Source organism: Methylobacterium sp. DB0501 (assembly GCF_011043735.1).
Classification (GTDB): domain Bacteria; phylum Pseudomonadota; class Alphaproteobacteria; order Rhizobiales; family Beijerinckiaceae; genus Methylobacterium; species Methylobacterium alsaeris.
Map to the genome: position 1 here is coordinate 450,096 of NZ_JAAKGV010000001.1, position 55,554 is coordinate 505,649.

Here is a 55,554-nt window from a genome sequence, read left to right on the forward strand (position 1 = left end):
TGGAGCGCCCGCGAAACCTACCGGATCCCCATGAAGGAGCTCGGCCAGCCCCGCGCGGTGCCGATGCCGCAGGCCGAGTACGACCGGCTGCGCAACGAGGCGATGGCGTGAGGCGGGACCGGCCCGGGCGCGTCCCGGGCCGGCGACGGGAACGAGGTGGTGCGGGCCGGGAGCGATCGCGTCCGGCCCGTCTTCTTGTTACGACCGGCGATGACAGGGTTGTCCTGCGAATCGACGCCGGCGGGCATCAAAATCGATCCGACATGTCTAAATAGATTTCTCAAGATCGTTTGCCGATTTTGCGACAAAAATCTGTGACAAGACAATACTCTAAGTGGACGAAGTGTTGGCCTGGCAGCGCAAGTCTGCCTTAGATGCACGCGTCGTGCGATATGGGGCCTGGCGCCCGCCTTGTCGCCTGACGGGGGAGGCCGAGCGGCCGACCATGCGCCCGGATCCCCGGTTGCCCTCACGATGCTGGATTTCGCCGGCCAGATAGGGCATCGGGCGTGACATCCCCTTCGAGACACGGCGCCTCATGACCGAGACTTCCCCGATCCCGCAGGCCGCGCGCCCGAAGCTCGTCCTCGCCTCGGCCTCGCCCCGGCGCCTCGCGCTGCTGCAGCAGGCGGGGCTGGAGCCGGACGCCCTGCTGCCGGCCGACCTCGACGAGGCGCCGCTGAAATCCGAGAAGCCGCGCGATCTGGTGCGCCGGCTGGCCCGGGCCAAGCTCGACGTGGCGGTGGCGGCGGCCCGCGGCAGCGAGGAGCTGCGCCAGGGCTACGTCGTGGCGGCCGACACCGTGGTGGCGGTGGGCCGGCGCATCCTGCCGAAGGCCGAAGTGACCGACGAGGCGGCGGCCTGCCTGCGGCTGCTCTCCGGCCGCGCCCACCGGGTCTATACGGCGGTCTGCGTCGTCGGCCCGAAGGACCGGACGCGGGAGCGCCTGGTCGAGACCCGGGTGCGGTTCAAGCGCCTCTCGACCCGCGAGATCGACGGCTATCTCGCCAGCGGCGAGTGGCGCGGCAAGGCCGGCGGCTACGCGATCCAGGGGCTCGCCGGCTCGTTCGTGGTCAAGCTCGTCGGCTCCTACAGCGCGGTCGTCGGCCTGCCGCTCTACGAGACGGTCGGACTGCTCGAGGGCGAGGGTTATCCGGTCCGCGGTGCCTGGCGCGACGCGACCTGAGCACAGAAGAGTCGTTTCAGTCGCTGAGACGATGTCTCCCATCCTCGAGCCCGGGATGATGTCGTGGGTGGGATAAGATAGATTTTGCGCTTCTTCGGTTTCACATCGGAGAAGTTTCGAGAGGAGGCGCGATTGACGACGCCCGACGACGACACCCCGGCTCCGGGCTGCCCGATCTGCGGCAAGCCGGCGGCCCCGGCCTCCGCGCCGTTCTGCTCCAAGCGCTGCGCCGACGTGGACCTGCAGCGCTGGCTCAGCGGGCGCTACGCCATTCCCGGCCGGGACGAGGATACGCTCGGCCAGGATGACGGCTCGCGGGAGGAATGAGCGATACTGCCGGTGAGTTGGGAACGGCGGGGGAGCTTCCCGGTTGACGGCGGCCTGTGACCCACCGCCAGCCGGAGGCCGTTCCCCCATGTCGTCCGATTCCAAGCCTTCCGATTTCCCCGATCCGCTCACCAAGTATCCCCGCCCGCCCTTCGAGGCCCAGCCGCAGGGCTTCCCCGGCCTGACCGGCCGGATGACGCCCGAGCCCGATCACGGCGAGGCGAGCTACAAGGGCTCGGGCAAGCTGACCGGCCGGGCGGCCCTGATCACCGGGGGCGATTCCGGCATCGGCCGGGCGGTCGCCATCGCCTATGCCCGCGAGGGCGCCGACGTCGCGATCTCCTACCTGCCCTCCGAGCAGGGGGACGCCGAAGCCGTCGCCCACTGGGTCGAGAAGGCCGGGCGCCGCGCCCTGCTGCTGCCGGGCGACCTCAAGGACCGCGCTTACGGCCGCGAGATCGTCGCCCGCACCGTCGAGGCCTTCGGCCGGCTCGACGTGGTGGTCAATAACGGCGCCTTCCAGCAGCCGAACCAGGCCCTCGACGCGATCGACGACCAGGTCTTCGAGGACCACTTCCGCACCAACGTGTTCGGTTCGTTCTACGTGACGAAGGCGGCGATGGCGCATCTGAAGCCCGGCGCTTCGGTGATCTTCACGTCGTCGGTGAATTCCAAGCACCCGATGCCCTCCCTGCTCGCATACAGCGCCACGAAGGGCGCCTTGAGCAACCTGGTGCTGAGCCTCGCGCAGTTGCTCGCCGAGAAGGGGATCCGGGTGAACGGCGTGCTGCCGGGCCCGATCTGGACGCCGTTCATCCCGTCCGGGATGGAGGAGGACTCGGTGAAATCGTTCGGCAGCCAGGTCCCGTTCGGCCGCCCGGGCCAGCCGGCGGAACTCGCCTCGGCCTACGTGATGCTGGCCTCCGACGAGAGCAGCTACACGTCGGGGGCGCTGGTGACGGTGGCGGGAGCGATGCCGGTGCTGTGACGCACGGGATCGTTTGCGCAGTCGAAGCAAGCACACGACTGCCGCCGCGCAAGGTCGTCCCGGGCTCCGCTTTCGCGGACCCGGGACCACGCGGAGGGTGTCAGGTCCGTCGAGGACCCGGTGGAGCGTTCACCGCGCGCAGGCCGGCGTGCCGTAGCCCGCATAGACCACCCGCACCGCCCGGCAGGCCGGTGCCGGCGCCTCGGCGGCGACCGTCTTCTCGGCGACGGCGGCCGGCTCGCTCTTCGGGGCGTCCGCGCCGGCCCGCACCACCAGCGGGGTCGCGACCAGGGACAGGAGCGCGGCGGCGGCCACCAGGGTCAGGCGCTGGGTCACGGACGGTCTCCCTCAATGCTTGAGTGACGAAGTCTTGCGCCGCATCCCGCGGCGCCATCGTCTGATCTGTACTGTCAACGAGCTTGACCGTTCTCCGGTTCCGGCGCCCGCGCCGGATCGTGCGGCGGCGCACGCGTGCTTGACTCGGGGGCTGCCGGTTCTAAGGCTCCCGCCACGAGAAGCGCCCGAGCCGAACCCGCGAGACCATGACCCCCACCGACGCCGACCTCCAGCCGACCCGCTCGTTCCAGGGGCTGATCCTGACGCTCCAGCGGTTCTGGGCCGCGCAAGGCTGCGTGATCCTGCAGCCCTACGACATGGAGGTCGGGGCGGGCACGTTCCATCCGGCCACCACCCTGCGGGCGCTCGGCCCCAAGCCCTGGAAGGCGGCCTATGTCCAGCCCTCGCGCCGGCCGAAGGACGGGCGCTACGGCGAGAACCCGAACCGGCTGCAGCACTATTACCAGTTCCAGGTGATCCTGAAGCCGAACCCGCCGAACCTCCAGGACCTCTACCTCGACTCGCTGCGGGCGATCGGCGTCGATCTCGGCCTGCACGACATCCGCTTCGTCGAGGACGACTGGGAGAGCCCGACGCTGGGCGCCTGGGGCCTTGGCTGGGAATGCTGGTGCGACGGGATGGAGGTGAGCCAGTTCACCTACTTCCAGCAGGTCGCCGGCTTCGAATGCGCCCCGGTCGCCGGCGAGCTGACCTACGGCCTCGAGCGCCTGGCGATGTACGTCCAGGGCGTCGAGAACGTCTACGACCTCAACTTCAACGGCCGCGAGGGTGACGAGAAGGTCACCTACGGCGACGTGTTCCTGCAGGCCGAGCAGGAATATTCGCGCCACAACTTCGAGGCCGCCGACACGGAGATGCTGTTCCGGCAGTTCCGCGACGCCGAGGCCGCCTGCCGCGCCTACCTGAAGGCCGGGGAGCCGGGGCCGAATGGCAACGATCCCCGCCACCGCATGGCGCAGCCGGCCTACGACCAGTGCATCAAGGCCAGCCACGTCTTCAACCTGCTCGATGCGCGCGGGGTGATCTCGGTCACCGAGCGCCAGAGCTACATCCTGCGGGTGCGCGAGCTCGCCAAGGCCTGCGGCGAGGCGTGGCGGCGCACCGATGCGGGCGGCCTCGCGGGGGCGGCGCTCGCGGGTGAGGTGCCTGCCGCCTGACATCCGCGCCGCCCGGCGCTACACCGCCCGACATACCCTCTCCTCGCCCCCTTCTCGATTCCGGGCTCTCCCGACGGAGAGCCTTGAGGCCGCCCGATGCCCGACCTGCTGCTCGAACTCTTCTCCGAGGAAATCCCCGCCCGCATGCAGCGGCGCGCGGCCGAGGACCTGCGCAAGCTCGTCACCGACGCGCTGGTCGAGCGCGGCTTCCTGTACGAGGGCGCCAAGGCCTTCGCGACGCCCCGCCGTCTCGCCCTCCATGTCGCCGGCCTGCCGGCCCGCGGCCAGGACGTGCGCGAGGAGCGCAAAGGGCCCCGCGTCGGCGCCCCCGCGGGCGCGGTGCAGGGCTTCCTGAAGAGCGCCGGCCTCGCCAGCCTCGATCAGGCGACGGTCGTCTCCGACCCGAAGAAGGGCGAGTTCTACGTCGCGGTGATCGAGCGGCCCGGCCGCGAGACGATCGAGGTTCTGGCCGAGATCCTGCCGGCGATCGTCAAGAGCTTCCCCTGGCCGAAATCGATGCGCTGGGGTGCCGCCTCGCGCGAGCCCGGCTCGCTCCGCTGGGTGCGGCCGCTGCATTCGATCGTCGCGAGCTTCGGCCCCGAGACCGAGACGCCCGAGGTGGTGCCCTTCGCCATCGACGGGGTCGAGGTGGGGTTCACCACGCGGGGGCACCGCTTCCTGGCGCCGCAGGCGATCGAGGTGCGCCGCTTCGCCGATTACCTTCCGGCCCTGGAGCGGGCCTTCGTGGTGCTCGACGCGGACCGGCGCAAGGACATCATCCTGCACGACGCCCGCGACCTCGCCTTCGCCCGCGGTCTCGACCTCGTCGAGGACGAGGGCCTGCTGGAGGAGGTGGCGGGCCTCGTCGAGTGGCCGGTGACCCTGATGGGCGCCTTCGACGAGCGCTTCCTCGCGATTCCGCCGGAGGTGATCCGCGCCACGATCCGGGCGAACCAGAAGTGCTTCGTGCTGCGCGGGGCGCCCGGTCCCGACGGGCGCGAGCGCCTGGCCAACGCCTTCATCCTGGTCTCGAACCTAGTGGCTTCCGACGGCGGCGCGGCGATCGTCGCCGGCAACGAGCGGGTGGTGCGGGCGCGCCTCTCCGACGCGGCGTTCTTCTGGGAGACCGACCGCAAGGTGCGGCTGGACGACCGGCTGCCGAAGCTCGACACCATCGTCTTCCACGAGAAGCTCGGCACGCAAGGCGCGCGGGTGGAGCGGATCGTTGCGCTTGCCCGCGCCCTCGCGCCGGTGGTCCGGGCCGACGCGGCATTGGCCGAGCGCGCCGCCCGCCTCGCCAAGGCCGACCTCGTCACCGAGATGGTCGGCGAGTTCCCCGAGCTTCAGGGCCTGATGGGCCGCTACTACGCCGCCGAGCAGGGCGAGGACCCGGCCGTCGCCGCGGCGATCGAGGAGCATTACAAGCCGCTCGGGCCCGGCGACCGGGTGCCGTCCGAGCCGGTCTCGGTGGCGGTGGCGCTCGCCGACAAGCTCGATACGCTCGTCGGCTTCTGGGCGATCGACGAGAAGCCGACGGGGAGCAAGGATCCGTACGCCCTGCGGCGGGCGGCGCTCGGGGTGATCCGGCTCATCCTGGCGAGCGAGGCGCGCCTGCCCTTGCGGGCGCAGATCGCCGCCGCGGCCTCCGGGCACGGCCAGACCTCGGACGCCTTCGCGGACGACCTCCTCGCCTTTTTCGCCGACCGGCTGAAGGTCTACCTGCGCGACCAGGGCGCCCGCCACGACCTGATCGACGCCGTCTTCGCGCTTCCCGGGCAGGACGACCTCCTGATGGTGGTGCGCCGCGTCGAGGCGCTGGGGCGCTTCCTCGACACCGAGGACGGCAGGAACCTGCTCGCCGGCTCTCGCCGCGCCGCCAACATCCTGCGGATCGAGGAGAAGAAGGACGGCCGCGCCTACGATGCCGCGCCGGACCGGGCGCTGATGAGCCTGCCCGAGGAATCGGCGCTCGCCGAGGCGCTGGACCGCGCCGGCGCCGAGGCGGCCCGGGCCGTGGCGGTGGAGGATTTCGAGGGCGCGATGCGGGCGCTCTCGACCCTGCGCGCCCCGGTCGACGCCTTCTTCGACAAGGTGACGGTGAATGCCGACGATGCGCGCTTACGGGCCAATCGTCTCGCCCTGCTCAACGGCTTGCGGGCGGCGACCCGGGAAGTGGCGGAGTTCTCCCGCATCGGTGGCGAGGGCCGGTGAGTTCAGAAACTAACATAGGTTGCGTTGCACGGGAGCCTCAGTACTGAGCCAGGGAACGATTTAACGACTTTTTCATTGTTGGTCGCCGGCAAGAATCGGTACAACCTGAGCCGGTTCGATTCTCATCAACAGGACGCGTTCGGCGCCGGGTCCCGGCGAAGGGGGATGGGCTGTGCCGCCACCCACCGCGAGGTGGGGGCGCTCAGGGCTCGCCGCCCCTCGCAGGGCTCGGGGTCGGACCGGGGATCCAGGCAGGAGACAGGCACGATGGCGCTCGGCGGTAAGGCCCGACCCACGGAGCAGGCAGATCCCCGGACGCCGGAGGCATCCGCACCGAGCGGTGCGCAGCGGGACGAGTCGGTGCGCCTGCAGGTGCGCGCCCATGTCCAGCAGGTCCTGCGGAAGGTCCGGCAGCAGCAGGCCGCATCCCGCCCCTCAACCGAGAAGGATTGAGCGCACCAGCCGGCCGGTCCCGTCGCGGATCTCGAGCTGCCAGCCCGGTCCCAGGACCGGGAGGTCGCCTGTCGCCCGCATCTCGACGATGACCGCTCGCGCCTCGGCCTCAGCCTGGTCCGGCGTGTCCGCCTCGACGCCCGTCGGGTCCTCGATCGCCTGTGCGGGACCGACCAGGTTGAAGAAATAGCGCTGCGTCATGAGGCTGACCACGATCGGGGAACGGGACGGGCATCGACGACCGGCCCGGTCGGGGGCTGTGGAATTGCTTGAGGTTACCAGCCGAGTTCCGCCCTGGCATGTCAGGGAAAAGGCGAGTTGGTCGCAAGCATGAGCGATTCCGCGCCTGCCGCGTTCCTCCGAAGGGAGAGGGCGGCCGCCCCCCTGCTCCCGCCGCCCGGACCCGGGCGATCGGCGGAACACGGCGCGGCGGAGGCAGGCCGACGATGCATCAGGACGCACCCCGACCGAATCACGAGAAGCGGAATCGCCCGGACAAGCCCGGTGTCTCGGCCCGCGGGCTGGTGCTCACCATCCTCGGCGTGGTGATCGGCAGCGCCGGCTACTACGCCTCCTGGCGCTTCCAGACTCCGATCGGCACCCTCGGCGGCATCGCCGGCCTGGCGCTCTGCGTCATCGGCACCAGCCACGGCCACGACGGCGCGTCCCCCACCGTCTGAGGCGCCCGGCCCGGGTTCTTCCCTGCGGCAAAGCGCGTCCCGGCGCCGGATGATCCGCTCGGATGCCGGGGCGTTGGCAAGGGGTTCGGACGGCAGGAGGTCCGGACGGGACGCCGGCGATCCTGACAGGAGACGATTCGCATGAACGCCAATTCCCCCGAGCACCGCACCGGCCACGACATCGACCGGGTCGACCAGGTCAGCAGCGTCACGCTGCTCGGCTTCGCCGTCGTCGGCGCAGCCCTGACGGTCGCGATCAACGCGATCGTGTTCTGAGCGGTGACGTGGTGCCGCTCGACGGCGCGCGCCATCGAGCCTGCATCGGCACGTCCGCCCCTCCGCGTCGTCCCGGCTTCCGCTGCGCGGCCGCGGGACGACGCGGAGAGTCTCAGAGCCCGCTTGATTGCGCAGGCCGAATTCATACCCCTCTGGTCTTCCTGGGGCCGTGCAACGGAACCCGGGATCCATCACCGCACCGCACCGGGTTTCTCGGAGGCTGAGCGGCCTGGGTCAGGCGGCCACGGCCTGTTCGCCGACGCGGGCACGATCTCGCGCGTCGGCCTCGGCGGGAGGGGCGTGGCCGATCGGCGCGGGGAGGCGACGGCGGTTGTCCCACCCGACCCGTTCCAGGTTGGCGGACTCGGCCGCCTCGAAGGAGCGCCAAGGGCCGCGCCGATGGAGCACCTCCGCCTCGAACAAGCCGCTGATCGTCCCGGCCAGGGTCTCGTCGACGCTGCCGACCGACGGTTCGATGCCTGCTCCGGCCAGGCGCGCGGTATCGCGCAAGGCCCAGTATTGCGAGCTGCGGTCCGCATGATGCACCAGCCCGCTGCGCTGAATAGAATGACGCTCGTGCAGTGCCGGCTCCAGGGTATCCAGCACGAAGCCTACGTGAGCACTGCGTGAGGTCCGTCAGCCGACGATGAGCCGAGCCAACACATCATCGACGAAGGCGAATGGATGAAGCCCAGCCACGGCGCCACGGACGTGAAGTCGCTGACGTAGAGGGCGTTCGGCCATGGAGCCTTGAACCGACGATCGACGCGGTCGAGGGGCCAGCTGTGGCCGGGTCGGGGATCGCGGTGCGCACGGTCCTGCCGCGCACCACCGCCGCCAAGCCCATCTTGCGCATCGGCCGCGCCACCACACAGCGAGCGGCCACGATCCCCCCGGGCCAGTTGGCGCCAGACCTTCCGCACGCCGTAGGAACAGAAGTTGGCCTCGATCACGCGCTGGATCTGGATTGGCATATGAGTTTTTATGTCATGATCGAGATGAAATAAATATTTCGCCGCATTATTATCGCCGCCGAAGTGTTCGATATTTACAAATTGGAATAAATACGGAATAATATTAATAATATTTATTGATTTGTTCGATATTTTTTACAAAAAATCCAGACTGACAAAGCTGGAAAGTAAGTAAATTTTTGCTAACTCTAAGAAGCGGCGCTTTGATTAATATCAATATTACAAGAAATATTAGGCCGTCAAAAATTCACGAGTTGTATTCAATATCAATTCGATGCTTGTGCTCACTATCTTCAGGCAATAATGCATCTGCCGCTTCTCGAAGGCGCGTGCCCGCCACGGTGTCGGCGAACAACTTTCCGGCGTGAGTGTACGACGCCGCGCCAACTCCTCGAGGGCCTTCGAACGGCGTTCAGCCGCCCGGCGTCCAGTCGATCTTCGGCTTCTGCGACAGGATCCGCTCGAAGTAGTCGGCGACGGCTTGCGCGCCGCTCGCGTGCATCATCGCGACGGGATGGGCGAGGTAGGCCCGGGCCAAATCGATCGGGATCTCGCCGGCCTGGAGCGCGCCGAGCACCGCGTCGATGAAGGCGTCGTTGGCCTCGTCGAAGTCGGATGAGAGCTTCTTGCGATCGTTGAGCGCCTTGATCGGCATCGTGCGGGTCGTCCTCTCGAAGGTCTGCCCGACCGCTGGGGCGGGGCGCCCATTCTCAGAGGCGAGGCAGCGTGCATCATCCAACCACACCAAGGCGCAGTGCGGCGCTCACTGCTTCCGCAGCGCTTCCACGACCCCGTATCAACCGGAGCCGCAAGCAAGCTAATCATTGAGAAGAATGGCGCACCCGACACGATTCGAACGTGTGACCTTTGCCTTCGGAGGGATTATCGCTGGCTCCGCCAATAAACGCCAGGAGCCGCCGATGACCGCCTATCTCCCTGTAATCGCTAAAGAATTTGATTTCGGCTTCCGCCGGAAGTACGCTCTGTCTCGCCACAGTTTTCGCCCGCTTGCTTACGTGATGCTTACGCGAGAGAGCGCTGTCGGGTCGGAGAAAGCCCATGTCTAAGCTCACCAAAAGGGTCGTTGACGCCGCTGAAAGCCGCTCCAAAGATTACGTCATCTGGGACGACGAACTCCCCGGCTTCGGCCTCCGCGTCTTCGCGTCGGGCAAGCGCAGCTACGTCATCCAGTATCGCCTCGGCAAGCGTTCACGTCGGTTCACCATCGGTTTGCATGGCATCTGGACGCCCGAGCGCGCGCGCCAGGAAGCGAAGGTCCAACTAGGCCGCATCGCTCAGGGTGAAGATCCCGCCGAGGAGAAGCAGCTCGACAACAAGGCGATCACCGTCAAGGAGCTGTGCGACCTCTACGTCGCTGATCTCAAGGCTGGCCTCATCCTGGGTAAGGGTGGCCGGCCAAAGAAGGCGAGCACGATCCTCTCGGATACAGGACGCATCGAGCGCCACATCGTGCCCTTGCTCGGCACTCGACGGGTCAAGGACCTCGTGAAGGCCGACATCACGAAAGCCCTGAAAGACATCATGGCCGGCAAGACCCGCTGCAGCGTCAAGACGAAGAAGCTCCGCGGCCGCGCCATCGTACGCGGCGGTGCCGGAACGGCTACCCGCACGATCGGACTGTTCGGCGGCATCCTCACCTACGCGGTTGAAGCAGGCATCATCGACCTCAATCCCGTCCACGGCGTCCGGCGGCCGAAGGACAATGTGCGCGGACGGCGCTTGACCGAGGCCGAATATCGCCTGCTCGGCGACATCCTGACCAAGGCTGCTGAGAACGAGAAGTATGAGTTGTCGGTCGACATCATCCGGCAGCTCGCGCTCACCGGATGCCGTCGGACCGAGATGATCACCTTGGCTTGGAGCGAGGCTGACACCGATTCAAGCTGTCTCCGGCTGATCGACAGTAAGGAAGGAAGCTCGATCCGTCCGATCGGCTTGCCTGTCGTGGAGTATCTCGAAAACCGCCGGAAGGAGCAGACCGGCACCTACGTCTTTCCCGGCCAGGGTGATGACAATGCGTTCGGGAGCTTCCCTAACCATTGGGAGCAGATATTCGCGGACACCGCGCTCGCCGACATCACGCCACACGTCCTGCGGCACAGCTTCGCCAGTATCGCCAACGATCTCGGCTTCACCGAAGTCACGATCGCCGCGCTGGTCGGGCATGCGAAGGGATCGGTCACGAGCAACTACATCCATACGCTCGATACCGCGCTCATCATGGCCGCCGACACTATCTCGGGCTACATTCAGGGGCTTCTGGATGGGATCGAGTTCAAACAGACGGCCTACGCCCTGGACCGCGACTCCCGGAAAGCCGCCCTCGCGCGGTTCCTGCAGAAGGCCGCCGCTACCGAACAGGACACGGCCGAGGACTCGGAGCAGTTGCTTGCAGCTTGATCGCGCGATGGGGGTTTCAGTTATTGCAGTTAAGCCCCGCAACCCTTATATTGGCTGGTCAGGAGACACGATCATGGCCAGCCAAGTGGTGCAGTTCGCCGGTTTGTCCGACCGCGACCGCAAGACCGTGACGCCTCTGCCATCCTTGGCAGAGGGCGATCACGTGGAGGTGCATGTGCGGCGTCGCGATGGACGGGAGCAGACCCTGTCCCTTCCGCCGGCCGCCATCAGCGCCGTCGAGACGCTGCTGTCTCGCCTGCTGAACGGCGAGAGGGTCGCCGTGCTCACGGAAGATCAAGAGCTGAGCCCGACCGACGCATCGGTGATCCTAGGCATCTCGCGTCCGCTCGTCGTCCATCGGATGGACATCGGCGATCTGCCGTTCCGCTATGTCGGAAAGCACCGCCGGGCATCGCTGAAGGACGTGCTGGCCTTGAAGGAGATGCTGGACGCTCGCCGGAAGGCGATGGACGCCTTGGCCGAAGACACAGAGGATCTTGTCGTCAACCATGGCCTCTAGACCGCCCATCGCGGTCTACGACGCCTGCGTCCTTTATCCCTTCCATCTGCGCAATGTCCTGATCCAGTGCGCCTTCGATGGCTTAGTCGCCGCGCGCTGGACCGACGACATTCACGCGGAATGGATACGCAATCTGGCCGCCAATTCCCCCAGCACGCCGGTTACGCGCTTCGAGACCACCCGCGACATGATGAAAGCCGTCCTGCCTGACGCCAATGTCGCCAACCATCGGAGCCTGATTCCGAGCCTTTCCTTGCCCGATCCGGATGACCGGCATGTGCTTGCGGCCGCGATCGCTGGCGGTGCCGAGACGATCGTCACTTGGAACCTGAAGGATTTCCCCGCTTCGCAGATCGCCCCTCACGGAATCGCCGCTGTGTCGCCCGACGCCTTCCTTTCGGCCCTGCACCGAGCCTATCCGAAAGCCCTTCTCAGTAGTATCGCGAGAGCGCGCGAAAACCTCAGACGCACGACGCCATCCATTGCGGAATTCATAGACATTCTCGAACGGCAGGGGCTGGCCGAGTTCGCTCCCATCCTGCGGCGCCGCAAAGCGCACCTGGCCTGATCCCCCGCAGGGCTCGGAAGCTCCGCTTCAAGTTATCGCCGCGCTGGCAAGACCGCAGAATCATTCTTGACTCTACGACCCGAAAATCAGAACAAATAGCGAACATGACTACACCGCCTTCGGAGGTCAAGAACGCACTTGCGGCCCCAGCCCGCCATAGAGTCCCTGCGCGCGCAGATCGAGAAGATCGAAGGCCGGAGCCGGCGCGCCAAATCGGTCCTTCCTTTCGGGATCACCGAGGTGGATTCGCGACTCCCCGGCGGCGGCCTTGCCCTCGGCGCGCTGCATGAAATAGCCGGCGGCGGCAACGGAGCGGTCGACGGAGCCGCAGCGGCTTGCTTCAGCGCGGGCCTCGCGGCCCGCACCAAAGGCAAAATCCTCTGGTGTATCACGCGTGCCGACCTATTCGCGCCCGCCATTGCCCAGGCAGGGCTCGCGAGCGACCGCGTCATCTACCTCGAAGCTGGGGACGACAAGACCGTCCTCGCCTGCATGGAAGAAGGATTGCGCCACGGCGGCCTCGGGGCCGTCATCGGCGAGGTCGCCCGCCTTTCGATGACAGCATCAAGACGGCTGCAACTGGCGGCCGAAGGCGCCGGCTCGCTCGGGATCGCTTTGCGGCGCTGGCGGCGACAGACAGAGGCGACGGATTTCGGCCAACCGACCTCTGCGATGACGCGCTGGCGCGTCTCCGTAATGCCCTCAACGCCGCTACCCGTTCCCGGCGTGGGCCGCGCCCGCTGGCTGGTTGAACTCATCCGCGCGCGAGCGGGCGAAAGTGCAGATTTCGAGTTGGAGGCGTGCGATGACACGGGTCGTCTCGCTCTTCCTGCCGAGCTGGTCCACGGACAGGCTGCGGCGGAAGGCTGGCGACGCGGCGCCTCCGGCTGAGGCGCCGCTCGTCCTGATTGGCCGCGACGGGAACAGGCGGGTGGTGCTGGCGGCGGATGCAGCGGCCCAGGCCACCGGCCTGCGCGCCGGCATGCCCGTCACCAAGGCGCAAGTGCTGGTGCCTGGCCTCATCGTGCAGGATGCCGATCCCGCTGCCGACGCCGAGGCGCTTGAGCGTCTCGCGGTGTGGCTTCTCCGCTATGCACCGATCGTCGCCCCCGATCCGCCCGACGGCCTCATCATCGACTCGACCGGCGCTGATCATCTCCACGGGGGCGAGACTGTCATGCTGGACGGCTTGATCGGGCGCCTCGCCATGTCCGGGATCTTCGCGAGAGGCGCGATCGCCGACACCTGGGGAGCGGCCCATGCACTGGCCCGATTTTCAGCGCAGCCGGTTGTCATCGCGCCCAAGGGGCATGGCTCGTCCGTCTTGGAGCGGTTGCCGCTTGAGGCGTTACGCATTCCGGCCTCCACCGTCGCGGCGCTGCGCACGCTCGGCTTCCGAACGGTCGGCGATCTTCTGGCGCAGCCGCGCGCGCCGCTCACGCTTCGCTTCGGCCCGGAACTCGGCCGACGCTTGGACCAGGCCTTGGGCATTGCGGCCGAACTCATTGAGCCGGTTCGGCCTGCCGATCTCATCGAGGTGCGCCGCGCCTTCGCCGAGCCGATCGGCGCAGCCGAGACAATCGCCCGTTACATCGGCAAGCTTGTTGTGCAGCTCTGCGAACGCCTTGAGGAAAGCGGGCTTGGCGCACGCAGGCTCGATCTCATCTGCCACCGCGTCGATAGCCGGGCCCAGGCGGTGCGGGTCGGCATGGCCACGCCGGTGCGCGACGCGAAGCGGCTGACGCGCCTTCTGTGCGACAAGATCGAGACCATCTCGCCCGGCTTCGGCATCGAGGTGATGACGCTTGCCGCAAGCGTCGCCGAGCCGCTCGAACGCAAGCAGATCGTCAGTTCGCTGGTCGAGGAGAGCACCCCGGACGTCTCCGATCTCATCGACACCTTGATGAACCGCGTTGGCGAGCGCGCCCTCTATCGGCTTGCCCCCGTCGCCAGCGACGTTCCGGAACGGTCTGTCTGTCGTATCCCGGCGATGGCGGCCGACACGGGAGCGGGTTGGCCCGGTCATTGGCCGAGACCGTCGCGCCTCCTCCCGGCACCCGAGCCGGTCGAGACCGTGGCGCTGCTCCCCGACCATCCGCCGGTGTCGTTCACCTGGCGCGGAATCCGCCGCCGCCTTCGGCGCGGCGACGGACCTGAGCGTGTCTTCGGCGAATGGTGGAAGCGTGATGCTGAGCTGGCCGCCGTCCGCGACTATTTCCGGGTCGAGGACGACGCCGGCGAACGCTACTGGCTGTTTCGCGCCGGCGACGGCGAGGACACCGCCACAGGCTCGCACCGCTGGTTCATTCACGGGGTCTTCGGATGAGCCAGCCCGGCTACGTTGAACTTCAGGTCACCTCGCATTTCAGCTTTCTGCGGGGGGCCTCGTCTTGCGAGGAGCTGTTCGCCCAGGCCGCGCTTGCCGGGATCGAAGCCCTGGCCGTGGTGGACCGGAATTCGCTCGCCGGCATCGTCCGGGCTCATGAAGCGGCGAAGACAACCGGGGTTCGCTTGATTGTCGGCTGCCGTCTCGACCTCAGCGACGGCATGTCGGTGCTGGTCTATCCAACCGACCGATCAGCTTATTCCCGACTCTGCCGACTGCTGTCGCTCGGCAAGCGGCGCGGCGGAAAGGCGAAGTGCGTGCTCGAATGGCAGGACCTCGTCGCCTACGGCGAAGGCTTGATCGCCGTGGTCGTGCCGGATCTCGCCGACGAGGAATGCGGCCTTAGGCTGCGCCGCCTGCGCGATGCGTTTGGCGATCGGGCCTACCTAGCTCTAACATTGCGCCGTCGGCCCAACGACCAGCTCCGCCTTCACGAGCTGTCGAACCTGGCCGCCCAGATGCGGGTTGCGACCGTGGTGACGAACGACGTCCTCTTCCACGAGCCCGCCCGCCGCATCCTTCAGGACGTCGTCTCCTGCATCCGGCACAACGTCACGATCGACACGATCGGCGACCGCCGGGAGCGTCACGCCGATCGCTACATCAAGCCGCCCGAGGAGATGCACCGTCTCTTCAGCCGTTATCCCGAGGCGCTTGCCAGAACCCTGCAGATCGCCGACCGATGCCGTTTCAATCTCGACGAGCTGGCCTATCAATATCCCGAGGAGCGTGACGATCCGGCACTCACGCCGCAGGAGACGCTGGCAAAGCTCACTTGGGAAGGCGCCGCCGAGCGTTATCCGGAGGGCGTGCCTGACAGCGTGGCTGCCGCGCTTCAGCATGAGCTGCGGCTGATCGAGAAGCTCGACTACGCGCCGTATTTCCTGACCGTGAATTCGATCGTCCGCTTCGCCCGCTCAAAGGACATCCTTTGCCAAGGCCGCGGATCAGCCGCCAACTCCGCAGTCTGCTACGTCCTCGGCATCACGTCGATCGATCCCGGCCGCAACGACCTTCTCTTCGAACGCTTCGTCAGCGAGGAACGGCGCGAGCCGCCCGACATCGACGTCGATTTCGAGCATGAGCGGCGTGAGATCGTCATGCAATGGGTGTTCGACACCTACGGCCGCGACCACGCCGCGCTCTGTTCGACTGTCATCCGCTATCGCACCAAGGGCGCGCTGCGGGATGTCGGCAAGGCGCTAGGCCTGCCCGAGGATCTGATCGGCACCCTGTCGTCTCAGGTCTGGGCCTGGTCGGAGGAAGGCGTCGAACAGAAGCACGTCGAAAAGCTGAACCTCAATCTTGCCGATCGCCGCCTTCGCCTGACGCTCGATCTCGCGCGCCAACTCATGGGCGCGCCGCGCCATCTCAGCCAGCATCCTGGCGGTTTCGTGCTGACCCATGACAGGCTCGACGACCTCGTGCCGATCGAGCCGGCCGCGATGAAGGACCGGCAGGTCATCGAATGGGATAAGGATGACATCGACGCCCTGAAGTTCATGAAGGTCGACGTCCTGGCGCTTGGGATGCTGACCTGCATGAAGAAGGGGCTGGACCTTCTGGCTGAGCACAAGGGCGTCAATCTCGATCTCGCCTCCATTCCGGCCGAGGACCCGCGCACCTACGCGATGATCCGCAAGGCCGACACGCTCGGCACCTTCCAGATCGAGAGCCGGGCGCAGATGTCGATGCTGCCGCGCCTGAAGCCGCGCACCTATTACGATCTCGTCGTGCAGGTCGCGATCGTCAGGCCCGGCCCGATTCAAGGCGATATGGTGCATCCCTATCTTCGTCGCCGGGAGGGCCTTGAGCCCGTCCACTATCCGAAGCCCGAACTGGAGAAGGTGCTCGGCAAGACGCTCGGCGTGCCGCTCTTTCAGGAGCAGGCGATGCGGGTCGCCATCGAATGCGCCGGCTTCACGCCCGGCGAGGCCGATATGCTTCGCAAGTCGATGGCCACCTTCAAATTCACCGGCGGCGTCTCGCATTTCCGCGACAAACTCATCGCCGGCATGGTCACCAAAGGCTACGAGGCCGAGTTCGCCGAGCAGACCTTCAAGCAGCTTGAGGGCTTCGGCAGTTACGGATTTCCGGAAAGCCACGCAGCCTCTTTTGCGCTGATCGCTTACGCCTCGGCCTGGCTGAAATGCTGGCACCCGGAAATCTTCTGCGCCGCGCTGCTGAACAGCCAGCCCATGGGCTTCTATGCACCGGCTCAGATCGTCCGCGACGCGCGCGATCACGGCGTCGAGATCCGTCCGGTCTGCGCCAACGCCTCCCGATGGGACTGCACACTCGAGCCCACCGGCAGCGAGGAGCGGTTCGCCGTTCGCCTTGGTCTGCGCATGGTCAAAGGCCTCGCCAACGCCCACGGCGCGGCGATCGTCACGGCTAGGGCGGACCAGCCCTTCGGCACAGTGGACGATCTCTGGCGCCGTGCCGGCGTACCCGTCGCTGCGCTCACGCAGATCGCCGAAGCGGACGGGTTTCGTCCGCCCTTCGGTCTCGGCCGTCGTGAGGCCCTGTGGGCGATCAAGGCGCTGCGCGACGAGCCGCTTCCACTGTTCGCCGCCGCATCGGCCCGCGAGGAAGAGATCGTGCCCGAGGTCGCCGAGCCGGCCGTCATGTTGCGCCCTATGACGGCGGGCGGTGAAGTCGTCGAGGATTACCGACATGTCAGCCTGTCGCTACGCGACCATCCAGTCTCGTTCCTGCGCCGGGAGTTGCGCCGCCGCCGCATGATCTCCTGCCAGGAGGCTATGGACGCAAAGGACGGCCGCTGGCTGGAGGCGGCTGGCATCGTACTGGTGCGGCAGCGGCCCGGAAGCGCCAAGGGCGTGATGTTCATTACCCTCGAAGACGAGAGCGGGATCGCCAATCTCGTAGTCTGGCCCAAGGTCTTCGAGCAGAACCGCCGCACCATCCTGTCGGCCGGCATGATCGCGGCGCGCGGGCGCGTTCAACGCGAAGGCGAAGTCGTTCACCTCGTTGCCCAGCGGCTGACCGATCTCTCCGCCGAGCTGGCCAGCGTGGGCGAGCGCGACACGGCCTTTCCGCTGCCACATGGTCGCGGGGACGAGTTTCACCACGGCTCACCGACGCCTGACCCGCGCGGCCTACCGCCAAAGGGGCTTCGGACCCGAGATATCTACATCCCCGACCTTCACATCGACACGATCAAAGTCAAAACGCGCGATTTCCGCTAGGCTGCGCCGAGCCTCCCGCGCTCAAGCGCTGCGCACTGTTCGTAAACGACTGGTCGAAGCCTCCATCGGACTTCGGGCGAAGATCGGCGTCGCACCTTCACAGCCGCTCGCATGGCGGCGTAGCAACGCCGACGTCGCGTCGCGGTCTGCCGCACGGGCAAACGCAAAGCCTTGCCCGACCTTGCAGCCCATCGACCAAAGCTGGCTCGCCTGAACTTCTGTTTCGATCCCCTCGGCCACGATCTCAATGCCGAGCTGCCGCGCGATATCGATTAACCCCTCGACGATCACCATGCTTGGATCGTCCGGCCATAGTCGGCCGATGAAGGCCTGATCGATCTTGATGATGTCGACCGGCACGTTCAGCAAATGCGTCAGCGACGCATGTCCCGTTCCAAAGTCATCAAGCGCGACGCGGACGCCGGCGGCGCGCAACGCCTCTATCTCTCGCGTTACGACGCGATCACTTCGCCCGATGCAAGCATCCTCACTCACTTCGACGACCAAGCCGCCGAGCGACACGCCAGCACGACCAAAGGCATCTTCGAGTTTCTGAGCCAGGCTGCCCGTGTAGAAATCGGCAGTCGAAACATTGAGTCCGACCTGCTGGACGAGCAGACCCTGATCCCGCCAGAATGCGATGTCCCGCGCAACTGTTACCGCAACACGTTGCGTAAGCTCCGCAGCGATATGGGCGTCGCTGGTCGCTTCCCGAAAAGCGAGGGCACTTACGAGTTCACCCGCCACGGTGCGCATGCGACAGAGCGCCTCGAGCCCGACGATCTCGCCCGTATCGAGAGCGACAATAGGCTGGTAGTGCGTTTCCATGCGCTCATCGGCGAGCGCATCGGCCACATCGCGTATCGCGTCACGACGCCGCGTGATCCGCGTACCGATCCCCGGCCAGTAGCGCACAAACCCGCCGCGACCGGTCTCCTTGGCGTGATAGAGCGCGAAATCCGCGGCCTCGTTGACCGCCACGGCAGTCCGTTCGGAGGCACCGAGGACGGCACCGCCGATCGTCGCGCGAGGCGCCACGGCATGCCCCTCGCAATCGGCGCTGCGCTCCAATTCTGTCAGCACGCGTTCCGCCGCCGCATTCAGATCGGCGAGCGAGCCGGGGTTCTGAATGATGACGGCGAATTCATCGCCGCCCAGCCGGAAGCTGACGTCGGGCGCCATCGCCCGCGCGATCCGGGTCCCCGCCGCCTTGATGAGCGCATCACCGGCCAGGTGGCCGAACGTATCGTTTACGATCTTCAGATTATCGAGGTCGATAATGAAGAGGGCCCAGGCCCCCGGGACGTCACACGGAATCTGCGCCATCGCGCCGTTGTAGGCCGAACGATTGGGCAGTCCGGTCAGCGCGTCTATGTTCGCGCGGCGCTCGCGGTCGACGGCTCGCTCATGCCGCTGAAGCGCAAGACCACAGAGATCGACGCAGGCTTCCGCCAGCGCGCGCTCAGAAGCGTTCGGCGAGCGCGCTTGCTCGCTGTAAAAGCCGATGACGGCAATGGCCTCGCCGCCCGCGTTCACGACAGGGAAGGACCAGCATCCGCTCACGCCAAGGCCTTCTATGAGCCCCATGGAGCGGGCGCAGCGCGGATCACGTCGGATATCCTCAATGATGACGGGTTCGCGCAGATAAGCAGCCGCGCCGCAGGACCCGACCTCCGGGCCGACCATCATCCCATCCAGCGCAGAAGAATAGTCCGCAGGCAAACTCGGTGCCGCGAGCGGATGCAAAAGTCCGGCTTGATCGACCGTCAGGATCGAGCAGATCACGCCAGACATCAGTGTCTCTATCTCGGCACAGAGTTCGCGCGCCGTGTCAGCCACAGGTTCGCTGTTGGCGATCATCCGCAATATCTTGTTCTGGATATGCAACAACACGGTCGTCGCCCAACTCAACTGACACTTAGGGATGCGACTATAATAGTCGCTAGATGTGAAGTTCGGCTTACCCAACAAGATAAACATGGAGGTAATCATCGCTGGAGGGGAAAGCCTTCCCCTGCGGCCGAGCCTTTGGTCTCGGCCGACCCCTTCTGCGGGGACACCCCGCAACACCCCCTATAGAGCGAGAGTGCGGACCGGCTTTGCCGTGACGGGTTGAGAGCTGGGAGAGAGCTTCCGGCGCCCGTCGCGGAGATCCGCGATGTCCAGAAAAACCGCACCCGCTCGCGCCGGCCAGGACCGGACGAGCCTTTACGACGAAATCACCGGTAAGATCATCGGCGAGCTGGAGGCCGGCCGCGTACCCTGGGTCCAGCCCTGGGGCACCGCGGCGGCGAAGGCGCCGCTCGCCATGCCGAGGAACGCCGCCACCGGCCGGCATTATTCGGGGATCAATGTGCTGATCCTCTGGGGCGCCGTCATCGAGCACGGCTTTGCCGGCCAGAGTTGGCTCACCTTCCGCCAGGCGCTGGCGCTCGGCGGCAATGTCCGCAAGGGCGAGCGCGGCACGACCGTCGTCTATGCCGACCGCTTCGTGCCCGACGACGAGAAGCGGCGCGCCCGCGAGACCGGCGACGAGGCCCAGGCGATCCCGTTCCTGAAGCGCTTCACGGTGTTCAACGCCGCACAGTGCGAGGGCCTGCCGGAGGATGTCGCGATTGTCGCGCCGCCACCGGCGCCAGGCCTGATCGAGCCGCAGGTCGAGGCGCTGATCCGCGCCACCGGCATCGATTTCCGCATCGGCGGCAATCGCGCCTTCTATGTGCCGGCGCTCGACTATGTGCAGGTCCCGCCGCCCCAGGCCTATTTTGAACCGATCAACTGGCACCGCACCGCGCTGCACGAGCTGGGTCACGCCACAGGCCATCCGTCCCGTCTCGGCCGCGACATGACCGGCGGCTTCGGCACCAAGAAATACGCGTTCGAGGAGCTGGTCGCCGAAATGAACGCCGCCTTCTGCTGCGCCTCGCTCGGCATCGTGCCGACAGTGCGGCACGCCGATTACATCGGCTCCTGGCTGGAGGTGCTGCGCGAGGACAATCGCGCCATCGTCCGCGCCGCCAGCCAGGCGAGCAAAGCCGCCGATTGGCTGCTCGGCTTCGTGCCGGCCGACGGGGCCGCGCTGTCGGCCGAACCCGCGATCGACAGGAGGGCCGCATGATCCTCCTGACGGAAGAGCTGCGCGAGCAGCTCCTGGCCAACGGCCGGAACCGCGACGCCGACCACATCCCCGTGGTCAAATTCTTCAACCCGCTCGGCGAAGGCGTCTGGCTGGCGACCGAACTTGACGAGGACGGCGACACCTTGTTCGGCCTGGCCGATCTCGGCGACCCCGAACTCGGCTCCTTCAGCCTCGCCGAAATGATCGCCGTGCGCCTGCCGATGGGCCTCGGCATCGAGCGCGACATCCTGTTCGAGGGCCTTTATCCGATCTCGGCCTGGGCCGAAGCGGCCCGTCGAACCGGCGGCATCCGCGCGGCCGAACGCGTGCTTCACGCCGTCCACCGCGCGAGGCCCGAACCATCCGTAAAGGCGTAAATCCGTGGAGGCGGGCCTGCGGCTTTGCGGCTTCTCTCGTTTACGACGAGACGCTGTCCTTCAGCAGGCCCGCCCAGACGGCGAGGATCATGCCTTCCAGGTCGTCATCCTCGCCGACCACGACGCTGAAAATGCCGAGCAGCTCGGAGAACTCCCGGACGTCGAGATGGCCGCGCGCCTGCAGCGCGGTCGCCAGCATCGTCAGGGCCTTGCCGTTGGCGCCGATCAGCGCGCGCTCGACCTTCGACAATCTCGGCCGTGATCGCCTGCGGCCGAGCATCGCCAGCCAATCGCGCCACGGCGTCCGCGCGCCGTCCTTCACCGCCGTGTTCATCGTTTCCTCCGATCGCCCCGAGCGCCGGGCGATCCGGACACACGCGAAACTGGCGCGCGTGTCTTCCTCTCCAGCCACACCGCCAAGGGCGACTATTATAGTCGTCTTTTGTCAATGCCAGAGGCTTTGCGCGGCGAACGCATCCAGATCGGCCCGGTCGCCGCGCCCCGGGGCGACGGCCAGAAGAGAGTGAGAGGAAGGACCGGATTTTCGTGACGGGTTGGAGGTCGAGAGAGGTTCTCGGCCGCCCGTCGCGGAGTAATCCCGATGGCTACTGCAATTCAGAAGATCGTCCTGTCGTCCTCGCGCGACATCCCCTTCAACAAGCTGGTGCTCAGCCAGTCCAACGTCCGGCGCGTGAAGGCCGGTGTCTCGATCGAGGACCTGGCGGCCTCGATCGCGCGTCGCGGCCTCATCCAGAGCCTCAGCGTCATCCCCGTGGTCGATGCCGAGGGCCAGGAGACCGGCATGTTCGAGGTGCCGGCCGGCGGCCGCCGCTTCCGCGCGCTGGAGCTGCTGGTCAAGCAGAAGCGCCTCGCCAAGATCGCGCCGGTGCCGTGCGTCGTGCGCAAGCGCGACGACGGGGTCCTGGCCGAGGAAGTCTCGCTGGTCGAGAACATCGACCGCGCGCCGCTCCACCCGCTGGACCAGTTCCGCGCCTTCCAGGACATGCGGGTGAAGGGCAAGACCGAGGAGGAGATCGCCGCAGCGCTCTTCGTGCCAGTGCAGGTGGTCAAGCAGCGCCTGCGCCTCGCGGCCGCATCGCCCACCTTGCATGAGGTCTATGCGGAGGACGGCATGACGCTCGACCAGCTCATGGCCTTCACCGTCACTGACGACCACGCCCGCCAGGAAAAGGTCTGGGACGCGATCAAGGACGCCTGGTCGAAGGAGCCGTATCAGATCCGCCGCATGCTGACCGAGACGACGGTGCGCGCCTCGGACAAGCGTGCCGTCTTCGTCGGCGTCGAGGCCTATGAGCTGGCAGGCGGCATCGTCATGCGCGATCTGTTCCAGTCCGACGATGGCGGCTGGCTGCAGGATGCGGCGTTGCTCGATCGGCTGGTCGGCGAGAAGCTGAAGGCGACGGCCGAGACGATCGCCGCCGAGGGCTGGAAGTGGATCGAGGTCGCGGTCGGCTTCCCCTATGACGCTACGCGCGGCCTGCGCGAGCTGCAGGGCGAACCGCTGGACCTGACTGCCGAGGAACAGGCCACGATCGAGGCGCTCAACGCCGAATACCAGAAGCTGGAGGCGGAATATGAAGGCGCCGACGAGCTGCCCGACGAGATCGACCAGCGGCTCGGCGAGATCGAGACGGCGCTGTCGGTCTTCGAAACCCGTCCCGTGCGATTCGAGGCCGACGACATCGCCCGCGCGGGCGTGTTCATCAGCATCGCCCACGATGGCAGCATCGCCATCGATCGCGGCTATGTCCGGGCCGAAGACGAGGTTCCCGAACCCGACATCGGGGCCGACGGGGGCGAGACCGAAGGCCGCGCGAGCGAGCCGGGTGCGCCGGCCGTGCAGCGCGCCGTCATCACGATCGGCGGCCAGCCCGTCGAGGCGGACGACGACGAGGACGACGCGATCAAGCCGCTCCCCGAGCGCCTGATCATCGAGCTGACGGCCTATCGCACGCTGGCGCTGCGCAACGCCGTCGCGGAGAACCCGCACGTCGCCATGACCGCGCTGCTCCACAAGCTGGTGTCGGACACCTTCATGACCCGCATGTATACGGGCGCCATGGAGGCCGGGGTGAAGCACGTCTTCTTCCCGGCGCAGGACGATGGGCTGAAGGACAGCCCGTCCGCCCGCGCGGTGCAGGACCGTCACGCCGCCTGGGCCGGCGACATCCCGAAGGACGACGATGCCCTGTGGGACTGGCTCGCGGGCCTGGACGACGCCAGCCGGATGGCGCTGCTGGCGCATTGCGTCAGCTACGGCGTCAACGCGCTCTATGAGCGGCCGAACCCGCACAGCGCCGGCGGCGTGTCGCAGCACACGCTCGACATGCGGCTCGCCCAGGCGGACCGCCTGACTAAGGCGACGGGGCTCGATCTGGTGGAGGCCGGCTGGCGCCCGACCTTCGGCAACTACCTCAACCGTGTCACCAAGCCCCGCATCCTGCAGGCGGTTCGCGAGGGCGTCGGCGAGCAGGCCGCGCAGCTCATCGACCACCTGAAGAAGGGCGACATGGCCAAGGAGGCGGAGCGGCTGCTCGCCGAGACCGGCTGGCTGCCCGAGCCGCTGCGCCCGATCGACGATGCCGAGGCGTCCACGCCGGAGGTCGAGGCTGGCGGCGAGGACGACGATGCGGCGCTGCCCGCATTCCTCGCCGGCGACGACGAGGAGGTCACGGCGGAGGCCAACGACGACGAACCGCACCTTGTCGCAGCCGAATGACGAGCACCCGGAGCGGCTTCGGCCGCTCCGGTCCTTTCTCAGATCGAAGGAGCATCGCCATGTCGCGATCCGACCCGTCGCCCCGCCGCGTCGTCTTCCAGTACCTCGTTCCCGTGCTTGTCGAGATCGAGGACGGGATCGTCGGCCGCGTGACGATCATCGACGAATCCCCGGTGCGCGACCCCGTCGTCGTCGAAGGCGATCCCGCTTATCTCGCCGACGCCATCCGCGCCGCCGACGACGGCCAAGCATGGCCATCCTGGCAGTTCGGCTACTAGCCGCACCACCCCGAACCCACTCCGAGCCCGGCCCGAGCGCCGGGCTCTTTTCGTTTCCGGAGCCCGCTATGACCGCTTTCTTCACCCGCTATTCCTGCCTGCTCGACGTCGGCACCTCCGCTAATGTCGCCCGGGCTTTCGACATCTACGCCGCCTTAATGGCCGAGAACGGCCGCGAGGACCCGCCGGCCGAGCCGTTTCATCTGTCGGTGACACCCGATCACGGTGCGTCGCAGCTCTGGCTGCGCGATCCCGGCACCGCAGATCAGCAGCTTGCGATCACCTTCGTGACGCGCTGCGCCGAGACCTTCGGATTGACCGGCCGCTGGGGGTTCCAATGGGCCGGCATCGCTTCCACTCCCGTAATCGACGGCTTCTCGGGCGGCGCCCATGTGCTCGATCTCGCCACCGGCGAGACGATCGCATGGACGAGCACCGGCCGCTGGCTCGCCGACCGGCTTTCCGAGGGAGGCGCGCGATGAGCATCCCCGCCTATGCCCGCGCAAACTTCCAGACGCTGCTGCGTGCCGCGAACAGCGGAGACCTGGCGCTGATGGAATGCACCGACTTAGCAACCGGCGAACCGCGCTACGTGATCTGCGCCGTCGGCCGCGATGACGACGAGTTCGTCTTCACACCGTTCGGCCATCTCGCCGATGGCAATCCTTTCGAAATCTACAGCCCGCCGGACGCGTCGACATAGGTGAGCGCGCTCAATGTCCTCGCACGCCGCTACCAGACCGCAACTTCCCACTGCCCGTTGACGCGGGCAAATCCGATTGGCCGGTTTTGCGGGCTCGCGTTCGGCCTGGTCGGATCGAGCACGATCTGCGTCATGCAGGTCACGCCCGGACCGACCCCACCCGGCGAGCAATCGCCGAGCTTCAGCGTCGCGTTCGCCAGCGACGTGCCCGTGAACAGGCGATGGCGCCGCACGGCCGCGGTCGCTTCGTCCTCGCTCGGCTGTGCGACGCCGGCGGCGACGGCCGGAGATGCAGTGACCGGCGAGATCACCGGCCTGAGCACGAAGCCCGCACCGAAGCCGACAGCCAGACAGGCCGCGCCGAGGATGCCAATCGCACTGCCCTTCATCTCGCCTCCGATGCTCACTCAGCCGGCGCGGCACGCGCGAATGGTGCGAGGCGCCGCGGCTTGTTTTCCTACGAGAGCTTAGCGCCCCATCCGCACCGCCGGAAGCCGGTGCGACAGGCCGGGTTCCGGCCGCGCCAGAGTGAGAGGGTGGCCGGGACGGGTTTGAGCCCGTCCGGTCGAGAGAGAGCGCCGGGCCGGCTTGCCCTTGTCCCGCTCTCCGAGGTTCTCCCGATGCTCCATGCTCCGATCCCCGCCGCCGAGGAGGCTTCGCTTCCGCTTGGCTCCTCCGCGCCGCCGGCCGCCGCCATCCTCGCCGCCGCCGAACGCATCCTCTCCCACCTCGAACAGGGCCGCACCGTCGATGCCGCCATGCTGCGCAGCGCCATGGACGACGCCTTCGGCGCGTCCGACACAGCCGGCGCGTGGGACTGGAAAGCCGCCTATGACGCCTGCGAGGTCGCGACCGTCCTGTTCCTACGCAAATACGGAAAGACGCTTTTCCGCAAAGCTGGGCCGCCGGCTTCACGGCTCTCCGCCCTAACCAAGATCGTCGGACTGCTGCCGACGCACACGCGCCGTTCAGAGGAGGCGCAGGCCCTCCAGCAATTCTCGACGCCGATCCCGCTCGGTCTTGCGGCGCTGACGGCGGCAATATTGACCCCGGCCGACCGCGTGCTGGAGCCGTCCGCCGGCACCGGGCTGCTTGGCGTCCTCGCCGAGACCGCGGGCGCATCGCTCATCCTTAACGAGCTGGCAGAGACCCGCGCCGATCTTCTCACCTCTCTTTTCCGGCCACGCCCGTGACGCGCTTCGACGCCGCCCAGATCGACGACCATCTCGATCCCGCCGCCGTGCCGAGCGTCGTCATCATGAACCCGCCATTCTCGGTGATGGCGAACGTCTCCGGGCGCGTTGCCGACGCCGCCTATCGGCATATCTCCTCGGCGCTCGCCCGTCTCGCCGATGGCGGGCGGCTGGTCGCCATCACCGGCGCCAACTTCTCGCCGGAGCTTCCAGCCTGGCGGGACGCCTTCGTGCGCCTGCAGGGACGCGGCCGCGTCGTGTTCACCGCTGCGATCGCCGGCTCGGTCTATGCCAAGCACGGCACGACCATCGAGACCCGCCTGACCGTCATCGACAAGGCGCCGGCCGAGGACCCTGAGCATTTCCCGGATTCCGCCGGCATCGCACCCGATGTCGCGACGCTGCTCGGCTGGATCGAAGCGCAGCTTCCCGGCCGCCTGCCGGTCCCGATCGCGCGTTCCGCCGCGACACCGGCCACCACGCCGCGCACGGTGCGAGGCTATCTCGCGCGTGCGGAGACGGCCCAGCGCGCCCGTCTCATCGCCCAGCCCGAAGGCGTGCCGCTTGCCTATGAGACCATTGACTGGACGCCGCCGGAGAGCGGCCGCCTGTCAGACTCGATCTACGAGACCTATGCGCTCCAGTCGATCCGCATCGACGGCGCACAGCCGCACCCGACCAAGCTCGTGCAGTCCGCTGCCATGGCCTCGGTCGCGCCGCCGCAGCCGAGCTACCGGCCGATGCTGCCGGCGCCAATCGTCGCCGACGGCATCCTCTCCGACGCCCAGCTCGAGACGGTGATCTATGCCGGCGAGGCCCATTGCGAATATCTCGCCGGGGGCTGGACCGTGGACGAGACTGGCGATCTCGTCACCGCCGCGCCGAACGATGCCCCGAACGCCGTCCGCTTCCGCCGTGGCTTCATGCTCGGCGACGGCACCGGCGCCGGCAAAGGCCGCCAGTCCGCCGGCATCATCCTCGATAACTGGCTCCAGGGCCGCCGCAAGGCAGTCTGGGTCTCCAAGTCCGACAAGCTGCTCGAAGACGCCCAGCGCGACTGGTCGGCGCTCGGCATGGAACGCTTGCTGGTCACGCCGCTGTCGCGCTTCCCTCAGGGTACGTCGATCCGGCTGCCCGAAGGCGTCCTATTCACCACCTATGCCACGCTACGGTCCGACGACCGCGGCGAGAAGCTTTCGCGGGTCAAGCAGATCGTCGAATGGTTGGGCTCCGACTTTGATGGAGTGGTCATTTTCGACGAGTCCCACGCGATGCAGAACGCCGGTGGCGGCAAAGGAGAACGGGGTGACGTCGCCCCGTCGCAGCAAGGCCGTGCGGGCCTTCGGCTCCAGCACGCGCTCCCGAACGCCCGCGTCGTCTACGTCTCGGCGACCGGCGCCACCACCGTCCACAATCTCGCCTATGCCCAGCGCCTCGGCCTGTGGGGCGGTGAGGATTTCCCCTTCGCCAACCGGGCCGAATTCGTCGAGGCCGTCGACAATGGCGGCGTTGCGGCGATGGAGGTGCTGGCCCGCGACCTGCGCGCGCTCGGCCTCTACACGGCGCGCTCGCTCTCCTATGACGGCGTCGAATACGAACTGGTCGAACACCAGCTCACCCCCGAGCAGACGCGCATCTACGATGCCTATGCCGGCGCCTTCGCCATCATCCACAATCATCTCGATGCGGCGATGCAGGCCGCCAACATCACCGGCGACAGCGGTACGCTGAACCGGCAGGCGAAGTCGGCCGCGCGCTCGGCCTTCGAGAGCGCCAAGCAGCGCTTCTTCGGCCATCTGCTGACCAGTATGAAGACGCCGACGCTGGTCCGCTCGATCGAGCAGGACCTAGCGGCCGGCCATTCCGCCGTCATCCAGATCGTCTCCACCGGCGAGGCCCTGATGGAACGACGCCTGGCCGAGATCCCGACCGAGGAATGGGGCGACGTCCGCGTCGACATCACACCGCGCGAATATGTCCTCGACTATCTCGCCCATTCGTTCCCGGTACAGCTCTACGAGCCGTTTTCCGACAGCGAGGGCAACCTGTCGTCGCGGCCGGTCTATCGCGACGGTCAACCCGTCGAGAGCCGCGAGGCTGTCGCCCGGCGTGACGAACTGATCGAACGGCTCGCATCGCTACCGCCGGTTCCTGGTGCGCTCGACCAGATCGTCCAGCGTTTCGGCACGGACGTTGTCGCCGAGGTGACCGGCCGCTCGCGGCGCGTCGTGCGCAAGGGCGATCGGCTCGCCGTCGAGAACCGGGCGGCCTCCGCCAATCTCGCCGAGGCGGCCTCGTTCATGGACGACGACAAGCGTATCCTCGTTTTTAGCGACGCCGGCGGCACCGGCCGCAGCTATCACGCGGACCTCGCTGTCCGCAATCAGCGCCTGCGCATCCACTATCTGCTGGAGCCTGGCTGGAAGGCCGACGCGGCGATCCAGGGGCTCGGCCGCACCAACCGGACCAATCAGGCCCAGCCACCACTGTTCCGACCGATCGCCACCGACGTGAAAGCCGAGAAGCGCTTCCTCTCGACCATCGCGCGGCGGCTCGACACGCTCGGCGCCATCACGCGCGGCCAGCGCCAGACCGGCGGCCAGGGCCTGTTCCGGCCCGAGGACAATCTCGAATCCCACTACGCGCGCGATGCGCTACGCCAGCTCTACCTGCTGCTCGTGCGCGGCAAGGTCGAGGGATGCTCGCTCGATCGCTTCGAAACCGCCACCGGCCTCAAGCTGATGGACGACAACGGCATCAAGGACGAGCTGCCGCCGATCACCACTTTCCTCAACCGGCTGCTGGCGCTCACCATCGAGTTGCAGGGCATCCTGTTCACCGCCTTCGAGCAGCTCCTGACGGCGAAGATCGAGGGCGCGATCCGCAGCGGTCACTATGACGTCGGGCTGGAGACGCTGCAGGCCGAGAGCTTCGTGGTCACCGACAGTCAGGTGATCCACGTCCATCCCGGCACCGGCGCGGAGACGCGGCTCCTGACCATCACGCGCCGGGAGCGTAACCGACCCGTCACGCTGGCCGCTGCGCTCGACCATCTCTCCGATCCGCGCGCGCGGCTCTTGGTCAACGGTCGCTCCGGCCGGGCCGGGGTCCAGATGCCGGCCCCGTCGATGATGCTCGACGATGGCGAGATCGAACGCCGTGTCTGCCTGATCCGGCCGATGGAGCAGCATTATGCGCCGCTGCGTATGATGGACGAAAGCCACTGGGAGGAAGCCGATCCCGATCGCTTCGCAGCGGCTTGGGAGACCGAGCTTGCCGACATCCCGGACTTCTCCGACAGCACGATCCACATCGTCGCCGGCCTGCTGCTGCCGATCTGGAAGCGCCTGCCGGACGAGTCGACCCGGGTCTACCGGCTTCAGACCGATGCAGGCGAGCGCATTATCGGCCGCCGCGTCTCGCCGGCCTGGGCTGCGAACGCCGCCTCGCAGGGGGCGAGCACGTTGAGCCCGGAACATGCTTTCGCCGCGCTGATGGAGGGGCGCACGATCCTCGACTTGGCCGAGGGCCTCCAGCTTCGCCGCGCCCGCGTCATGAGCGCCTATCGCCTGGAGCTGACCGGCTTCACCGAGGCGATGCGCGAGCGGCTGCGGGCCTATGGCCTGTTCAGCGAGATCATCTCCTGGAAGCTGCGCTTCTTCGTGCCGGCCGACGCCAGCGGCGTGAGCATCCTCACCAAGCTGCTCGACACTTATCCGGTGGCGCGCATCTCCGAACGGGAGGCCGCGTGATGTCGCGTCACGACGCTTCCGATCTCGCGCAGCGTCTCGGCCGGCAGGCTGAGGCGGTGTGCCGCCATTACCTCTCCAGCGGGCGGCGCGAGGGGCGCTACTGGCTGGTCGGCGACGCGCGCAACACGCCCGGCCGCTCGATGTATGTGCGGCTCAAGGACTCACCGAAAGGTCCGGCCGGCAAATGGACCGACGCCGCGACCGGCGAGCATGGCGATCTTCTCGACGTGATCCGGGAGAGCTGCGGCCTCATCGACTTCAAGGATGTCGCCGACGAGGCACGGACCTTCCTCAGCACGCCGCCGCCCGAGCCGATGCCGGCAAACCCGCGTCAGGCGCCTGCGCCGCACGGATCGCCCGAGGCGGCCCGCCGCCTGTTCGGCATGTCGCAGCCGATCACGGGCACGCTCGTACAGTCGTACTTACGCGAACGCGGCATTACGGATTTACGCGGAACCGGAAATCTGCGCTTCCACGCGCGCTGCTATTATCGGCCCGACGAGCATTCTCCGACCGAGACCTGGCCGGCGATGATCGCCGCCGTCACAGACCTTGGCAGCAAGATCACCGGGGCGCATCGGACCTGGCTCGACCCACGACGCCGCGACAAGGCGCCGCTCGACACACCGAGGCGTGCGATGGGCGATCTTCTCGGCAACGCGGTTCGCTTTGGCACGGGCGGCGAAGTCATGGCGGCCGGCGAAGGCATCGAGACCGTCCTGTCGGTCAGGCAAGTCTTGCCCGACATGCCGATGCTGGCGGCGCTCTCCGCAGCCCATCTCGCCGCCATCCTGTTCCCGGACACGCTGCGGCGGCTCTATATCCTGCGCGACGACGATCCAGCCGGTGACGGTGCGCGCGACAGCCTGGTCGAACGGGCGAACGCGGCCGGGATCGAGGCGATCGTGATCTCGCCCCAACGCGGCGACTTCAACGAGGATCTCCGCACCCTCGGCATCGATGCGCTCAGAAGCCAGACCCGGATGCAGATCGGGCCGCAGGACGTGGCGCGCTTCATGGGCCTGGCGGCATAGCCGGCAGGAGGAGGGTGGCGGCGATGCCGCCATACCCGTCCGGATGCCCCATACAATTGAGAGGACCGCGCCTCGGCCTTCGAGAGGGCGATCGGCCCACAGTCGGGCCGGCCCGGCAATGGCGGCGGCCGACTATTTTCCGGCGGCGCGTGCCGCGCCTTTCCATCGCGAGGCAAAATAGCCAGCCTTCGCCATCCTCCGCTGACGCTCCGGCCCTGCGCTGCGCTCCGGGTGCAGGGCCGGCCCGCCGGTGGGCTTCGTCGCCATGAAGGCCGCGACGGTCGCGGTCCTAACGACGGAGCATCCCATGGACGACCACGACGACTTCGAACCCCACCACGAATCCTCACCCACCGACCATGTTCTCAACGAATTGCAGCTCCACGGCTACCGGCCCTTCGCCGATGAACCGGACCAGCGGCTTCTTCCGGACGGCAACGCGGTCGCGGGCGCCGTCGCCGACATCTTCGACGCGCTGATCGTCACGCTGGAAGACACACGCCTCGAACCCGATCTCGACGATCTCCTCTGGTCGACCGTCAACGTTTTCCATCGCGCCACCGAACGGATCGCACGCGAGCTCGACGATAACGAGCAGGCTCAAAAGCGCTCGCAGCGGGAACAGGACGGCAGCGAGGTGAAGTCGGTCGAACTCGAGCGCCAGATCGCCGAGGGCAAAACGCTCATCGAGCGCCAGGCCGCCTTCGAGCTGATGCGCGACCAGGCCGCCGAACACTACGAACGGCACGTCGGCAAGCCCTGGCTTCCGCGCAGCGGATCGAAGGTCAACCATCGCAATCTCACCTCGGCGATGATCGACAGCCGCGACTTCCTGATGGCGAAAAAGCGTGCCGATCAGGAGGTCCTTCTTCCTCCCGGCCCGAAGATCGTCCTCACCGGCGGGCTCGACTTCAACGATCACCGGCTCATCTGGGCCAAGCTCGACCAGGTGCTTGAGAAGCACTCCGACATGGTGCTGGTACACGGCAAGTCGCCAAAGGGCGCTGAGAAGATCGCCTCGCTCTGGGCGAAGAACCGCAACGTCCCACAGATCGGCTTCGCGCCCGACTGGACGAAGCACGGCCGCGCAGCGCCATTCAAGCGCAACGACGAGATGCTGGAGATCGTGCCGAAGGGCGTGATGCACTTCCCGGGCACGGGCATCAACGACAACCTGGCCGACAAGGCGAAGAAGCTCGGAATCCCGGTCTGGAAGTTCGGCGGCGCGTGAGCGCCGTCAGACTTCGCAATACTTGCCGATCACGAGTATTGTTATGCGGCCGAATATCACGAAGGAAAAGCCTCTGAAGCTCGACCTGGATCTTCCGCCGCGCACCGAACCGCTCATCATTCCCTGGCCGTCGCCGGGAATGCCCGGCGGGTTCCTTCAGTTCGACGATCCGCAGACATGGCGGAAATTCATCGTCGGGCTCAGCATCGACGAGCGCATTCCGGACATCGTGCGCGCGAAGTTCGCGCGCGCGCAGATACTCTACCTCCTGGGATGGGTCGACCGCGACGTGCGAAAGCCGGCGAACTTGCGGCGCTGATCGCCCTCGCACTCGCCACGATGGACCGGTACGGCGGCCAGATCCCGAAGAATGGCCGCACCTTCGCGACGCTGCTGAAGCACGTGGTGGATTCCGACGGCCTGACCGACACGCACATTCCGATGATCGTCCGCACCGGGGGCACCGCGATCGGGTTCGTCACCGGCGAGGCGAAGCCCAGCCTGAGCCAGCGGCGCAACGGCATGGCCCATGGCGATCAATTCGACGGCTGCCGGTCGGCGGACTGCTCGAGCTGGTGCGCGACCTGATCAACTATGCCTACCGCGATATTGGCGACGCCCCGGCATGGCGAATGCAAGTGCTGCCCGACTGACGGGACAGGACCGGCTCCCGACGCCGAGCACCACACCCGCTTTTATGCGCTGATCCTTGGTCAGACTGGTCGCTTGGCGCCATCAACCCGTAAAGGGTCGGCTATGCGAGCATGCCGCCGCTGCGGCTGCGCCTGCGCGGTGATTGCAGCGACCAGTCCGACACTTCGGGCGCCTGTCAGCGGGGGATGGTCCTCCGCTCGAAACAGGAGCCGGATCGATGTCCCTCAAGCAAGCGAACGCCTTCGCCTTCAGCCTCGCCACCTCGCTGATGGCCGCTATCGTCATCTTCCAGGCCGGCGACGGCACCCATTCAGTCACGCTCGCCAGCGAATATGACGGCGACGCCGCAGCGATTGTCCATGAGATCGATCCTTTTGCCTGACCGGGGCAACCCCGTCCGCCGAAGCGGAAGTCCCCCGGGATTTCCGCTCCCGGCGCACTCGATCTTAAGCTATAGTGCGGTCGCGCCGTGGTGGTGGCAGGCGCAGCCGTCAGACCTTTTGGCACGGAGGCCACCACTATGATCATCCTCGCAATACTCGCATCTGTCGCGGCCATAGGCGTGCTTTGCTGGCTGTTGTTCACGCTGGCCGTCTTTGCGCTGCCGGCCTTCGTCGGCTTCGCCGCAGGCGCCTGGGCCAACGGCACCGGCGCCGGCATTGCCGGCGCGATCCTCGTCGGCATGGTCGCCGCGGCCGTCACGTTCGCGGTCGGGCAGCTCCTCATCACCTTCGCAAGGCCGATGTGGCTGAAGCTCGGCGTCGCCATCGTATTCGTCGCACCCGCCGCCGTCGCGGGCTTCCACGCCACCCATGGCATCGTGAAGCACCTGATGCCCTCGGACGTTTGGCAGATCACTTTCTCCGTCATCGGGGCCATCGCCGTTGGCATCACGGCCTTTGCCCGGGTCGCAGGAATGGCAAAGGCCAGCGGCCCCACCAGCCGAGACCTTGCGCGGGCCTGACGTCACCCATGCCTCATGGTGCGGACCAGGGCGACGATCGGGGCAGGCGTCCCCGTCAGGAGAGTGGGCGGTTGCGGGGCTTGGAAAGCGGATCGTCGTTCGGCCCTGAGAGCGACCCACGGCGTGCGCTGGCGAAGCGTCAGCCGTCGTAGCGGAAACCGAGATTCGTTGATGCGGGGACTTCCGCCGGAGGCAGGCCGGGTCAGGATGCCGTGATCGGCCCGGACAGAGGACGACAGCTCGCCGGTGAGGTTCGCGGCGATGTCATCTTGGCGGCAGCGGCGGGGCGCCATCTCTCCCTTTCTGCCCGTCACGCGACCGCTCCAAACGGCCTCTCTCATGGCCTGATCTGGCCGAAGGCCGGCTTCGCCTCGATCGCCTATGACGCAACAGCCGCGTCAAACTTTCTTCCCCTGCCGGCTGCGCCGTCATTCCTCGCGAGACAAGAAAGCCCTCCTTAGCTGTCAAGCCCCTTCGGGGTGCGCCGTCGATCGCCTCCGGCCAACCGATCGCCATCGAGGCCGCAATGGTGCGGGCTCGGGAACGGAAAACGGAGACTTACAATGGCGACCATCGGCACCTTCAAGAAGACCGGCTCGAACGAGTTCACCGGCGAAATCGTTACCCTCAGCGTCCAGGCCAAGAACGTCCGCATCGTCCCGGACCAGCGCGCCACCGGCGAGAACGCCCCCAGCCACCGGGTCCTGGTCGGCCGCGCCGAGATCGGCGCCGCCTGGTCCAAGCGCTCCAACGAGGGCCGCGACTACCTGGGCCTCAAGCTGGACGATCCGAGCTTCAACGCCCCGATCTACGCCAACCTTTTCGACGACGAGGACAGCGACACCTTCTCGCTGATCTGGTCCCGCCCCAACGGGCGCCGGGGGGACTGACGCCCGGCGCAAGGCCCCGGCCGAAAGGCCGGGGCCTTCGGCGTCCAGGGCGACCGAATCAGTCACCGCGAAAGCGCCTCCCTGGCAGGCCCGAGAGCGCGATTCAGGTGGAAATATCGCTATGAAGCGACTATTATAGTCGTAGTTCTGGCGTGCGCGTAGGTCCGAGTGGGAGGTGATCATGCATGATCACCGCCCGACAATCGCGGGCCGCACGCGCTTTGCTGGGTTGGACACAGGAGACGCTCGCGGACAAGGCCCGTGTATCCCTCACCGCACTCAAGCGACTGGAATCCGAGAGCAATCTCGGGATCTACGAAAGCACGCGCGACGAGGTGAGACGGGCCTTGGAACGAGACGGGATCGTCTTCTTGAGCTCCGACCAAGGCGTAGGGGTCATGCTTGTCGATCACCAGGTTCGACGCTGAATATTGGCATATCGCCCCCGTGACGCGATTGTCCGGCGACACGGCTTGCATTCGTAACGGCGTCAGATCATCGTTAACAAATCCCTCCACAGTGGATATTTCGGACAGCAGGGGGATGCGGTGACGACGCACGACTTCAAGGATGAAGCACCAACGGGATCGGCTCTCACGCCGTACGACCGGGCGCATATGGCCTTGTACCTGCGCCTGATCGATTCATGGCGCGACGGAGCCGACTGGAGAGAAGCCACTCGCACGTTGTTCGGCCTCGATCCTGACGCTGATCCGGAGCGTTGCCGTCGCGTTCATGCGACACACCTCGCACGGGCGCGCTGGATGTCCGAGCACGGCTACCGCGAAGTCGCGAGAGAGAGCCTTGCCCGTTAGCGCCCGCGATGCCTCGGGAGCAACACCTGTTGCTTCAACCTGGACTTCCGCGCAACGCAACTCACGGTAATCATTGTCAGTCCGAACTCGATCGGAAGACGATGAGGAGCAAAGCTGTGACGCCGGATCCCTCTCAGTGGCGAGCCTCGGCAAATTATGATCACGTCGATAGACTGAGCGCTTCTGATCTTGCTTGGGAGTGGCTTCGGCGCAATGACGCCTACGACCGTGACTTCACGGCGCTCCTCCATCGAGACCTCTCTCCCGAACAAGATCTAGAAGACTTCCGACTCCGTTGGGGGTTGCGATTTCCCCGTCGATCCGCTGGATCCGCCGCCGGCCGCTGCCGTGCTCTGGTCGCCTACGGACGATACCAGCACTGTTATTCTCGACACGGCGCCGGACCTTCTCGCGACGACGACGAGCACAGCGGCGATATTACCGCCGCCGCTTGCATCTGATGCAGTCGGCGCAGATTTCAGAGTACATGACGCTGGCGCCCCATCGCTCCAGCTCATCCAGATCGGCGATGCGGCGACGATCACACCGCTGGTTGCGGTCATCCCGCTCGACATCACCGGCTTCGACCGTCTGGAGTCGGTTGAACGCCTGCTCGCGACGCTTCATCATCGCGCCGTGCCGCCAGACACGCGATTGACAGCCCAGCAACGTGCGAGAGCTCGCAGAATGCTCCAGGCATTCGACGGATTCCGCTATGGCGCCACGCAACAGTCGATCGCGAAGGTGATCTTCGATATCGACGATGTCAGCCGCGACGAATGGCAAGCCTCGTCGCGCCGACATGCAATCATGTCTCTGCTACGCGAAGCTAGACGCATGATCGAGGGTGGTTACCGTAAACTTCTCCGGCATCGCCGCCGCCGCGACTAACCGGCGTCAGCCCGCTATGCGGCGCGCCGCAGACCGCCGGCCTCGGACGATGCGATCACGGTGTGGGAATTAGGCTCCCCCCAACTCTCCACGACAACTGACCGGCCTTCTTTCGCCACCGTACCCGCAAGCCGCCGCTCATCCGTAGCGGCCGCCGCGAGAGCACGGAGGTTCGATCATGGGCGAGGAAGCCGCCAATCTACCGCCACGATACCTGCGGACCGAGGAAGCAGCGCGCTTCTTGGGCCTATCGGAGCGCACCCTTGAAAAGCACCGTACGTATGGCACTGGTCCAACCTATCGCAAGTTGGGTGGCCGCGTCGTTTATTCCATAAACGACCTTCAAGCCTGGGCAGATCGCGGTCTCGTCACCTCGACCTCCGATCCGAGCGGAAACGTTCCACCCGCCAAGCCCCAGAAGGCCGCGTCGCTCGCCGTAGGCCGCACACTGCGCTGAGACGGTCGCATGTCGCCCCGTCATCAGCATCACAGCGGCGAGCGCGCGCAACTCGATCTGTTCCGGGCGCTGCCGGGCGATCTCGCGCCCCGCGACGCGCAGGATCTCATGGCCTATCCGTTCTTTTCGCTCGCCAAGTCGAAGCGCTTGGCGCCGATCGACTTCAAGGCGGGATCGGTCAAAATTCGTGTCGAGGCTGTCGCCGAGCACGGCATGGCGACAATCTGGGATGCCGACGTCCTGATCTGGGCCGCCTCGCAGATCGTCGAGGCGCGGGACGTCGGCTTGCAGCCGTCACGCCTCATGGCGACCACTCCCTACGAAATCCTCAACTTCATCGGCCGCGGCGTGTCGCTGCGCGACTACGACCGCCTCAAGGCTGCGCTCGACCGACTTCAGTCGACGACGGTAGCGACCTCGATCCGCCAGCCGACCGAGCGGCGGATGCACCGCTTCTCCTGGATCAACGAATGGAAGGAGCGCGCCGACCATCGCGGCCGGCCGCTCGGCCTCGAGCTGATCGTGCCCGATTGGTTCTACGCCGCCGTCCTCGACGACGCGCTCGTGCTGACGATCGACCGCAATTATTTCGGTCTGACGGGAGGCCTGGAGCGCTGGCTGTACCGCCTCGTGCGCAAGCACGGCGGCAAGCAGGAGTTCGGCTGGAGCTTCGATTTCCCGCATCTCCACGCCAAGTCGGGCAGCCTCTCGCCACTCAAGCACTTCGCCTACGACCTTCGCGACATCGTCCGCCGCCAACCGCTGCCAGGCTACCGCCTGACCATCGAGCAATGCCTCGGCGGGCCGGAAATCCTCTCCTTCGTGCCGACCGATCCGGATGCCCTCGGCATCCCGCGTCGTCGTCGCCGGACCAAACCTCACCCTGGGGATAAGCTGTGAATCGCCTCGTGCTATCAGGGACCGGCACTCTCGTGCCATCGGGGACCGGACTCTCGTGCTATCGGGGACCGGAATCGCCGAATCCTCGCGCTGAATCAGCAGCTTGCGAGCCCCGTAACTTATCTAACCTAGATTCCTACGGAATCTTTCTAACGCGACCGCGCTTTTCGGCCGCTGTGGACGAGTCCCCGATCGCCGGGAGACCGTCATGATCGTCGCGTTGCTCAACCAGAAAGGCGGGGTCGGAAAAACCACGCTCGCCCTCCACCTGGCTGGTGAATGGGCTCGCCGTGGACAGCGTGTCACGCTGATAGACGCCGACCCCCAGGGTTCGGCGCTCGACTGGTCGCAGCAGCGCAGCCGGGAGGGGCTGGAGCGGCTGTTCGGTGTCGTGGGCCTGGCCCGCGACACGCTCCACCGTGAAGCGCCGGAGTTGGCCCGCGACGCCGACCACGTCGTCATCGACGGTCCACCGCGCGTTGCCGGGTTGATGCGCTCGGCGCTGCTCGCGGCCGACCTCGTGCTGATCCCGGTGCAGCCGTCGCCGCTCGACGGCTGGGCCTCCGCCGAAATGCTCGCGCTGCTCGGCGAGGCGCGCATATATCGGCCGCAGCTCGCCGCCCGCTTCGTGCTGAACCGCTGCGCGGCCCGCACGGTGCTGGCACGTGAGACCGCCGAGACTCTCGCGGAACACGACCCGCCCTTACTCTCGACCACGATCGGCCAACGCATCGTCTTCGCCGACGTCGTGCAGACCGGCCGGCTCGCCGCCGAGCAGGACGAGGATTGTCCTGGCGCGCGCGAGATCGCCGCGCTCGCGGCGGAAGTCGCGAGGATCGGCGCATGAGCGAACGGTCCCCAAAGCGCAGCTTTGCAGCGCGTCCCGCCGATCCCGAAAGCTGGATCAAGGCGCCCGATCGCCACGCCGCCCGCGGTCAGCCCGCCGAGGACTACTCGGCCCGGCTGACGATAGACGTCACCGCCGACATGCGCGGCCGCATCAAGATTGCCGCCTTTCAGCGCGGCCAGACCGTCGCCGACATGCTGCGCGCGCTGTTCGAGCGCGAATTCCCACCCCCGTCAGGAGAAGGACAATGACCGGCCTTGTCGCCGCGCCAGCGCGCGTCGGCCGTGCTGCCGCCGAGCCGCCGCCCGAAGCGTTCACTGAGGTCGAACTCGTCTGGATCGAGAAGCAGACGGAGCACTGGGTCCGCTTCGGCCGAGAGCGGCGCGAGCAGATCCTCGATCGCCGCCGCCGCATCCTTTTCTTCCCTCCCGGCAGCGTCTTCGCGCTCGTGCGCTGGGCGGCGAACGAGCATGGCACCGTTCTCTCGCGGCTCAACATCCTGCGCACGGTTGAACGCGGCGCAGCGTGCCAGACCGTTCCGACGGTCACGCCCGGCGCAGAGGTCCTGCTGCATGTCGATGGCTGGCCGAAGGTTGAGCGCATGCTCCAGCTCATCGACGCCATCGAGGCGCGCGGCATCGATCCGATCGACGTTTCGCCCGACCATTGGCGCCACGTCCATAACCGAATGACCGTTGGCGAAACGCCGCGCGGCTATGGTCCGCGCCAGCATCGCGCCTTTCTCCTGCGTCGGAGGATCGGCGCATGACCCGGCTCTCCTACGCCGTCATCACGACGGCGGCCGTCTCGCTTATCGGCGTAGCTTCGATCGCTTCGTTCGCGCCGCGCCTGATCTGGAACGCGTCCGCCAGCACGCCGGTCGGCTTCTACACGATCGGCGATGTGGGCGCGGTCGACGTGACCGATCTGGTGGCCGTAGACGCGCCCGAGCCGCTCGCAACCTTCCTGTCCGATGGCGGCTACCTGCCGCGCGGCGTGCCGCTCTTGAAGCGCGTCGCCGCGGTCCCAGGTCAGCGCGTTTGCCGGACCGGGCTCGCCATCACCGTCGACGGCGTGCCGATGGGCGACGCGCTCGATCGCGATCGTCGCGGTCGCCCGCTCCCGGTGTGGCAGGGCTGCCGCTCGGTCGCGGCCGGCGAACTGTTCCTGATGAACTGGCAAGTCCGCGACAGCCTCGACGGTCGCTATTTCGGCCCGCTTCCGGCCTCCGCCGTGATCGGCCGGGCCACCCCTCTCTACACCGACGAGGACGGCGATGGCCGCTTCGTCTGGCGCGCGCCGACGCGGTGACGGCGCGCCCATGACCCTGTCCACCGCAATCTGAAGGAGACGACCAATGCCCGTGATCGGTCAATTCATACGCGAAAATGACGGCTTCATCGGCCACCTGACGACGCTGTCTCTACACCAAGACATCATTATCGTCGCGGCCGAACCGTCCGATGCGGAGAACGCGCCAGACTTCCGCGTCCATGTGCTCGACACCAACAGCAACGAGACCGGCGCGGAGATCGGCGCCGGCTGGAAGCGCACCGGCGAGAAGGCCGGCGAATACGTCTCGCTGCAACTCGACGATCCGACCTTCGAACATCCGATCCGCGCCAATCTGTTCCAGTCGGCCGACGATAAATCCGCCTGGGGTCTGCACTGGAATCGCCCGCCGAAGCGCGGCGAGCGGGACTGAACGATGCCCGCCGCGCGCCGTCAGCCTGCCGTCGGAGGGAGGATCATCCTCCGACGCGCAGCCTTCCTTCTCCTTTCCGGCCTGATCCTCGCCGCGCCGGGTGCGAGCACTGCCTACGCACAGCAAGCGCCCGCCGAGCGGCCATCGCGCAGCGATCCCTATGGCGCTTTCATCGCGGAGGCGGCGCAGAGGTTCGGCGTTCCAGAAGCATGGATACGCGCCGTCATGCGCGCCGAAAGCGCCGGCGATGTGCGCGCCATCTCCCCGGCGGGCGCGATGGGCCTGATGCAGATCATGCCTGCCACATGGGCCGACCTGCGCGTCCGCCATCGGCTCGGCGGCAATCCCTACGACCCACGCGACAACATTCTGGCAGGCGCTGCGTATCTGCGTGAGATGCACGACCGCTACGGTTCGCCCGGCTTCCTGGCGGCCTACAACGCCGGTCCGGGCCGCTACGAAGAGTATCTCGCCGGCCGCCCATTGCCGGCTGAAACGCGCGCCTATGTCGCCGCGCTTGCCCCCGTTGTCGGCGGCGGTGACCTCACCGGCCCCGTCGTTGTGGCGGCCGCCGATCCGCTGGCTTGGACGCGGGCGCCGCTCTTCGTCGTGCAGTCGTCCGGCAGGGCGTCTGCCGTTCCTTTGCAGACTGAGCGCGAGCCAGACGCCACCACGGCGGCAGCCCCGGAGCGCGATGAAGGCCCGGTGGCTGCGCCCACCGATGGCCTTTTCGTCGCGCGCAATGTCCCCGGTGGCCCGCGATGACCGCGTTCGCACCCTTTCGCATTGTGGCGTGCTCTGGCGGGCGAAAGGCGGTCTGGAGAGGAGGAGCAGTCAGCACAACCGCACGATGGCGAGATAAAAGCCGGCGATGTGCGGCTTGGTGCGGTCGTGTGTTTTCAGAGGCTTATGGCACATTCGCGCGAGGTGCGCCTAATCGGCGCAGCCTGCGCATTCGCCATTTTGCCAAGGCTTTCCGCGCGTTTGCGCGATGTGCGGGGCCTCGGCCATGAGCGGCGACGACGATTTCCGCATCCGACCTGGCCGCATCCGTTCGACCCGCGCGCAGCAGGCGCGGCCCTTCATTGCCCAGGCGCTCGCCGCCGCACAGCGGGCCGGTGGACGCGTCTCGCGCTCCGGCCAGATCAGCACGGGCAATCGCTCGCGGTTCGGACGCGGGCAACGCGCGACGGTGCAGGCCAACCGGCTTCTGACCAGCCGGTCCCGTAACACCGTCATCAAGACACGCGTCGTCCGTCATAGCGCGCGGGCCGCGCCGCTAGCAGCGCACCTCAGCTATCTCCGCCGCGAGGGCGTCACCCGGGATGGAGAAAAGGCGCACCTGTTCGGTCCCGAGACCGAGGACGCCGATCCGAAGGCTTTCGCCGAGCGCACCCAGGACGATCGGCATCACTTCCGGTTCATCGTCTCGCCAGAGGACGCGACCGAGATGAGCGACCTCAAGACCTTCGCGCGCGATCTGATGGGTCAGATGGAAAAGGATCTCGGCACGAAGCTCGACTGGGTCGGCGTCGACCACTGGAACACAGACAATCCCCACGTTCACATCATCCTGCGAGGGCGAACCGACGACGGCCAGGACCTCGTTATCTCCCGCGACTACATCAAGGAGGGCATGCGTGCCCGCGCGCAGGATCTCGTCACCCAGGAGTTGGGCCCGCGCACCGAGCAGGAGATCCGGCGCAACCTGGGGCGTCAGGTCGAGGCGGAACGCTGGACCGATCTCGATCGCCAGATCGCCCGCGACAGCTATCGCACGGGCGTCGCCGACCTCGCCCCACATCCCGATCGGCAGCCTGACGAATTCCACGCGCTGAAGGTCGGTCGGCTGCGCAAGCTGGAGACACTCGGCCTCGCTGATCAAATCGGTCCCGGCCAGTGGGTTGTATCGGAGAATGCCGAGAAGACACTGCGCGAACTGGGCGAGCGCGGCGACATCATCAAGCGCATCCACCGGGGCCTGACCGAACGGGGCATCGAGCGCGGCGCGTCGAGCTACGTGCTCGCCGGCGAGAGCATTGACGATCCGGTCATCGGCCGGCTGGTGGATCGTGGTCTCGACGATGAGCTGAGGGGCACGGCCTACGCCGTCGTCGACGGCACGGACGGGCGAACCCACCACATCAAACTGCCCGACCTCGACGCCGCTGGCGACAGCGCCCCGGGCTCGATCGTCGAGCTGCGCAAGTTCGATGACGCACAGGGTCGGCGCCGTGTGGCGCTCGCCGTCCGATCCGATCTCGACATCGAACGGCAGGTCACCGCAACCGGCGCCACCTGGCTCGACCGGCAGGCCATCGCCCGCGAGCCGGTAGCGCTCGGCAGCGGCGGCTTCGGCGCGGAGGTGCGCCAGGCGATGGACAGGCGCGCCGACCATCTCATCGCCCAGGGGCTCGCCGAGCGGCAGACGCGCGGCGTCAGCTTCTCGCCCGGGCTGATCGAAACCTTGCGCCAGCGCGAGGTCGAAGCGCTCGGGGAGAAGCTCGCGGCCGAGACCGGCCGGCCATTCACCAAGGCCGGAACAGGCGAGTATGTGGCGGGCACCTATCGCCAGCGCCTCGCGCTCGCCTCCGGCCGCTTCGCCATGATCGATGACGGCCTCGGCTTCCAGCTCGTGCCCTGGTCGCCCTCCCTCGAACGTCGCCTTGGTCAGCACGTCTCCGGTGTCTCGCGCGGCGGCGGCGGCGTCGACTGGAGCTTCGGCCGCAATCGCGGCCTCGGCATGTAGCCCAACTAAGAAAGGAGTGCCCCGCCATGTCAGCGACTAAAATCCTCTGGGGTCAGATCCTCACCGTCTTCCTGATCGTGTTGATGACGACCTGGGGCGCGACACAATGGACGGCCTATCGTCTCGGTTTCCAACCTCAGCTCGGACTGCCCTGGTTCGAACTGGCGGGCTGGCCGATCTACTATCCGCCCGCCTTCTTCTGGTGGTGGTATTTCTACGACGCCTATGCGCCTCCGATCTTCGTCGAGGGCGCCTATATCGCCGCGTCGGGTGGCTTCATTTCGATCGCGGTCGCGATCGGCATGTCGGTGTGGCGGGCACGCGAAGCGAAGAACGTCGAGACCTATGGCTCGGCCCGCTGGGCGCGCCCTGACGAAGTGAAGGCCGCGGGCCTCCTCGGTCCGGATGGCGTCGTGCTCGGCAAACACGAGCACGACTATCTTCGCCATGACGGTCCCGAACATGTTCTGTGCTTCGCACCAACGCGTTCCGGCAAAGGCGTGGGCCTGGTCGTGCCCTCGCTCTTGACCTGGCCGGGCTCGGCGATCGTTCACGACATCAAGGGCGAGAACTGGACGCTGACCGCCGGCTACCGGGCGCGCCACGGCCGCGTGCTGCTCTTCGATCCAACGAACGCGAAGTCGGCCGCCTACAATCCGTTGCTCGAAGTGCGACGCGGCGAGTGGGAAGTGCGCGACGTGCAGAACATCGCCGACATCCTTGTCGACCCGGAAGGCTCGCTCGAGAAGCGGAACCACTGGGAAAAGACGTCGCACGCGCTGCTGGTCGGCGCGATCCTGCACGTCCTCTATGCCGAGGCCGACAAGACATTGGCAGGCGTCGCCGCCTTCCTGTCCGATCCGAAGCGCCCGATCGAGTCGACCCTCGCGGCGATGATGAAGACCGCCCATCTCGGCGAGGCCGGCCCGCATCCCGTCATCGCCAGCGCGGCGCGCGAGCTGCTCAACAAATCCGACAACGAGCGGTCCGGCGTGCTGTCGACCGCGATGTCCTTCTTGGGCCTGTATCGCGATCCCGTCGTCGCCGAGGTCACCCGCCGCTGCGATTGGCGCATCGCCGACATGGTAGGCGGCAAGCATCCGACCACGCTCTACCTCGTGGTGCCGCCTTCTGACATCAACCGGACCAAGCCGCTCATCCGTCTCATCCTGAATCAAGTCGGGCGCCGGTTGACCGAGGACCTGCACGCCAAGGGCCAGCGCCATCGTCTACTCCTGATGCTCGACGAGTTTCCCGCGCTCGGGCGCTTGGACTTCTTCGAGAGCGCGCTTGCCTTCATGGCAGGCTATGGCCTGAAGGCGTTCCTCATTGCGCAATCGCTGAACCAGATCGAGAAGGCCTACGGCCCGAACAACTCGATCCTCGACAACTGCCATGTTCGGGTCAGCTTCGCGACCAATGACGAGCGCACCGCCAAACGCGTTTCCGATGCGCTCGGCACCGCCACCGAGATGAAGGCGATGAAGAACTATGCCGGCCACCGGCTCTCGCCCTGGCTCGGCCATATGATGGTGTCGCGCTCGGAGACCGCACGGCAACTGCTCACGCCGGGCGAGATCATGCAGCTACCGCCGTCGGACGAGATCGTCATGATCGCCGGCATTCCACCGATCCGCGCCAAGAAGGCGCGCTACTATGAGGACAGCAGATTTCAGGAACGCATCCTGACGCCACCTGCACTCACCAAGCCGACAACCGCGAGGGCCGACGACTGGAGCACGCTGGCTTTGCCCGAACGTCCGGTGTTGAACACGGCCGTCGCCGTGGAGGATGCAGGCGATGATGATGACCCAACGGATTCGGAGCGTCGGCACCAGCCTGAGCTGAGCCGCACCAAGACGGTCGAGCGCAAGCCGGTAATCGAGAACGAGTTCGAGATAGACCCTCGCGATGAAGTCGAGGAGGACGCCGCGCGCCTCAGCCGCATGACCCAGACCATGCGCCAGGTCGCTCGCCAAGCCTCGCTCGATCCGGACGACGGCATCGAATTGTAGGAGGCGCCCGTGAGCAAACCGCCGAAGAAGCAGCGCCTTTCCGTCTATCTCGACCCGGACGTGATGAAAGCACTGGCGGCCCATGCAGCTCGACGCGATCTCTCGCTGTCGCTGGTTGCCGAGGCCGGCATCGCATCCTTCCTTTCGCCAGACGCCGCGGAACGGCAGGAAGCAGCGACCACAAAGCGGCTCGATCAGCTCGACCGGCGAATGGCGCGCATGGAGCGCGATCTCGGCATATCGGTCGAAACGCTCGCCGTGTTCATCCGTTTCTGGCTGACGTCCAATCCGCCGTTGCCCGAGCCGGCCCAGCTTGCGGCGCGTGCGAAGGCGGCGGAGCGCTACGAAGCCTTCGTGACCGCGCTCGGCCGTCGACTCGCAACAGGACCGAAGCTCAGACAGGAGATTTCGGAAGACATCCCGCCCGCGCGCGACGCGGAATAATCATCGACGCGCACGCCGCAAGTATTCGAGCGTTCCGCCGTTCTCCTGTCTTTGTACGCCACAGTACGACGGCCATACGACGGTTGTTGTCAGGCCATGATTTCTGCCTCTTCTACTCATCCCCGATCCAGGGCCGCACATCGCGGACCCGCAAGAGAACGGGGACGACGTGGCGGCAACTCACCAGAAATCGGAAGCGATTCTTCGCGGTGCGCGAATGCTGCGCACAGCCCTCGGGTCTGCGATCGCCACGTTTCTGGAAGATCCCGCGATCGTCGAGGTGATGCTCAACCCCGATGGGCGGCTCTGGGTCGACCGGCTGTCGGAAGGTCTTTCCGATACGGGTGAACGACTGTCCCCCGCCGATGGCGAGCGCATCATTCGCCTGGTCGCGCATCATGTCGGCGCCGAGGTGCATCTCGGCGCTCCGCGCGTTTCGGCCGAGCTGCCCGAAACAGGAGAGCGGTTCGAAGGGCTGTTGCCCCCGGTGGTTTCCGCGCCGGCCTTCGCGATCCGCAAGCCCGCCGTCGCGGTGTTCACCCTGGACGACTATGTGGCGGCCGGGATCATGTCGGCTGGTCAGGCCGAAACCCTCCGTCAGGCCGTGGCCAACAGGCGCAACATTCTCGTAGCCGGCGGCACCTCGACCGGCAAAACCACGCTCACCAACGCTCTGCTCGCCGAGGTCTCGAAGACCTCGGATCGCGTGGTCCTGATCGAAGATACGCGCGAGCTGCAATGCGCTGCGCCCAATCTGGTGGCGATGCGGACGAAGGACGGCGTCGCCTCGCTCTCCGATCTGGTCCGCTCTTCGCTCCGCCTGCGGCCGGATCGCATTCCGATCGGCGAGGTCCGCGGCGCCGAAGCACTCGACCTGTTGAAGGCATGGGGCACCGGGCACCCAGGCGGCGTCGGAACGATCCATGCCGGCACCGCGATCGGAGCGCTGCGGCGTCTCGAACAACTAATCCAGGAAGCAGTCGTCACCGTCCCGCGCGCGCTGATCGCCGAGACGATCGATCTGGTGGCCGTGCTCTCCGGCCGCGGCGCCTCGCGTCGCCTGGCCGAACTCGCCCGCGTCGAAGGTCTCGGCCCTGAGGGCGACTACCGCATCACCCCCGCAAGCCAGCCCTCCGCAGGAGACCCGTCATGATCAAACCCGCTTTGCGTATCCGTCGGCACATCGCCTCAGCGGTGTGCATGGTTTTTCTTTCGCTCGCTTTGGCACCCGCCGCCCACGCTTCGGGCTCGTCCATGCCCTGGGAGGCGCCGCTTCAAAAAATCCTCGAATCGATCGAGGGGCCGGTCGCGAAAATCATCGCCGTTATGATCATCATTATCACTGGTCTGACGCTCGCGTTCGGCGACACGTCGGGCGGCGCCCGCAAGCTGATCCAGATCGTGTTCGGCCTGTCGATCGCGTTCGCGGCGTCGAGCTTCTTCCTGTCGTTCTTCTCGTTTGGCGGCGGGGCGCTCGTCTGATGGCTGACGGCGCGGATCATGGCGGCGAGCTGCCGGGCTTCTCCGTTCCCGTACACCGGGCGCTGACCGAGCACATCCTGCTCGGCGGCGCGCCGCGTTCGCTCGCCATCCTCAACGGCACGCTGGCGGCCGCGCTCGGCCTCGGCCTTCGCCTATGGCTAGTCGGCCTCGGGCTTTGGGCTGTGGGGCATTTCGCGGCGGTTTGGGCGGCCAAACGCGATCCGCAGTTCGTAGACGTCGTGCGCAAGCATCTGCGCGTCCCCGGTCACCTGTCGGTCTGAGGGAACGACGCGATGATGAACCTTGCCGAATATCGCAATCGCAATACGCGGCTTGCCGATTTCCTGCCTTGGGTCGCCCTGGTCGGAGAAGGCGTCGTCCTCAACAAGGATGGTAGCCTGCAGCGTACTGCGCGCTTCCGCGGTCCTGACCTCGACAGCGCCGTGCCGGCCGAGCTGGTCGCAGTCGCGGGCCGGCTCAACAACGCTTTCCGACGTCTCGGCTCCGGCTGGGCCATCTTCGTCGAAGCGCAACGCCACGACGCCGCGACCTATCCCTCCAGCCTGTTCGCCGACAGCGCCTCTGCGCTGGTCGACGCCGAACGCAAGGCCGACTTCGAAGAAGCAGGCGCGCACTTCGAGTCCAGCTATTTCCTCACCTTCCTCTATCTGCCGCCGGCCGAAGACGCGGCGCGTGCCGAAGCATGGCTATACGAGGGTCGCGACCACGGCGGCGTCAACGCGCGCGAAGTGCTGCGCGGTTTCGTCGATCGTACCGATCGTATCTTGAATCTGATCGACGCCTTCATGCCGGAATGCGCGTGGCTCGATGACGCCGAAACACTCACCTATCTACATTCGACCATCTCGACGAAGCGTCATCGTGTCCGCGTCCCTGAGACGCCGATGTATCTCGACGCTCTTCTGGCCGATCAACCGCTGACCGGCGGACTCGAACCCCGCCTCGGGCAAACGCACCTGCGCATCCTCACCATCGTCGGTTTCCCGACCGCAACGACGCCCGGCATTCTCGACGAGTTGAACCGGTTGGCCTTTCCCTATCGCTGGTCGACGCGGGCCATCCTTCTCGACAAGACCGATGCGACCAAGCTGCTGACCAAGATCCGTCGGCAATGGTTCGCCAAGCGCAAGTCCATCGCCGCCATTCTCAAGGAGGTGATGACCAACGAAGCCTCGGCGCTCGTCGACACAGATGCGGCCAACAAGGCGGCCGACGCCGACATGGCGCTGCAGGAACTCGGCGCCGACTATGCCGGCCAAGCCTATGTCACCGCCACCATCACCGTATGGGACGACGATCCGCGCATCGCCGCCGAGAAGCTGCGGCTGGTCGAGAAAGTCGTTCAGGGGCGCGATTTCACCGCGATGGCGGAGACCATCAATGCCGTAGACGCCTGGCTCGGCTCCTTGCCCGGCCATGTCTACGCCAATGTCCGCCAGCCCCCCATCAGCACACTCAATCTCGCCCACATGATCCCGCTGTCAGCGGTGTGGGCGGGACCGGAACGGGACGAGCACTTCGATGCACCCCCGCTGCTTTACGGCAGAACCGAAGGCTCGACCCCGTTCCGGCTTTCCATCCATGTCGGCGATGTCGGCCATACGCTGATCGTCGGTCCGACCGGCGCCGGCAAATCCGTACTGCTCGCGCTCATGGCGCTGCAATTCCGGCGCTATCCGCAGTCCCAGGTTTTCGCCTTCGACTTCGGCGGGTCGATCCGGGCCGCGGCGCTCGCGATGCGCGGCGACTGGCACGATCTCGGCGGCGGCCTCACCGAAGGCGCCGAAGACAGCGTGTCGCTTCAGCCGCTTGCCCGGATCGACGACGTCGCGGAGCGCGCATGGGCCTCGGACTGGCTGATCGCAATCCTAGCGCGCGAAAGCGTGTCCGTCACGCCCGAGGTCAAGGAACACCTGTGGTCGGCGCTGTCCTCGTTGGCGTCGGCGCCGGTCTCCGAGCGCACGTTGACCGGCCTGTCCGTCCTGCTCCAGTCCAACGACCTGAAGCAGGCGTTGCGACCCTACTGCGTCGGCGGACCCTATGGCCGCCTCCTCGACGCAGAGGCCGAGCATCTCGGCGAGGCCAACGTCCAGGCGTTCGAGACTGAAGGACTGATCGGAACCGGCGCCGCCGCCGCCGTGCTCGCCTATCTCTTTCACCGCATCGAGGACCGCCTCGACGGACGGCCGACGCTCCTGATCGTCGATGAAGGCTGGCTTGCGCTCGACGATGAGGGATTCGCCGGCCAGCTCCGCGAATGGCTGAAGACGCTGCGCAAGAAGAACGCCAGCGTCATCTTCGCCACCCAGTCGCTCTCCGACATCGACGGCTCGGCGATTGCACCGGCGATCATCGAGAGCTGCCAGACACGCATCCTTCTGCCTAACGAGCGCGCGATCGAGCCGCAGATTACCGCCATCTATCGCCGCTTCGGTCTCAATGACCGGCAGATCGAGATCCTCGCCCGCGCGATGCCAAAGCGCGACTATTACTGCCAGTCGCGGCGCGGCAACCGCCTGTTCGAGCTCGGACTATCCGATGTCGCGCTGGCGCTGTGCGCAGCCTCATCCAAGCAGCACCAAGCGCTGATCGCCGAGGTTCACGCGCGAAGCGGCACCGACGGCTTCCTCTCCGAATGGCTGATCTCGAGCCGGCTCGCCTGGGCTGCCGATCTCATTCCCAACCTCACCAACGTCATCCCCCAAGCCCATCAGGAGGTATTCTCATGACACGCTCATTCCGTTCGCGCTCTCGCGCACTGCGTTTCGCCACGATCATCGCTGCGACACCAGTCGCTATCTCGCTCTTTATCAGCACGCCAGCGGCGGCCCAATTCGGCGGCATCGTCTACGATCCGACGAACTACGCGCAGAATGTGCTGACGGCTGCGCGGACGCTCCAGCAGGTCAACCAGCAGATCACGCAGCTTCAGAACGAAGCGACAATGCTGATCAATCAGGCCCGCAACCTTGCGAGCCTGCCATACTCGTCGCTTCAGCAGCTTCAGCAATCGGTACAGCGCACGCAGCAGCTCCTGCAACAGGCGCAGGGCATCGCCCTCAACGTCCAGCAAATCGATCGCGCGTTCCAGACCACCTACGGAAATGCATCGATGTCGGCTTCCGATCAAGCGCTTGTCGCGCAGGCGCGTGAACGCTGGCAGAACACCGTCGGCGGGTTGCAGGACGCCATGCGCGTCCAGGCCGGCGTTGTCGGCAACATCGACACCAACCGTAGCGAGATGTCCGCGCTTGTCGGGCAGAGCCAGGGCGCGACCGGTGCGCTGCAGGCGACCCAGGCCGGCAACCAGCTTCTCGCCCTGCAGGCGCAGCAGCTTGCCGACCTCACCGCGGTCGTGGCCGCCAACGGCCGTGCGCAGAGTCTGTCCGAGGCCGAGCGTGCGGCCGCGGCCGAGCAGGGTCGTGAGCAACGCCGTCGCTTCCTGACGCCTGGCAACGGCTACCAGCCGGGCAACGCCCGCATGTTCCCGAACGGCAACTGAGACCGCGGCCATGGACGGCAAGATGCTCGCTAGGATCGGCGCGGCGGTGTTCGTCGCCGTCGCGATCACCGCGACCGCGATCGAGATGACGCGGAAAGAGGAGGCGCCAGCGTCTTGGTCGTCAGGCCGCGCCGTTCAAGCGCGGGTCGATCCGCTGCGCGACGCCCTGATCCGCTGCCAGGCGCTCGGCGAAGACGGACCGCGCGATCCGGCGTGTCGCCGCGCATGGGCCGAGAACCGAAACCGCTTCCTCGCGCCCGGTGCCCGCCCGGCCGAGCGTTTGCCGGACATGCCGTCCGCGCCGCGAGAGAGCCTCACCCCTCAGCCTGATGAGCGCAACCCTCCGATGCCGCCGGCCGCCGCGCCAAGCCTCACCCCACAGCTCGACGAGGCTCGGTAACGTCATGGGCAACACCGGCGTTATCGACCATTTCCTCGAGGTCTTCACCCGCTACATCGACAGCGGTTTCGGACTGCTCAGCGGCGAGGTCGCTTTCATTGCGACCACGTTGATCGTGATCGACGTGACGCTGGCCGCGCTGTTCTGGAGCTGGGGCGCCGACGACGACATTTTGGCCAGGCTGGTCAAAAAGACGCTGTTCGTCGGTGTCTTCGCCTACATCATCGGCAACTGGAACAACCTCGCCCGCATCATCTTCGAAAGCTTCGCGGGCCTCGGCCTCAAAGCCAGTGGAACAGGCTTCACCACGGCCGATCTCTTGCGTCCGGGCAAGGTCGCACAGACGGGTCTGGACGCCGGCCGGCCGCTGCTCGATTCCATTTCCAGCTTGATGGGCTACTGGTCGTTCTTCGAGAACTTCATCCAGATCGCCTGCATGTTCCTGGCCTGGGCGCTGGTGCTTCTCGCCTTCTTCATCCTCGCCATCCAGCTCTTCGTCACGCTCATCGAGTTCAAGCTGACAACGCTCGCCGGCTTCGTGCTGATCCCGTTCGGCCTGTTCGGCAAATCGGCCTTCATGGCCGAGCGAGTGCTTGGCAACGTGATCTCGTCCGGGATCAAGGTCTTGGTGCTGGCCGTCATCATCGGCATCGGCTCGACGCTCTTCTCCGAATTCACGTCCGGTTTCGGCGGCCAGAACCCCTCGATTGATGAAGCGATGGCGATCGTGCTGGCCGCTCTGTCGCTACTCGGTCTTGGCATCTTCGGTCCCGGCATCGCCAGCGGGATCGTCTCAGGCGGTCCTCAACTCAGCGCCGGCGCCGCCGTCGGGACGGGCCTTGCCGCCGGTGGCATGGTCGCTCTTGGCGCCGGCGCCGTCGGCGCGGCCGCATCCGGCGGTGCCGCACTGGCTGGTGGCGCCGCCGCCGCCGCTCGGGGCGGCGCCGCGCTCGCGGGTGGCGCATCGACCGCATACAGCCTTGGCGCAGCCGGACAGTCCGGTGCAGCCGGCGTCGCTTCCGGGCTCGGCGGGGTCGCCCGCGCCGGCGGCAGCGCCGCCGTGTCGCCGCTGCGCCGTGCCGCGTCGCGCGCTGCCGAAAGCATGCGTTCCAGCTTCAGCGCTGGCGGCAAGGCGGCATTCGAAGCCACAGGCGGAACTTCCACCATGGGCTCGATCGGCGGTGATGCCGCCGGCGACGGAGCAGCGCCCGCGCGCGCTGGCGGCGCTCCGGCCTGGGCGCAACGCATGCGGCGCTCCCAACACATGACCCACGCCGCGCAGGCCACAGCCCATGCCGTTCGCTCAGGCGACGCACATGGCGGTGGCTCGTCCGTCAACCTGTCCGAAGGCGATCGCTGATGTTCAAACGACCCTCTACCCATTACGGCAAGGCTCCCGAGCCGGAGACGCCTTATCAGCGCGCCGCCCAAGTTTGGGACGAGCGCATCGGCGCATCACGCATCCAGGCCAAAAATTGGCGATTGATGGCGTTTGGCTCGTTGCTCCTGTCAGCCGGATTCGCCACCGCGCTCGTCGTACAGTCAGCCCGCGGGACCATCGTGCCCTGGGTGGTCCAAGTCGACCGGCTCGGCCAGGCGCAAGCGGTTGCCCCCGCTCAGGCGGACTATCGTCCGACCGATCCGCAAATCGCCTTTCACCTCGCGCGCTTCATCGAGCAGGTCCGATCGATTCCCGCGGACGCCATCATCGTCCGCCAAAACTGGCTGCGAGCTTACGATTTCACGACCGACCGCGGCGCTGCAGCCCTGAACGACTACGCGCGGTCGAACGACCCGTTCGCAAAGGTAGGCCGTCAGCAGATCGCCGTCGATGTCTCCAGCGTCATTCGCGCGTCACCCGACAGCTTTCGCGTTGCCTGGGTCGAGCGCCGCTACGAAAACGGCCAACTCGCCGAGACCACGCGCTGGACCGCGATCCTGACGATCGTGGTCCAGATCCCCCGCAACGCCGATCGCCTCCGGGCGAACCCGCTCGGCATCTACGTCAACGCAATAAATTGGTCACGGGAGCTTGGGCAATGAAGCCGTCTTTCCGTAAAGCCGGAAACCCGGCTTCACACAGTCTCGCATTTCCGGCTCTCCGCAGAGCCGCAATCCCGGCGATCCTGCTGGCGACGACTGCCCTCGCTGGCTGCGCCACCACCACGCCGCCGCCCGAGATTTCCTACGACAACGCGGCTCCCGCCGTGCAGACTGTCGATCCGCCTGCACCTGTCACCGTGGTCGAGCTGCCGCGCCCGCTGCCGCTGCCCGGCCAGTTGCAGCGCGTCGAGCCATCGCGGCGTCCGGCCGAGCCCGCTGATCCGACGGCGCGAGTGAACCAGGCCAACGCCGCCGCGCGCATTCAGCCGGTGCGCGATGGCTTCATCAATTCGATGCAGGTCTATCCCTTCACCCAAGGCGCACTCTATCAGGTCTATACCGCCGTCGGTCAGATCACCGATATCGCGTTGCAGCCGGGCGAGCAGCTCGTCGGCTCCGGCCCCGTCGCCGCCGGCGACACCGTGCGCTGGATCATCGGCGACACCGAGAGCGGCGCGGGTGCGACGCGGCAGATCCATATCCTGGTGAAGCCAACGCGCGCCGAACTGATGACCAACCTCGTCATCAACACCAACATGCGCACGTACCACATGGAGCTTCGGTCGACCGAGCGCACCTATATGGCATCGGTCTCCTGGCAGTACCCGCAGGACCAGCTCATTGCGCTGCGCCGGCAGAACGCCGAGGCCCAGGCGGCGCAGCCTGTGGCCAGCGGTGTCGATCTTGCCAACGTCAACTTCCGCTATGCGATCGAAGGTGATCGGGCACCCTGGCGTCCCTTGCGCGCTTTCGATGATGGTCGCCAGGTCTTCATCGAGTTTCCCCGCGGCATCGGTCAGGGCGAAATGCCGCCTCTCTTCGTCGTTGGCGCGGAAGGCGACACCTCAGAGTTGGTGAACTACCGCGTGCGCGGGCACCACATGATCGTCGACCGCCTCTTCGCCGCCGCTGAACTGCGGTTTGGTTCCGGCGATCGGCAGCGGCGCGTTCGCATCACACGCACCGACGGGAGGCCGACTTCGTGAGCGAGAACCCTCTCCGGAATGAGGATGCGCCCAACGACGACGCGCAGCCGTTGACCGGCGAACCGGCCAGCGCGGCGCCGATGCGGCTGCGCGCGGATCCACCCCGCGTCACCCGGCTATCGCGCAAGGTCCTGGCTGGCGTGGGCCTCGTCGCGAGCCTCGGCCTCGGTGGCGCCTTGATCTACGCGCTTCAAACCCGCGACAGCGGCCGACCCAATGAGGAACTCTACTCGACCGAGAATCGCTCGACGGCTGACGGGCTCGCGGGCCTGCCGCGCGATTACAGCGGTGTTCCTCGGCTCGGTCCACCGCTTCCCGGCGATCTCGGCCGGCCGATGCTCAGCCCGGCGAACGGCGGACAGCCTGTTCCGGCCCCTGGCATCGCGACTCCGAATCCCGGGGTTAGTCAAGAGGAGCAGCGGCGCCTTCAGGAAATCGAAACCGCCCGGACCAGCCGGCTGTTCTCCGGGTCGGAGTCCCGCGTCGGTGCCCCCGCAACAACGCCGGCCGTCGTGCCTCCGCCGACGCCAAATCTCGCCAGCCTCGGGCTCGCGCCGCCGCCGGCAACGCCTTCAGCCCAGGATCGTCAGAACGCCTTCCTCAATGCCGCGCCCGATCGCAGGACGGTGGCGCCCGATCGAGTCGTCGCGCCGCCGTCTCCAAACGTTCTGCAAGCCGGCGCCGTCATCTCGGCTGCGCTCATCACCGGAATTCGTTCCGATCTACCTGGACAGATCACGGCGCAGGTCACCGAGAACATCTACGACAGCCCGACCGGGCGAATCCTTCTCGTGCCGCAGGGCACGCGCGTCGTGGGCCAGTACGACAACAGCGTGCAATTCGGACAGAGCCGCGTGCTCTTGGTCTGGAACCGGCTGATTTTCCCGAACGGTCGTTCGATCGTGCTAGAACGCCAACCCGGAGCTGACTCCCAAGGATTTGCCGGCCTTCAAGATGGCGTGGACTACCACTGGTGGGATCTCGCCAAGGCCGCTGGTCTGTCCACACTCCTCAACGTCGGTGCTGAACTTGCCGTCGATGATCAAGACCGGCTGCTGCGAGCCATCCGCAATGGTGGCCAGGACACGATCAACGATGCCGGTCAGCAGATCGTTCGCCGCCAGCTTAACGTCGCTCCGACGCTCACGATCCGGCCGGGCTTCCCGGTCAGGGTGATCGTGACGCGGGATCTGGTACTAGAACCATATGGAGGGTGATCATGGCGAAGCTCAAGCTTGGCGCGCTCTTGGAAGACAAGGCTGTTAAGGTGTCGCTCGAACTGCCGGCCTCGCTGCATCGCGACTTGGTGCTCTACGCCGAGGTCCTGGGGCGCGAACAGGGGCAAACCATTTCAGATCCGATCAAGCTCATAGCGCCGATGTTGCAGCGTTTCATCGCGACCGATCGCGCGTTCACAGCCGCCAGGAAGTCAGCTCCGGACTGACGGGGACGACCCCATCAGTATATTCCGTGTATGACGCGAACAGCGGTGCTAACCAAAAGCAGCCACAGCGCCTCGTCCCAATGGTTGAACCCATCACGCCTCAGGAATTTCTCACGGAGCGTGATCGCAAAGACGGCGCTACAGAT

Annotated in this window: 59 protein-coding genes and 2 pseudogenes (1 of these 61 cut by a window edge); 54 read left to right on the plus strand and 7 right to left on the minus strand. The window is 66.6% G+C overall.

Translation table 11 applies throughout. From position 1 onward, the window contains the following. The 4 genes from G4G93_RS02065 to G4G93_RS02080 all read left to right on the plus strand — a co-directional run. Positions 1-111: the 3' end of an MFS transporter gene (locus G4G93_RS02065; protein WP_165080797.1), read on the plus strand. The gene continues 1,272 nt to the left of window position 1, outside the view; only the last 111 of its 1,383 coding nucleotides appear in the window; the start codon falls outside the window, past its left edge; its stop codon occupies positions 109-111. A gap of 427 nt (positions 112-538) precedes the next feature. Continuing rightward, positions 539-1,186, plus strand: a complete 648-nt coding sequence (locus G4G93_RS02070; protein WP_165080799.1) for a Maf-like protein — start codon at positions 539-541, stop codon at positions 1,184-1,186. A 132-nt stretch (positions 1,187-1,318) separates the two neighbouring features. Next, positions 1,319-1,513 carry a DNA gyrase inhibitor YacG gene (yacG, locus tag G4G93_RS02075; RefSeq protein ID WP_165080801.1) on the plus strand — a complete coding sequence of 65 codons (195 nt, stop codon included), beginning with the start codon at positions 1,319-1,321 and terminating at the stop codon, positions 1,511-1,513. 88 nt (positions 1,514-1,601) lie between these two features. Then, positions 1,602-2,501: an SDR family oxidoreductase gene (locus G4G93_RS02080; RefSeq protein WP_165080803.1), complete on the plus strand. Its 900-nt coding sequence runs from the start codon at positions 1,602-1,604 to the stop codon at positions 2,499-2,501. A gap of 129 nt (positions 2,502-2,630) precedes the next feature. Here G4G93_RS02080 and G4G93_RS02085 read toward each other — a convergent pair whose 3' ends face one another. After that, positions 2,631-2,837, minus strand: a complete 207-nt coding sequence (locus G4G93_RS02085; protein ID WP_165080805.1) for a hypothetical protein — start codon at positions 2,835-2,837, stop codon at positions 2,631-2,633. 206 nt (positions 2,838-3,043) lie between these two features. Here G4G93_RS02085 and G4G93_RS02090 point away from each other — a divergent pair, with 206 nt between their 5' ends. Both G4G93_RS02090 and glyS read left to right on the plus strand, forming a co-directional pair. Continuing rightward, on the plus strand, positions 3,044-4,015 hold the full coding sequence (locus G4G93_RS02090) for a glycine--tRNA ligase subunit alpha (protein WP_165080807.1): 972 nt from the start codon (positions 3,044-3,046) through the stop codon (positions 4,013-4,015). A gap of 96 nt (positions 4,016-4,111) precedes the next feature. After that, entirely contained in the window at positions 4,112-6,226 is a 2,115-nt protein-coding gene (glyS, locus tag G4G93_RS02095; protein WP_165080809.1) for a glycine--tRNA ligase subunit beta, read from the plus strand. Positions 6,227-6,661: 435 nt separating this feature from the next. On the opposite strand, the gene G4G93_RS02100 is transcribed toward glyS, so the two are convergent. Continuing rightward, positions 6,662-6,880, minus strand: a complete 219-nt coding sequence (locus tag G4G93_RS02100) for a DUF6894 family protein (protein WP_165080811.1) — start codon at positions 6,878-6,880, stop codon at positions 6,662-6,664. Positions 6,881-7,125: 245 nt separating this feature from the next. On the opposite strand from G4G93_RS02100, the gene G4G93_RS02105 reads away from it, so the two are divergent. Beyond that, positions 7,126-7,359, plus strand: coding sequence for a hypothetical protein (locus G4G93_RS02105; RefSeq protein WP_165080813.1), 234 nt, complete (start codon positions 7,126-7,128; stop codon positions 7,357-7,359). 141 nt (positions 7,360-7,500) lie between these two features. Then, positions 7,501-7,635 carry a hypothetical protein gene (locus tag G4G93_RS36365; protein WP_281409667.1) on the plus strand — a complete coding sequence of 45 codons (135 nt, stop codon included), beginning with the start codon at positions 7,501-7,503 and terminating at the stop codon, positions 7,633-7,635. A gap of 234 nt (positions 7,636-7,869) precedes the next feature. Here G4G93_RS36365 and G4G93_RS35685 read toward each other — a convergent pair. Together G4G93_RS35685 and G4G93_RS02120 are read right to left on the minus strand one after the other, a co-directional pair. Further along, positions 7,870-8,603 (minus strand): annotated as a pseudogene (locus G4G93_RS35685) (IS3 family transposase); the annotation flags it as partial. 418 nt (positions 8,604-9,021) lie between these two features. After that, entirely contained in the window at positions 9,022-9,264 is a 243-nt protein-coding gene (locus G4G93_RS02120; RefSeq protein WP_165080819.1) for a hypothetical protein, read from the minus strand. A gap of 404 nt (positions 9,265-9,668) precedes the next feature. Here G4G93_RS02120 and G4G93_RS02125 point away from each other — a divergent pair, with 404 nt between their 5' ends. From G4G93_RS02125 to G4G93_RS02150, 6 genes are all read left to right on the plus strand, one after another. Then, positions 9,669-11,030 (plus strand): tyrosine-type recombinase/integrase, encoded by a 1,362-nt coding sequence (locus G4G93_RS02125; protein ID WP_099957467.1) that lies wholly within the window; start codon positions 9,669-9,671, stop codon positions 11,028-11,030. A 73-nt stretch (positions 11,031-11,103) separates the two neighbouring features. Then, complete coding sequence (locus tag G4G93_RS02130) at positions 11,104-11,550, plus strand: excisionase (protein WP_099957466.1); 447 nt, start codon at positions 11,104-11,106, stop codon at positions 11,548-11,550. Further along, complete coding sequence (locus tag G4G93_RS02135; RefSeq protein ID WP_099957465.1) at positions 11,540-12,118, plus strand: PIN domain-containing protein; 579 nt, start codon at positions 11,540-11,542, stop codon at positions 12,116-12,118. Before G4G93_RS02130 ends, G4G93_RS02135 begins: the two co-directional genes overlap by 11 nt. Positions 12,119-12,256: 138 nt before the next feature. Next, positions 12,257-13,009 (plus strand): ImuA family protein, encoded by a 753-nt coding sequence (locus G4G93_RS02140; protein WP_099957464.1) that lies wholly within the window; start codon positions 12,257-12,259, stop codon positions 13,007-13,009. Next, positions 12,924-14,444, plus strand: a complete 1,521-nt coding sequence (locus G4G93_RS02145) for a Y-family DNA polymerase (protein WP_099957463.1) — start codon at positions 12,924-12,926, stop codon at positions 14,442-14,444. The genes G4G93_RS02140 and G4G93_RS02145 overlap by 86 nt, the downstream gene beginning before the upstream one ends. Further along, positions 14,441-17,713, plus strand: coding sequence for an error-prone DNA polymerase (locus tag G4G93_RS02150; RefSeq protein ID WP_099957462.1), 3,273 nt, complete (start codon positions 14,441-14,443; stop codon positions 17,711-17,713). The genes G4G93_RS02145 and G4G93_RS02150 overlap by 4 nt, the downstream gene beginning before the upstream one ends. Before the next feature lie 21 nt (positions 17,714-17,734). Here G4G93_RS02150 and G4G93_RS02155 read toward each other — a convergent pair whose 3' ends face one another. Beyond that, positions 17,735-19,573: an EAL domain-containing protein gene (locus G4G93_RS02155; protein ID WP_244936664.1), complete on the minus strand. Its 1,839-nt coding sequence runs from the start codon at positions 19,571-19,573 to the stop codon at positions 17,735-17,737. Positions 19,574-19,871: 298 nt separating this feature from the next. Here G4G93_RS02155 and G4G93_RS02160 point away from each other — a divergent pair, with 298 nt between their 5' ends. Beyond that, a complete protein-coding gene (locus G4G93_RS02160) occupies positions 19,872-20,831 on the plus strand; it encodes an ArdC family protein (protein WP_165080821.1) in 960 nt (319 codons plus the stop codon). Further along, positions 20,828-21,208, plus strand: coding sequence for a DUF2958 domain-containing protein (locus tag G4G93_RS02165; RefSeq protein WP_099957459.1), 381 nt, complete (start codon positions 20,828-20,830; stop codon positions 21,206-21,208). Before G4G93_RS02160 ends, G4G93_RS02165 begins: the two co-directional genes overlap by 4 nt. Positions 21,209-21,248: 40 nt before the next feature. Here the strand turns inward: G4G93_RS02165 and G4G93_RS02170 are convergent, their stop codons facing one another. Further along, positions 21,249-21,542 carry a hypothetical protein gene (locus G4G93_RS02170; RefSeq protein WP_099957458.1) on the minus strand — a complete coding sequence of 98 codons (294 nt, stop codon included), beginning with the start codon at positions 21,540-21,542 and terminating at the stop codon, positions 21,249-21,251. A 267-nt stretch (positions 21,543-21,809) separates the two neighbouring features. Between G4G93_RS02170 and G4G93_RS02175 the strand changes: the two genes are divergently transcribed. From G4G93_RS02175 to G4G93_RS02190, 4 genes are all read left to right on the plus strand, one after another. Then, the gene (locus G4G93_RS02175; protein ID WP_099957457.1) at positions 21,810-23,948 is read left to right on the plus strand and encodes a ParB/RepB/Spo0J family partition protein; all 2,139 of its coding nucleotides are present in this window, start codon (positions 21,810-21,812) and stop codon (positions 23,946-23,948) included. A 59-nt stretch (positions 23,949-24,007) separates the two neighbouring features. Further along, on the plus strand, positions 24,008-24,226 hold the full coding sequence (locus G4G93_RS02180) for a hypothetical protein (protein ID WP_099957456.1): 219 nt from the start codon (positions 24,008-24,010) through the stop codon (positions 24,224-24,226). Between the two features lie 68 nt (positions 24,227-24,294). Next, positions 24,295-24,708, plus strand: coding sequence for a hypothetical protein (locus tag G4G93_RS02185; protein ID WP_099957455.1), 414 nt, complete (start codon positions 24,295-24,297; stop codon positions 24,706-24,708). Next, entirely contained in the window at positions 24,705-24,929 is a 225-nt protein-coding gene (locus G4G93_RS02190; protein WP_099957454.1) for a DUF6117 family protein, read from the plus strand. Before G4G93_RS02185 ends, G4G93_RS02190 begins: the two co-directional genes overlap by 4 nt. A gap of 29 nt (positions 24,930-24,958) precedes the next feature. Here the strand turns inward: G4G93_RS02190 and G4G93_RS02195 are convergent, their stop codons facing one another. Then, positions 24,959-25,318, minus strand: coding sequence for a hypothetical protein (locus tag G4G93_RS02195; protein ID WP_099957453.1), 360 nt, complete (start codon positions 25,316-25,318; stop codon positions 24,959-24,961). Positions 25,319-25,549: 231 nt separating this feature from the next. Here G4G93_RS02195 and G4G93_RS02200 point away from each other — a divergent pair. The 34 genes and pseudogenes from G4G93_RS02200 (at position 25,550) to G4G93_RS02355 (ending at position 55,408) form a co-directional block, all read left to right on the plus strand. Further along, positions 25,550-29,874, plus strand: a pseudogene (locus G4G93_RS02200) (strawberry notch-like NTP hydrolase domain-containing protein). After that, positions 29,874-30,908 (plus strand): toprim domain-containing protein, encoded by a 1,035-nt coding sequence (locus G4G93_RS02205; protein WP_099957451.1) that lies wholly within the window; start codon positions 29,874-29,876, stop codon positions 30,906-30,908. The pseudogene G4G93_RS02200 and the gene G4G93_RS02205 overlap by 1 nt, the downstream one beginning before the upstream one ends. Positions 30,909-31,215: 307 nt before the next feature. After that, on the plus strand, positions 31,216-32,139 hold the full coding sequence (locus G4G93_RS02210; protein WP_099957450.1) for a DUF2493 domain-containing protein: 924 nt from the start codon (positions 31,216-31,218) through the stop codon (positions 32,137-32,139). Between the two features lie 43 nt (positions 32,140-32,182). Next, complete coding sequence (locus G4G93_RS35460; RefSeq protein ID WP_206289426.1) at positions 32,183-32,458, plus strand: hypothetical protein; 276 nt, start codon at positions 32,183-32,185, stop codon at positions 32,456-32,458. A gap of 20 nt (positions 32,459-32,478) precedes the next feature. After that, positions 32,479-32,727, plus strand: coding sequence for a hypothetical protein (locus G4G93_RS35465; protein WP_206289428.1), 249 nt, complete (start codon positions 32,479-32,481; stop codon positions 32,725-32,727). 283 nt (positions 32,728-33,010) lie between these two features. Continuing rightward, complete coding sequence (locus tag G4G93_RS02220) at positions 33,011-33,175, plus strand: hypothetical protein (RefSeq protein ID WP_164712595.1); 165 nt, start codon at positions 33,011-33,013, stop codon at positions 33,173-33,175. 138 nt (positions 33,176-33,313) lie between these two features. Then, entirely contained in the window at positions 33,314-33,757 is a 444-nt protein-coding gene (locus G4G93_RS02225; protein ID WP_099957449.1) for a hypothetical protein, read from the plus strand. A 563-nt stretch (positions 33,758-34,320) separates the two neighbouring features. Beyond that, positions 34,321-34,647, plus strand: coding sequence for a DUF736 domain-containing protein (locus tag G4G93_RS02230; RefSeq protein ID WP_099957448.1), 327 nt, complete (start codon positions 34,321-34,323; stop codon positions 34,645-34,647). Between the two features lie 185 nt (positions 34,648-34,832). After that, the gene (locus tag G4G93_RS02235) at positions 34,833-35,075 is read left to right on the plus strand and encodes a helix-turn-helix domain-containing protein (RefSeq protein WP_099957447.1); all 243 of its coding nucleotides are present in this window, start codon (positions 34,833-34,835) and stop codon (positions 35,073-35,075) included. Positions 35,076-35,195: 120 nt separating this feature from the next. Continuing rightward, positions 35,196-35,462, plus strand: a complete 267-nt coding sequence (locus G4G93_RS02240) for a DNA -binding domain-containing protein (protein ID WP_099957446.1) — start codon at positions 35,196-35,198, stop codon at positions 35,460-35,462. 101 nt (positions 35,463-35,563) lie between these two features. After that, complete coding sequence (locus tag G4G93_RS35690; RefSeq protein ID WP_099957445.1) at positions 35,564-35,923, plus strand: transcriptional regulator domain-containing protein; 360 nt, start codon at positions 35,564-35,566, stop codon at positions 35,921-35,923. Further along, entirely contained in the window at positions 35,811-36,353 is a 543-nt protein-coding gene (locus G4G93_RS36540; RefSeq protein WP_207802738.1) for a DUF2285 domain-containing protein, read from the plus strand. Before G4G93_RS35690 ends, G4G93_RS36540 begins: the two co-directional genes overlap by 113 nt. 178 nt (positions 36,354-36,531) lie before the next feature. After that, positions 36,532-36,810 carry a helix-turn-helix transcriptional regulator gene (locus tag G4G93_RS02250; protein ID WP_099957444.1) on the plus strand — a complete coding sequence of 93 codons (279 nt, stop codon included), beginning with the start codon at positions 36,532-36,534 and terminating at the stop codon, positions 36,808-36,810. 9 nt (positions 36,811-36,819) lie between these two features. After that, positions 36,820-37,710 carry a replication initiator protein A gene (locus G4G93_RS02255; protein ID WP_099957443.1) on the plus strand — a complete coding sequence of 297 codons (891 nt, stop codon included), beginning with the start codon at positions 36,820-36,822 and terminating at the stop codon, positions 37,708-37,710. A gap of 208 nt (positions 37,711-37,918) precedes the next feature. Continuing rightward, positions 37,919-38,557 (plus strand): ParA family partition ATPase, encoded by a 639-nt coding sequence (gene parA / locus G4G93_RS02260; RefSeq protein ID WP_099957442.1) that lies wholly within the window; start codon positions 37,919-37,921, stop codon positions 38,555-38,557. Continuing rightward, complete coding sequence (locus G4G93_RS02265; protein WP_099957441.1) at positions 38,554-38,808, plus strand: hypothetical protein; 255 nt, start codon at positions 38,554-38,556, stop codon at positions 38,806-38,808. The genes parA and G4G93_RS02265 overlap by 4 nt, the downstream gene beginning before the upstream one ends. Then, on the plus strand, positions 38,805-39,326 hold the full coding sequence (locus G4G93_RS02270; RefSeq protein ID WP_099957440.1) for a DUF2840 domain-containing protein: 522 nt from the start codon (positions 38,805-38,807) through the stop codon (positions 39,324-39,326). Before G4G93_RS02265 ends, G4G93_RS02270 begins: the two co-directional genes overlap by 4 nt. Further along, on the plus strand, positions 39,323-39,868 hold the full coding sequence (locus tag G4G93_RS02275) for a S26 family signal peptidase (protein ID WP_099957439.1): 546 nt from the start codon (positions 39,323-39,325) through the stop codon (positions 39,866-39,868). The genes G4G93_RS02270 and G4G93_RS02275 overlap by 4 nt, the downstream gene beginning before the upstream one ends. A gap of 46 nt (positions 39,869-39,914) precedes the next feature. Beyond that, positions 39,915-40,262, plus strand: coding sequence for a DUF736 domain-containing protein (locus tag G4G93_RS02280; protein WP_099957438.1), 348 nt, complete (start codon positions 39,915-39,917; stop codon positions 40,260-40,262). Positions 40,263-40,265: 3 nt separating this feature from the next. Next, entirely contained in the window at positions 40,266-41,027 is a 762-nt protein-coding gene (locus tag G4G93_RS02285) for a lytic transglycosylase domain-containing protein (protein WP_099957437.1), read from the plus strand. 244 nt (positions 41,028-41,271) lie between these two features. Further along, positions 41,272-43,011 (plus strand): relaxase/mobilization nuclease domain-containing protein, encoded by a 1,740-nt coding sequence (locus G4G93_RS02290; RefSeq protein ID WP_099957436.1) that lies wholly within the window; start codon positions 41,272-41,274, stop codon positions 43,009-43,011. Between the two features lie 26 nt (positions 43,012-43,037). After that, a complete protein-coding gene (locus G4G93_RS02295; RefSeq protein ID WP_099957435.1) occupies positions 43,038-45,026 on the plus strand; it encodes a conjugal transfer protein TraG in 1,989 nt (662 codons plus the stop codon). Between the two features lie 9 nt (positions 45,027-45,035). Next, positions 45,036-45,470, plus strand: coding sequence for a CopG family transcriptional regulator (locus G4G93_RS02300; protein WP_099957434.1), 435 nt, complete (start codon positions 45,036-45,038; stop codon positions 45,468-45,470). A gap of 169 nt (positions 45,471-45,639) precedes the next feature. Next, a complete protein-coding gene (gene trbB / locus G4G93_RS02305; protein WP_099957433.1) occupies positions 45,640-46,623 on the plus strand; it encodes a P-type conjugative transfer ATPase TrbB in 984 nt (327 codons plus the stop codon). After that, complete coding sequence (locus G4G93_RS02310; protein WP_099957432.1) at positions 46,620-46,952, plus strand: TrbC/VirB2 family protein; 333 nt, start codon at positions 46,620-46,622, stop codon at positions 46,950-46,952. The genes trbB and G4G93_RS02310 overlap by 4 nt, the downstream gene beginning before the upstream one ends. Further along, positions 46,952-47,233, plus strand: coding sequence for a VirB3 family type IV secretion system protein (locus G4G93_RS02315; protein ID WP_099957431.1), 282 nt, complete (start codon positions 46,952-46,954; stop codon positions 47,231-47,233). Before G4G93_RS02310 ends, G4G93_RS02315 begins: the two co-directional genes overlap by 1 nt. A gap of 12 nt (positions 47,234-47,245) precedes the next feature. Next, entirely contained in the window at positions 47,246-49,702 is a 2,457-nt protein-coding gene (trbE, locus tag G4G93_RS02320) for a conjugal transfer protein TrbE (protein ID WP_099957430.1), read from the plus strand. Next, complete coding sequence (gene trbJ, locus G4G93_RS02325; RefSeq protein ID WP_099957429.1) at positions 49,699-50,475, plus strand: P-type conjugative transfer protein TrbJ; 777 nt, start codon at positions 49,699-49,701, stop codon at positions 50,473-50,475. Before trbE ends, trbJ begins: the two co-directional genes overlap by 4 nt. Positions 50,476-50,485: 10 nt before the next feature. Next, positions 50,486-50,875 (plus strand): putative entry exclusion protein TrbK-alt, encoded by a 390-nt coding sequence (trbK-alt, locus tag G4G93_RS02330; RefSeq protein WP_099957428.1) that lies wholly within the window; start codon positions 50,486-50,488, stop codon positions 50,873-50,875. 4 nt (positions 50,876-50,879) lie between these two features. Next, complete coding sequence (gene trbL, locus G4G93_RS02335; protein ID WP_111467807.1) at positions 50,880-52,235, plus strand: P-type conjugative transfer protein TrbL; 1,356 nt, start codon at positions 50,880-50,882, stop codon at positions 52,233-52,235. Beyond that, positions 52,235-52,918: a conjugal transfer protein TrbF gene (gene trbF, locus G4G93_RS02340; RefSeq protein ID WP_099957426.1), complete on the plus strand. Its 684-nt coding sequence runs from the start codon at positions 52,235-52,237 to the stop codon at positions 52,916-52,918. Before trbL ends, trbF begins: the two co-directional genes overlap by 1 nt. Next, positions 52,915-53,964 (plus strand): P-type conjugative transfer protein TrbG, encoded by a 1,050-nt coding sequence (trbG, locus tag G4G93_RS02345; protein ID WP_099957425.1) that lies wholly within the window; start codon positions 52,915-52,917, stop codon positions 53,962-53,964. The genes trbF and trbG overlap by 4 nt, the downstream gene beginning before the upstream one ends. Continuing rightward, positions 53,961-55,181: a TrbI/VirB10 family protein gene (locus G4G93_RS02350; protein WP_099957424.1), complete on the plus strand. Its 1,221-nt coding sequence runs from the start codon at positions 53,961-53,963 to the stop codon at positions 55,179-55,181. Before trbG ends, G4G93_RS02350 begins: the two co-directional genes overlap by 4 nt. A 2-nt stretch (positions 55,182-55,183) precedes the next feature. After that, positions 55,184-55,408: a DUF2274 domain-containing protein gene (locus G4G93_RS02355; protein ID WP_099957423.1), complete on the plus strand. Its 225-nt coding sequence runs from the start codon at positions 55,184-55,186 to the stop codon at positions 55,406-55,408. Positions 55,409-55,554 lie beyond the last annotated feature (146 nt).

Coding starts and splice junctions, on each gene's coding strand:
- G4G93_RS02070 (WP_165080799.1), top strand. CDS start 539: ATGACCGAGACTTCCCCGATCCCGCAGGCCGCGCGCCCGAAGCTCGTC.
- G4G93_RS02080 (WP_165080803.1), top strand. CDS start 1,602: ATGTCGTCCGATTCCAAGCCTTCCGATTTCCCCGATCCGCTCACCAAG.
- G4G93_RS02090 (WP_165080807.1), top strand. CDS start 3,044: ATGACCCCCACCGACGCCGACCTCCAGCCGACCCGCTCGTTCCAGGGG.
- glyS (WP_165080809.1), top strand. CDS start 4,112: ATGCCCGACCTGCTGCTCGAACTCTTCTCCGAGGAAATCCCCGCCCGC.
- G4G93_RS02100 (WP_165080811.1), bottom strand. CDS start 6,880: ATGACGCAGCGCTATTTCTTCAACCTGGTCGGTCCCGCACAGGCGATC.
- G4G93_RS02105 (WP_165080813.1), top strand. CDS start 7,126: ATGCATCAGGACGCACCCCGACCGAATCACGAGAAGCGGAATCGCCCG.
- G4G93_RS36365 (WP_281409667.1), top strand. CDS start 7,501: ATGAACGCCAATTCCCCCGAGCACCGCACCGGCCACGACATCGACCGG.
- G4G93_RS02120 (WP_165080819.1), bottom strand. CDS start 9,264: ATGCCGATCAAGGCGCTCAACGATCGCAAGAAGCTCTCATCCGACTTC.
- G4G93_RS02125 (WP_099957467.1), top strand. CDS start 9,669: ATGTCTAAGCTCACCAAAAGGGTCGTTGACGCCGCTGAAAGCCGCTCC.
- G4G93_RS02130 (WP_099957466.1), top strand. CDS start 11,104: ATGGCCAGCCAAGTGGTGCAGTTCGCCGGTTTGTCCGACCGCGACCGC.
- G4G93_RS02135 (WP_099957465.1), top strand. CDS start 11,540: ATGGCCTCTAGACCGCCCATCGCGGTCTACGACGCCTGCGTCCTTTAT.
- G4G93_RS02145 (WP_099957463.1), top strand. CDS start 12,924: ATGACACGGGTCGTCTCGCTCTTCCTGCCGAGCTGGTCCACGGACAGG.
- G4G93_RS02150 (WP_099957462.1), top strand. CDS start 14,441: ATGAGCCAGCCCGGCTACGTTGAACTTCAGGTCACCTCGCATTTCAGC.
- G4G93_RS02155 (WP_244936664.1), bottom strand. CDS start 19,573: ATGATCGCCAACAGCGAACCTGTGGCTGACACGGCGCGCGAACTCTGT.
- G4G93_RS02160 (WP_165080821.1), top strand. CDS start 19,872: ATGTCCAGAAAAACCGCACCCGCTCGCGCCGGCCAGGACCGGACGAGC.
- G4G93_RS02165 (WP_099957459.1), top strand. CDS start 20,828: ATGATCCTCCTGACGGAAGAGCTGCGCGAGCAGCTCCTGGCCAACGGC.
- G4G93_RS02170 (WP_099957458.1), bottom strand. CDS start 21,542: ATGAACACGGCGGTGAAGGACGGCGCGCGGACGCCGTGGCGCGATTGG.
- G4G93_RS02175 (WP_099957457.1), top strand. CDS start 21,810: ATGGCTACTGCAATTCAGAAGATCGTCCTGTCGTCCTCGCGCGACATC.
- G4G93_RS02180 (WP_099957456.1), top strand. CDS start 24,008: ATGTCGCGATCCGACCCGTCGCCCCGCCGCGTCGTCTTCCAGTACCTC.
- G4G93_RS02185 (WP_099957455.1), top strand. CDS start 24,295: ATGACCGCTTTCTTCACCCGCTATTCCTGCCTGCTCGACGTCGGCACC.
- G4G93_RS02190 (WP_099957454.1), top strand. CDS start 24,705: ATGAGCATCCCCGCCTATGCCCGCGCAAACTTCCAGACGCTGCTGCGT.
- G4G93_RS02195 (WP_099957453.1), bottom strand. CDS start 25,318: ATGAAGGGCAGTGCGATTGGCATCCTCGGCGCGGCCTGTCTGGCTGTC.
- G4G93_RS02205 (WP_099957451.1), top strand. CDS start 29,874: ATGTCGCGTCACGACGCTTCCGATCTCGCGCAGCGTCTCGGCCGGCAG.
- G4G93_RS02210 (WP_099957450.1), top strand. CDS start 31,216: ATGGACGACCACGACGACTTCGAACCCCACCACGAATCCTCACCCACC.
- G4G93_RS35460 (WP_206289426.1), top strand. CDS start 32,183: ATGCGGCCGAATATCACGAAGGAAAAGCCTCTGAAGCTCGACCTGGAT.
- G4G93_RS35465 (WP_206289428.1), top strand. CDS start 32,479: ATGGACCGGTACGGCGGCCAGATCCCGAAGAATGGCCGCACCTTCGCG.
- G4G93_RS02220 (WP_164712595.1), top strand. CDS start 33,011: ATGTCCCTCAAGCAAGCGAACGCCTTCGCCTTCAGCCTCGCCACCTCG.
- G4G93_RS02225 (WP_099957449.1), top strand. CDS start 33,314: ATGATCATCCTCGCAATACTCGCATCTGTCGCGGCCATAGGCGTGCTT.
- G4G93_RS02230 (WP_099957448.1), top strand. CDS start 34,321: ATGGCGACCATCGGCACCTTCAAGAAGACCGGCTCGAACGAGTTCACC.
- G4G93_RS02235 (WP_099957447.1), top strand. CDS start 34,833: ATGATCACCGCCCGACAATCGCGGGCCGCACGCGCTTTGCTGGGTTGG.
- G4G93_RS35690 (WP_099957445.1), top strand. CDS start 35,564: ATGAGGAGCAAAGCTGTGACGCCGGATCCCTCTCAGTGGCGAGCCTCG.
- G4G93_RS02250 (WP_099957444.1), top strand. CDS start 36,532: ATGGGCGAGGAAGCCGCCAATCTACCGCCACGATACCTGCGGACCGAG.
- G4G93_RS02255 (WP_099957443.1), top strand. CDS start 36,820: ATGTCGCCCCGTCATCAGCATCACAGCGGCGAGCGCGCGCAACTCGAT.
- parA (WP_099957442.1), top strand. CDS start 37,919: ATGATCGTCGCGTTGCTCAACCAGAAAGGCGGGGTCGGAAAAACCACG.
- G4G93_RS02265 (WP_099957441.1), top strand. CDS start 38,554: ATGAGCGAACGGTCCCCAAAGCGCAGCTTTGCAGCGCGTCCCGCCGAT.
- G4G93_RS02270 (WP_099957440.1), top strand. CDS start 38,805: ATGACCGGCCTTGTCGCCGCGCCAGCGCGCGTCGGCCGTGCTGCCGCC.
- G4G93_RS02275 (WP_099957439.1), top strand. CDS start 39,323: ATGACCCGGCTCTCCTACGCCGTCATCACGACGGCGGCCGTCTCGCTT.
- G4G93_RS02280 (WP_099957438.1), top strand. CDS start 39,915: ATGCCCGTGATCGGTCAATTCATACGCGAAAATGACGGCTTCATCGGC.
- G4G93_RS02285 (WP_099957437.1), top strand. CDS start 40,266: ATGCCCGCCGCGCGCCGTCAGCCTGCCGTCGGAGGGAGGATCATCCTC.
- G4G93_RS02290 (WP_099957436.1), top strand. CDS start 41,272: ATGAGCGGCGACGACGATTTCCGCATCCGACCTGGCCGCATCCGTTCG.
- G4G93_RS02295 (WP_099957435.1), top strand. CDS start 43,038: ATGTCAGCGACTAAAATCCTCTGGGGTCAGATCCTCACCGTCTTCCTG.
- G4G93_RS02310 (WP_099957432.1), top strand. CDS start 46,620: ATGATCAAACCCGCTTTGCGTATCCGTCGGCACATCGCCTCAGCGGTG.
- G4G93_RS02315 (WP_099957431.1), top strand. CDS start 46,952: ATGGCTGACGGCGCGGATCATGGCGGCGAGCTGCCGGGCTTCTCCGTT.
- trbE (WP_099957430.1), top strand. CDS start 47,246: ATGATGAACCTTGCCGAATATCGCAATCGCAATACGCGGCTTGCCGAT.
- trbJ (WP_099957429.1), top strand. CDS start 49,699: ATGACACGCTCATTCCGTTCGCGCTCTCGCGCACTGCGTTTCGCCACG.
- trbK-alt (WP_099957428.1), top strand. CDS start 50,486: ATGGACGGCAAGATGCTCGCTAGGATCGGCGCGGCGGTGTTCGTCGCC.
- trbL (WP_111467807.1), top strand. CDS start 50,880: ATGGGCAACACCGGCGTTATCGACCATTTCCTCGAGGTCTTCACCCGC.
- trbF (WP_099957426.1), top strand. CDS start 52,235: ATGTTCAAACGACCCTCTACCCATTACGGCAAGGCTCCCGAGCCGGAG.
- trbG (WP_099957425.1), top strand. CDS start 52,915: ATGAAGCCGTCTTTCCGTAAAGCCGGAAACCCGGCTTCACACAGTCTC.
- G4G93_RS02355 (WP_099957423.1), top strand. CDS start 55,184: ATGGCGAAGCTCAAGCTTGGCGCGCTCTTGGAAGACAAGGCTGTTAAG.